55 protein-coding genes and 1 pseudogene (2 of these 56 only partly in view) are annotated in these 56,525 nt (G+C 69.6%); 20 read left to right on the top strand and 36 right to left on the bottom strand.

The window, feature by feature from the left end; genetic code table 11:
* Positions 1-215, top strand: the 3' portion of a protein-coding gene (locus nbrcactino_RS12470) for a type II toxin-antitoxin system VapB family antitoxin (RefSeq protein ID WP_161927877.1). 169 nt of this gene lie to the left of the window's left edge; only the last 215 of its 384 coding nucleotides appear in the window; its start codon lies beyond the left edge, outside the window; the stop codon is at positions 213-215.
* 61 nt (positions 216-276) lie between these two features.
* Here the strand turns inward: nbrcactino_RS12470 and hemW are convergent, their stop codons facing one another.
* A complete protein-coding gene (hemW, locus tag nbrcactino_RS12465; RefSeq protein WP_161927876.1) occupies positions 277-1,482 on the bottom strand; it encodes a radical SAM family heme chaperone HemW in 1,206 nt (401 codons plus the stop codon).
* A 354-nt stretch (positions 1,483-1,836) separates the two neighbouring features.
* On the opposite strand from hemW, the gene nbrcactino_RS12460 reads away from it, so the two are divergent.
* Genes nbrcactino_RS12460 through nbrcactino_RS12440 form a run of 5 tightly spaced genes read left to right on the top strand, consistent with a single transcriptional unit; the run spans position 1,837 to position 7,414 of the window.
* A complete protein-coding gene (locus nbrcactino_RS12460; RefSeq protein WP_161928028.1) occupies positions 1,837-3,612 on the top strand; it encodes a nitrite/sulfite reductase in 1,776 nt (591 codons plus the stop codon).
* Between the two features lie 10 nt (positions 3,613-3,622).
* Positions 3,623-4,348: a phosphoadenylyl-sulfate reductase gene (locus tag nbrcactino_RS12455; RefSeq protein ID WP_161927875.1), complete on the top strand. Its 726-nt coding sequence runs from the start codon at positions 3,623-3,625 to the stop codon at positions 4,346-4,348.
* Positions 4,345-5,286: a sulfate adenylyltransferase subunit CysD gene (gene cysD, locus nbrcactino_RS12450; RefSeq protein ID WP_161927874.1), complete on the top strand. Its 942-nt coding sequence runs from the start codon at positions 4,345-4,347 to the stop codon at positions 5,284-5,286. Before nbrcactino_RS12455 ends, cysD begins: the two co-directional genes overlap by 4 nt.
* Positions 5,286-6,632, top strand: a complete 1,347-nt coding sequence (locus nbrcactino_RS12445; protein WP_161927873.1) for a sulfate adenylyltransferase subunit 1 — start codon at positions 5,286-5,288, stop codon at positions 6,630-6,632. Before cysD ends, nbrcactino_RS12445 begins: the two co-directional genes overlap by 1 nt.
* Positions 6,629-7,414 (top strand): sirohydrochlorin chelatase, encoded by a 786-nt coding sequence (locus tag nbrcactino_RS12440; RefSeq protein WP_161927872.1) that lies wholly within the window; start codon positions 6,629-6,631, stop codon positions 7,412-7,414. Before nbrcactino_RS12445 ends, nbrcactino_RS12440 begins: the two co-directional genes overlap by 4 nt.
* Here nbrcactino_RS12440 and nbrcactino_RS12435 read toward each other — a convergent pair.
* The 9 genes from nbrcactino_RS12435 to lepA form a co-directional block, all read right to left on the bottom strand.
* Entirely contained in the window at positions 7,411-9,042 is a 1,632-nt protein-coding gene (locus tag nbrcactino_RS12435; protein WP_161927871.1) for an AMP-binding protein, read from the bottom strand. The two genes, nbrcactino_RS12440 and nbrcactino_RS12435, sit on opposite strands and share 4 nt — an antisense overlap.
* Before the next feature lie 112 nt (positions 9,043-9,154).
* Positions 9,155-10,147: a sulfate/molybdate ABC transporter ATP-binding protein gene (locus nbrcactino_RS12430; protein ID WP_161927870.1), complete on the bottom strand. Its 993-nt coding sequence runs from the start codon at positions 10,145-10,147 to the stop codon at positions 9,155-9,157.
* A gap of 1 nt (position 10,148) precedes the next feature.
* Positions 10,149-11,057 (bottom strand): sulfate ABC transporter permease subunit CysW, encoded by a 909-nt coding sequence (cysW, locus tag nbrcactino_RS12425; protein ID WP_161927869.1) that lies wholly within the window; start codon positions 11,055-11,057, stop codon positions 10,149-10,151.
* Positions 11,054-11,911 carry a sulfate ABC transporter permease subunit CysT gene (gene cysT / locus nbrcactino_RS12420; RefSeq protein ID WP_161927868.1) on the bottom strand — a complete coding sequence of 286 codons (858 nt, stop codon included), beginning with the start codon at positions 11,909-11,911 and terminating at the stop codon, positions 11,054-11,056. The genes cysW and cysT overlap by 4 nt, the downstream gene beginning before the upstream one ends.
* Positions 11,908-12,978 (bottom strand): sulfate ABC transporter substrate-binding protein, encoded by a 1,071-nt coding sequence (locus nbrcactino_RS12415; RefSeq protein ID WP_161928027.1) that lies wholly within the window; start codon positions 12,976-12,978, stop codon positions 11,908-11,910. Before nbrcactino_RS12415 ends, cysT begins: the two co-directional genes overlap by 4 nt.
* Before the next feature lie 211 nt (positions 12,979-13,189).
* Positions 13,190-13,486 (bottom strand): hypothetical protein, encoded by a 297-nt coding sequence (locus nbrcactino_RS18030; protein WP_186343390.1) that lies wholly within the window; start codon positions 13,484-13,486, stop codon positions 13,190-13,192.
* Positions 13,487-13,556: 70 nt separating this feature from the next.
* Positions 13,557-14,855 (bottom strand): AAA family ATPase, encoded by a 1,299-nt coding sequence (locus nbrcactino_RS12410; RefSeq protein ID WP_161927867.1) that lies wholly within the window; start codon positions 14,853-14,855, stop codon positions 13,557-13,559.
* Between the two features lie 126 nt (positions 14,856-14,981).
* On the bottom strand, positions 14,982-17,027 hold the full coding sequence (locus nbrcactino_RS12405) for a M3 family metallopeptidase (protein ID WP_161927866.1): 2,046 nt from the start codon (positions 17,025-17,027) through the stop codon (positions 14,982-14,984).
* Between the two features lie 3 nt (positions 17,028-17,030).
* On the bottom strand, positions 17,031-18,932 hold the full coding sequence (lepA, locus tag nbrcactino_RS12400) for a translation elongation factor 4 (protein ID WP_161927865.1): 1,902 nt from the start codon (positions 18,930-18,932) through the stop codon (positions 17,031-17,033).
* A gap of 39 nt (positions 18,933-18,971) precedes the next feature.
* On the opposite strand from lepA, the gene nbrcactino_RS12395 reads away from it, so the two are divergent.
* From nbrcactino_RS12395 to nbrcactino_RS12385, 3 genes are all read left to right on the top strand, one after another.
* The gene (locus nbrcactino_RS12395) at positions 18,972-19,604 is read left to right on the top strand and encodes an alpha/beta hydrolase family protein (protein ID WP_161927864.1); all 633 of its coding nucleotides are present in this window, start codon (positions 18,972-18,974) and stop codon (positions 19,602-19,604) included.
* A 136-nt stretch (positions 19,605-19,740) separates the two neighbouring features.
* Positions 19,741-20,139: a DUF4189 domain-containing protein gene (locus tag nbrcactino_RS12390; protein WP_161927863.1), complete on the top strand. Its 399-nt coding sequence runs from the start codon at positions 19,741-19,743 to the stop codon at positions 20,137-20,139.
* 54 nt (positions 20,140-20,193) lie between these two features.
* Positions 20,194-20,577 (top strand): type II toxin-antitoxin system PemK/MazF family toxin, encoded by a 384-nt coding sequence (locus nbrcactino_RS12385; RefSeq protein ID WP_161927862.1) that lies wholly within the window; start codon positions 20,194-20,196, stop codon positions 20,575-20,577.
* Positions 20,578-20,587: 10 nt separating this feature from the next.
* Here nbrcactino_RS12385 and nbrcactino_RS12380 read toward each other — a convergent pair whose 3' ends face one another.
* Positions 20,588-21,772, bottom strand: a complete 1,185-nt coding sequence (locus nbrcactino_RS12380; RefSeq protein WP_161927861.1) for a sulfotransferase family protein — start codon at positions 21,770-21,772, stop codon at positions 20,588-20,590.
* 125 nt (positions 21,773-21,897) lie between these two features.
* Between nbrcactino_RS12380 and rpsT the strand changes: the two genes are divergently transcribed.
* Positions 21,898-22,158, top strand: a complete 261-nt coding sequence (gene rpsT / locus nbrcactino_RS12375; protein WP_161927860.1) for a 30S ribosomal protein S20 — start codon at positions 21,898-21,900, stop codon at positions 22,156-22,158.
* A 623-nt stretch (positions 22,159-22,781) separates the two neighbouring features.
* Complete coding sequence (locus tag nbrcactino_RS12370; RefSeq protein ID WP_161927859.1) at positions 22,782-24,107, top strand: HNH endonuclease signature motif containing protein; 1,326 nt, start codon at positions 22,782-22,784, stop codon at positions 24,105-24,107.
* A 193-nt stretch (positions 24,108-24,300) separates the two neighbouring features.
* On the opposite strand, the gene holA is transcribed toward nbrcactino_RS12370, so the two are convergent.
* The 3 genes from holA to nbrcactino_RS12355 are packed head-to-tail and all read right to left on the bottom strand — an operon-like array spanning position 24,301 to position 27,763.
* On the bottom strand, positions 24,301-25,266 hold the full coding sequence (gene holA, locus nbrcactino_RS12365; protein ID WP_186343383.1) for a DNA polymerase III subunit delta: 966 nt from the start codon (positions 25,264-25,266) through the stop codon (positions 24,301-24,303).
* 4 nt (positions 25,267-25,270) lie between these two features.
* Positions 25,271-26,758 (bottom strand): ComEC/Rec2 family competence protein, encoded by a 1,488-nt coding sequence (locus nbrcactino_RS12360; protein WP_161927858.1) that lies wholly within the window; start codon positions 26,756-26,758, stop codon positions 25,271-25,273.
* Between the two features lie 3 nt (positions 26,759-26,761).
* On the bottom strand, positions 26,762-27,763 hold the full coding sequence (locus tag nbrcactino_RS12355; RefSeq protein ID WP_371864580.1) for a ComEA family DNA-binding protein: 1,002 nt from the start codon (positions 27,761-27,763) through the stop codon (positions 26,762-26,764).
* Between the two features lie 160 nt (positions 27,764-27,923).
* On the opposite strand from nbrcactino_RS12355, the gene nbrcactino_RS12350 reads away from it, so the two are divergent.
* Genes nbrcactino_RS12350 through nbrcactino_RS12340 form a run of 3 tightly spaced genes read left to right on the top strand, consistent with a single transcriptional unit; the run spans position 27,924 to position 29,249 of the window.
* Positions 27,924-28,385, top strand: coding sequence for a helix-turn-helix transcriptional regulator (locus nbrcactino_RS12350; protein ID WP_161927856.1), 462 nt, complete (start codon positions 27,924-27,926; stop codon positions 28,383-28,385).
* A 10-nt stretch (positions 28,386-28,395) separates the two neighbouring features.
* The gene (locus tag nbrcactino_RS12345) at positions 28,396-28,818 is read left to right on the top strand and encodes a VOC family protein (RefSeq protein ID WP_161927855.1); all 423 of its coding nucleotides are present in this window, start codon (positions 28,396-28,398) and stop codon (positions 28,816-28,818) included.
* Positions 28,818-29,249, top strand: coding sequence for a hypothetical protein (locus nbrcactino_RS12340; protein WP_161927854.1), 432 nt, complete (start codon positions 28,818-28,820; stop codon positions 29,247-29,249). Before nbrcactino_RS12345 ends, nbrcactino_RS12340 begins: the two co-directional genes overlap by 1 nt.
* Positions 29,250-29,267: 18 nt before the next feature.
* Here the strand turns inward: nbrcactino_RS12340 and nbrcactino_RS12335 are convergent, their stop codons facing one another.
* The 14 genes and pseudogenes from nbrcactino_RS12335 to nbrcactino_RS12275 form a co-directional block, all read right to left on the bottom strand.
* The gene (locus tag nbrcactino_RS12335) at positions 29,268-30,023 is read right to left on the bottom strand and encodes an esterase/lipase family protein (RefSeq protein WP_161927853.1); all 756 of its coding nucleotides are present in this window, start codon (positions 30,021-30,023) and stop codon (positions 29,268-29,270) included.
* A gap of 62 nt (positions 30,024-30,085) precedes the next feature.
* Complete coding sequence (locus nbrcactino_RS12330; RefSeq protein ID WP_161927852.1) at positions 30,086-30,931, bottom strand: DegV family protein; 846 nt, start codon at positions 30,929-30,931, stop codon at positions 30,086-30,088.
* A gap of 4 nt (positions 30,932-30,935) precedes the next feature.
* Complete coding sequence (gene octT / locus nbrcactino_RS12325; RefSeq protein WP_161927851.1) at positions 30,936-31,697, bottom strand: diglucosylglycerate octanoyltransferase; 762 nt, start codon at positions 31,695-31,697, stop codon at positions 30,936-30,938.
* On the bottom strand, positions 31,694-32,398 hold the full coding sequence (locus tag nbrcactino_RS12320) for a histidine phosphatase family protein (RefSeq protein ID WP_161927850.1): 705 nt from the start codon (positions 32,396-32,398) through the stop codon (positions 31,694-31,696). Before nbrcactino_RS12320 ends, octT begins: the two co-directional genes overlap by 4 nt.
* The gene (gene rsfS / locus nbrcactino_RS12315; protein WP_161927849.1) at positions 32,395-32,781 is read right to left on the bottom strand and encodes a ribosome silencing factor; all 387 of its coding nucleotides are present in this window, start codon (positions 32,779-32,781) and stop codon (positions 32,395-32,397) included. The genes nbrcactino_RS12320 and rsfS overlap by 4 nt, the downstream gene beginning before the upstream one ends.
* Before the next feature lie 46 nt (positions 32,782-32,827).
* Complete coding sequence (locus nbrcactino_RS18200) at positions 32,828-33,163, bottom strand: CD225/dispanin family protein (RefSeq protein ID WP_228460869.1); 336 nt, start codon at positions 33,161-33,163, stop codon at positions 32,828-32,830.
* A gap of 135 nt (positions 33,164-33,298) precedes the next feature.
* Positions 33,299-34,708 (bottom strand): annotated as a pseudogene (locus nbrcactino_RS12310) (amino acid permease); the annotation flags it as partial.
* A gap of 112 nt (positions 34,709-34,820) precedes the next feature.
* The gene (nadD, locus tag nbrcactino_RS12305; protein WP_161927847.1) at positions 34,821-35,546 is read right to left on the bottom strand and encodes a nicotinate-nucleotide adenylyltransferase; all 726 of its coding nucleotides are present in this window, start codon (positions 35,544-35,546) and stop codon (positions 34,821-34,823) included.
* 17 nt (positions 35,547-35,563) lie between these two features.
* Entirely contained in the window at positions 35,564-36,997 is a 1,434-nt protein-coding gene (locus nbrcactino_RS12300; RefSeq protein WP_161927846.1) for a vWA domain-containing protein, read from the bottom strand.
* Positions 36,997-37,947 carry an AAA family ATPase gene (locus tag nbrcactino_RS12295; protein WP_161927845.1) on the bottom strand — a complete coding sequence of 317 codons (951 nt, stop codon included), beginning with the start codon at positions 37,945-37,947 and terminating at the stop codon, positions 36,997-36,999. The genes nbrcactino_RS12300 and nbrcactino_RS12295 overlap by 1 nt, the downstream gene beginning before the upstream one ends.
* Entirely contained in the window at positions 37,947-39,212 is a 1,266-nt protein-coding gene (locus nbrcactino_RS12290) for a glutamate-5-semialdehyde dehydrogenase (RefSeq protein ID WP_161927844.1), read from the bottom strand. The genes nbrcactino_RS12295 and nbrcactino_RS12290 overlap by 1 nt, the downstream gene beginning before the upstream one ends.
* Positions 39,213-39,295: 83 nt before the next feature.
* Entirely contained in the window at positions 39,296-39,985 is a 690-nt protein-coding gene (locus tag nbrcactino_RS12285; protein WP_161927843.1) for an HNH endonuclease family protein, read from the bottom strand.
* Positions 39,986-40,058: 73 nt separating this feature from the next.
* Positions 40,059-42,302 (bottom strand): ATP-dependent DNA helicase RecG, encoded by a 2,244-nt coding sequence (recG, locus tag nbrcactino_RS12280; RefSeq protein ID WP_161928025.1) that lies wholly within the window; start codon positions 42,300-42,302, stop codon positions 40,059-40,061.
* A gap of 34 nt (positions 42,303-42,336) precedes the next feature.
* Positions 42,337-44,022, bottom strand: coding sequence for a DAK2 domain-containing protein (locus tag nbrcactino_RS12275; RefSeq protein WP_186343382.1), 1,686 nt, complete (start codon positions 44,020-44,022; stop codon positions 42,337-42,339).
* 197 nt (positions 44,023-44,219) lie between these two features.
* Here nbrcactino_RS12275 and rpmB point away from each other — a divergent pair, with 197 nt between their 5' ends.
* Positions 44,220-44,408: a 50S ribosomal protein L28 gene (gene rpmB / locus nbrcactino_RS12270; protein ID WP_161927841.1), complete on the top strand. Its 189-nt coding sequence runs from the start codon at positions 44,220-44,222 to the stop codon at positions 44,406-44,408.
* Positions 44,409-44,496: 88 nt separating this feature from the next.
* Positions 44,497-45,288 carry an enoyl-CoA hydratase/isomerase family protein gene (locus nbrcactino_RS12265; protein WP_161927840.1) on the top strand — a complete coding sequence of 264 codons (792 nt, stop codon included), beginning with the start codon at positions 44,497-44,499 and terminating at the stop codon, positions 45,286-45,288.
* A gap of 25 nt (positions 45,289-45,313) precedes the next feature.
* Here the strand turns inward: nbrcactino_RS12265 and nbrcactino_RS12260 are convergent, their stop codons facing one another.
* Genes nbrcactino_RS12260 through thiL form a run of 3 tightly spaced genes read right to left on the bottom strand, consistent with a single transcriptional unit; the run spans position 45,314 to position 47,502 of the window.
* Complete coding sequence (locus tag nbrcactino_RS12260) at positions 45,314-45,991, bottom strand: uracil-DNA glycosylase (protein ID WP_161927839.1); 678 nt, start codon at positions 45,989-45,991, stop codon at positions 45,314-45,316.
* An 11-nt stretch (positions 45,992-46,002) separates the two neighbouring features.
* Positions 46,003-46,524, bottom strand: coding sequence for a gamma carbonic anhydrase family protein (locus nbrcactino_RS12255; protein ID WP_161927838.1), 522 nt, complete (start codon positions 46,522-46,524; stop codon positions 46,003-46,005).
* An 18-nt stretch (positions 46,525-46,542) separates the two neighbouring features.
* The gene (thiL, locus tag nbrcactino_RS12250) at positions 46,543-47,502 is read right to left on the bottom strand and encodes a thiamine-phosphate kinase (RefSeq protein ID WP_161927837.1); all 960 of its coding nucleotides are present in this window, start codon (positions 47,500-47,502) and stop codon (positions 46,543-46,545) included.
* Between the two features lie 50 nt (positions 47,503-47,552).
* Here thiL and nbrcactino_RS12245 point away from each other — a divergent pair, with 50 nt between their 5' ends.
* A complete protein-coding gene (locus tag nbrcactino_RS12245) occupies positions 47,553-48,140 on the top strand; it encodes a DUF3515 domain-containing protein (RefSeq protein ID WP_228460850.1) in 588 nt (195 codons plus the stop codon).
* Here the strand turns inward: nbrcactino_RS12245 and nbrcactino_RS12240 are convergent.
* Both nbrcactino_RS12240 and nbrcactino_RS12235 read right to left on the bottom strand, forming a co-directional pair.
* Complete coding sequence (locus nbrcactino_RS12240) at positions 48,137-49,138, bottom strand: NAD(P)H-dependent glycerol-3-phosphate dehydrogenase (protein ID WP_161927836.1); 1,002 nt, start codon at positions 49,136-49,138, stop codon at positions 48,137-48,139. The genes nbrcactino_RS12245 and nbrcactino_RS12240 overlap by 4 nt on opposite strands.
* Positions 49,139-49,217: 79 nt before the next feature.
* Positions 49,218-49,748, bottom strand: a complete 531-nt coding sequence (locus nbrcactino_RS12235) for a YdeI/OmpD-associated family protein (protein ID WP_161927835.1) — start codon at positions 49,746-49,748, stop codon at positions 49,218-49,220.
* Positions 49,749-49,828: 80 nt separating this feature from the next.
* Here nbrcactino_RS12235 and cofC point away from each other — a divergent pair, with 80 nt between their 5' ends.
* Genes cofC through nbrcactino_RS12220 form a run of 3 tightly spaced genes read left to right on the top strand, consistent with a single transcriptional unit; the run spans position 49,829 to position 53,673 of the window.
* Positions 49,829-50,479: a 2-phospho-L-lactate guanylyltransferase gene (gene cofC / locus nbrcactino_RS12230; protein WP_228460849.1), complete on the top strand. Its 651-nt coding sequence runs from the start codon at positions 49,829-49,831 to the stop codon at positions 50,477-50,479.
* Positions 50,480-50,503: 24 nt separating this feature from the next.
* Positions 50,504-52,744: an RNA degradosome polyphosphate kinase gene (locus nbrcactino_RS12225; RefSeq protein ID WP_161927834.1), complete on the top strand. Its 2,241-nt coding sequence runs from the start codon at positions 50,504-50,506 to the stop codon at positions 52,742-52,744.
* A 14-nt stretch (positions 52,745-52,758) separates the two neighbouring features.
* A complete protein-coding gene (locus tag nbrcactino_RS12220; protein ID WP_161927833.1) occupies positions 52,759-53,673 on the top strand; it encodes an NUDIX hydrolase in 915 nt (304 codons plus the stop codon).
* Positions 53,674-53,687: 14 nt separating this feature from the next.
* Here nbrcactino_RS12220 and nbrcactino_RS12215 read toward each other — a convergent pair whose 3' ends face one another.
* From nbrcactino_RS12215 to leuC, 3 genes are all read right to left on the bottom strand, one after another.
* Positions 53,688-54,422: an HU family DNA-binding protein gene (locus tag nbrcactino_RS12215; RefSeq protein WP_161927832.1), complete on the bottom strand. Its 735-nt coding sequence runs from the start codon at positions 54,420-54,422 to the stop codon at positions 53,688-53,690.
* 170 nt (positions 54,423-54,592) lie between these two features.
* Complete coding sequence (gene leuD / locus nbrcactino_RS12210) at positions 54,593-55,180, bottom strand: 3-isopropylmalate dehydratase small subunit (protein WP_161927831.1); 588 nt, start codon at positions 55,178-55,180, stop codon at positions 54,593-54,595.
* A 29-nt stretch (positions 55,181-55,209) separates the two neighbouring features.
* Positions 55,210-56,525, bottom strand: the 3' portion of a protein-coding gene (gene leuC / locus nbrcactino_RS12205; protein ID WP_161927830.1) for a 3-isopropylmalate dehydratase large subunit. Its footprint extends 118 nt past the window's final position; only the last 1,316 of its 1,434 coding nucleotides appear in the window; its start codon lies off the right edge, out of view — the gene reads right to left on this strand; the stop codon is at positions 55,210-55,212.

Raw genomic sequence — 56,525 nt, 5'->3', positions numbered from 1 at the left:
ACCTCTTCTCCCACGTCGTGAAGTGGCGCGGCGAGATCTACTTGGAGGACGGTCTGCATCGCGCCGTGCGCAGCGCGTTGCGGAACCGTCCCCTCATCCACGCCCGGATGCTCGACCTGGACACCATCGACCTGTCCCCCGGCGCCCCGCCACTCGAGGAGCAGCTCGACACTCCCGCCGTCCGGCCGTCGGCGCCGCGACACCGCGCCGATTAGGCCTGCACCGGTCAGGCCGGCCCGGATCTGCGCGCGTGCCGTGTCGCCGATGATCATCGCGTCAGTCGACGAGGATGTCGCGGACCACCCCGTCGGCCAGTAGGCGCCCGGAATCGGTGAGGACGTAGGCCTCGTCGACGACGCGCAACAGCCCGTCGCCCACGGCCCCCTCGGCGCGCGCCCGCTCCTCGTCATCGAGAATCGCCGACGGCAGCCCCGAGCGCATCCGCAGGCGCAGCATCACCGCCTCGATGTGCCGATCGTCGTCGGTGAGGACCTCGAAGTCATCGCCGGGCCACACCCCGTCGGTCAGCGCCGACGCATAGGTCGCCGGATGCTTGCGGTTCCACCAGCGCGCCCCGGCCACGTGCGAATGAGCGCCCGGACCGATGCCCCACCAGTCGTCGCTGCGCCAATAGGCCTCGTTGTGGCGGCACGCCGAATCCGGCCCCCGCCCCCAGTTCGAGACCTCGTACCATCCGAAACCCTCGCCAGACAGCCGGTCGTCGATCCGCTCGTAGCGCGCGGCGAGCACGTCGTCATCGGGTGCGGGCACCTCCCCGCGGCGCACCTTCCGGGCGAAGGCCGTCCCGTCCTCGACGATGAGCGCGTAGGCCGAGACGTGGTCGATCGGGGCCGCCAGCACCGCGTCGAGGGTGGTGTCGAGGTCGGCGTCGGTCTCCCCCGGGGTGCCGTAGATGACGTCGAGGTTGACGTGCTCGAACCCGGCCGCCCCGGCTTCCGCCGCGGCCGCGATGGCCCGACCGGGCGTGTGGTTGCGGTCCAGGATCGCCAACACCCGCGACGACGCGGACTGCATGCCCAACGACACCCGGGTGTACCCGGCGGCCCGGATCTCGGCAAAGAACTCCGGCGAGGTCGACTCGGGATTCGACTCGGTGGTCACCTCCGCGCCGGGCGCCAGGTCAAAACTCGCCCGCACCGCGTCGAGGAGGTCGGCCAACCCGTGCGCGCCGAGCAGCGACGGGGTCCCACCGCCGACGAACACCGTCGACACCGGGCGCGGGCCGGCCAACGCCGCCGCACCGTCGAGTTCCCGGCGCACCGCCTCCAGCCACGACTGCGGCGACGACGACGAGCCGAGTTCGCCGGCGGTGTAGGTGTTGAAGTCGCAGTAGCCGCAGCGCGTCGCACAGAACGGAACGTGCAGATAGAGCCCGAGCGGCTCACCCCGGTCGCCGGCGTGCAGACGTCGCGCGACCGCCTCGGGCAGGTCGCGCCAATGCGTCGCAGCGGTGGCGGTCATTAATCCATCATCCCGCAGGTGCGGCGGCGACACCGCCGTCGGGAGCGGACCGGCCCGCCGGGAGTGTGCTTTCTCTCACCATGATTGAAAATCTGCCCAAGTAGACGCGGTGCGGGTCGGCGTGGCATGATGAACAACGTGACTACACGAGGATTGCGCCTGATCCAGCGGCGCCATATCGACCTCATGCGCTGTGACAGCGCATCGTGTATGCGCTAGCCGGACTCGGCCAGCGAGTAGTCCCTCCCCGGTTGCGCCCCCCGCGCGCCGTCCCGGATGCCGAATCCGCGTTTCACCTCTTTCATGACAGCCCCCATGTCGCTGCGCACGCATGCGCTGCGCGAGGAGAAATCCATGACGCTCACCACTCCGGAGTCGGTCGACGACAACGTCGACACGCCTCGCCCCCGCCGGGAACGGCCGACCGGTGACCGGCCGGCCCGTGCCGCCGGCGACCAGCCCGCCCGCCGCGCACGGCCGACGAAGCGCCGCTCCGAGGGCCAGTGGGCCCTCGGCTACCGCGAGCCGCTCAACGCCAACGAGCAGTCCAAGAAGGACGACAATCCGCTCAACGTGCGCGCACGCATCGAGAACATCTACTCCAAGGTCGGGTTCGACGGCATCGACAAGGCCGATCTGCGCGGCCGCTTCCGCTGGATGGGTCTCTACACCCAGCGCGCCGAGGGCTACGACGGCACCTGGAGCCACGACGACAACATCGACGTCATCGAGGCCCCCTACTTCATGATGCGCGTGCGCACCGACGGCGGTCAGCTGACCATCCCGCAGGTGCGGACCCTCGCCGGCATCTCCCGCGACTTCGCCCGGGGCACCGCCGACGTCACCGACCGGCAGAACATCCAGTACCACTGGATCGAGATCGAGAACGTGCCGGAGATCTGGCGGCGCCTCGAAGAGGTCGGCATGGAGACGATCGAGGCCTGCGGCGACTGCCCGCGCGGCATGCTCGGCTCCCCGCTCGCCGGCCTCTCGGTCCACGAGGTCCTCGACGCCAGCCCCGCCCTGGCCGAGATCAAGCGCCGCTACATCGGCAACCCCGAGTACTCGAACCTGCCCCGCAAGTTCAAGACCGCCATCTCCGGTCTGCAGGACGTCGTCCACGAGATCAACGACGTCTCCTTCGTCGGCGTCGAGCACCCCGAGCACGGCCCGGGCCTGGACCTCTGGGTCGGCGGCGGGCTGTCCACCAACCCGATGCTCGCGCAGCGCGTCGGCGCCTGGATCCCGCTCGACGAGGTGCCCGACGTCTGGGAGGGCGTGGTCGGCATCTTCCGCGACTACGGCTACCGCCGCCTGCGGTCCAAGGCGCGGCTGAAGTTCCTGTTGAAGGACTGGGGGCCGGAGAAATTCCGCCAGGTCCTCGAGGACGAGTACCTGGGCCGCAAGCTCATCGACGGCCCGGCCCCGGTTGCGCCGAAGCAGCCGATCGACCACGTCGGGATCACCGAGCAGAAGAACGGGCGCTACGCGCTGGGCTTCTCGGCGGTGTCCGGGCGCCTGTCCGACACGGTTCTCGACGCCATCGCCGACGCCGCAGAGAAGGCCGGCAGCGACAGTGTGCGGCTCACCCCGTATCAGAAGCTCGTCGTGGTCAACGTTCCCAAGGAGAACATCGAGCAGCTCGACGCCGATCTGTCCGCCGTCGGCCTGCAGTCGCGCCCGTCGCGCTGGCGCCGCAACCTGATCGCCTGCACCGGGTTGGAGTACTGCAAGCTCTCGTTCACCGAGACCCGCAGCCGCAGCCAAGAACTCGTGCCGATCCTCGAAGAGCGCCTCGCCGAGTTGAACGAGCAGCTCGACGTGCCGGTGACGATCAACTTCAACGGCTGCCCCAACTCGTGCGCCCGGATCCAGGTCGCCGACATCGGACTCAAGGGCCAGTTGATCGACGACGGCGACGGGCACCCGATCGAGGGCTTCCAGGTCCACCTGGGCGGCAGCCTCGGCTTCGACCTCGGGTTCGGCCGCAAACTGCGCCAGCACAAGATCTACGCGCACGAGGCGACCGACTACATCGACCGGGTGGTGCGCAACTTCATCGCCGGGCGCAACGAGGGCGAGCGCTTCGCCGAATGGGCCGCCCGCGCCGACGACGCCGAGCTGCAGTGAGGAGGGACAGATGACCGCCACACTCGACACCGACCGGTTGCGCGACATCGCGGCGCGCGGCGCCGACGAGCTCGGCCCCGACGCCTCCGCGCACGAGCTGCTCGCCTGGACCGCGCAAACCTTCGGCGATGACTTTCTGATCGCGGCCAACATGCAGGACGCGGTGTTGATCGACGTCGCCGACAAGGCCATCGACCGTGAGCAGGTCGGCGGCCGGCTCAAGGTGCTGTTCCTCGACACCGGGTACCACTTCATCGAGACGATCGGCACCCGTGACGCGGTCGCCCAGGTCTACGACCTGGACCTGATCAACGTCGCCCCGGAGCACACCGTCGCGCAGCAAGACGAACTGCTGGGCCGGGACCTGTTCTCCCGCGACCCCGGCGAGTGCTGCCGGCTGCGCAAGGTCGTCCCGCTGCGCGCCGGGCTGTCCGGTTTCTCCGCGTGGGTGACCGGTATCCGCCGCGTGGAAGCGCCGACCCGGACCAATGCCCCGTTGATCTCCTACGACGAGGGCTTCGGGCTGGTGAAGATCAACCCGTTGGCCGCCTGGTCCGACGAGGAGTTCCAGACCTACATCGAGGACCACGGGGTCCTCGTCAATCCGCTGGTGGACGAGGGCTACCCCTCCATCGGGTGCGAACCCTGCACCGCCAAGCCAGCCATTGGAGCCGATCCGCGCAGCGGCCGTTGGGCCGGGCGCGCCAAGACAGAATGCGGGTTGCACGTCTCATGAGCATTGATACGCACATCTCCCCCTTCGGCCTCGACAAGACCGAGGGCGAGTTCGACACCCTCGACGCGCTCGAGTCCGAGTCCATCCACATCTTCCGCGAGGTAGCCGGCGAGTTCGAGCGCCCGGTGATCCTGTTCTCCGGCGGCAAGGATTCGACCCTGCTGCTGCACCTGGCGCTCAAGGCCTTCTGGCCGGCGCCGCTGCCGTTCTCGCTGCTGCACGTCGACACCGGGCACAACCTGCCGGAGATCATCGAGTTCCGCGACGAGATCGTGGCGCGCCACAACCTGCGGCTGCACGTGGCCAGCGTCGAGGAGTACCTCGCCGACGGCCGGCTCACCGAGCGTCCCGACGGTATCCGCAACCCGCTGCAGACGATCCCGCTGCTCGACGCCATCACCGAGAACCGCTTCGACGCGGTGTTCGGCGGGGCCCGTCGCGACGAGGAGCGCGCCCGCGCCAAGGAGCGCGTCTTCTCGCTGCGCAACGCCTTCGGCCAGTGGGACCCCAAGCGGCAGCGGCCCGAGCTGTGGAACCTCTACAACGGTCGCCATGCCCCCGGCGAGCACGTTCGCGTGTTCCCGCTGAGCAACTGGACCGAGCTGGACGTCTGGCGCTACATCGCCCGCGAGCAGGTTCTGCTGGCGCCGCTGTACTACGCCCACGAGCGCGAGGTCTTCTCCCGCGACGGCATGTGGATGACCCCCGGCCCGTGGGGCGGTCCGCGCGAAGGCGAGGCGCTGGAGACGCGTTCGGTGCGCTACCGCACCGTGGGCGACGGCTCCACCACCGGCGCGGTCCTGTCCGACGCCGCCGACAACGAGGCCGTCCTGGCCGAGGTCGCCACCTCCCGACTCACCGAGCGCGGCGCCACCCGCGGCGACGACCGGGTCTCCGAGGCGGCCATGGAAGACCGCAAGCGCGAAGGATATTTCTGATGACGCAATCGACCAGCACCGCAAACCTGGCGAACGGGCCGCACCACCCCGATCTGTTGCGCATCGCGACCGCCGGCAGCGTCGACGACGGCAAGTCCACCCTCGTCGGCCGCCTGCTCTACGACACGAAGTCCGTCCTTGCCGACCAGATCGACGCGGTCAACCGCGCCTCACAGGCACGCGGCCTGGACGGGCCCGACCTGTCGCTGCTCGTCGACGGGCTGCGCGCCGAACGCGAGCAGGGCATCACCATCGATGTCGCCTACCGCTACTTCGCGACCGCCAACCGCTCGTTCGTCTTGGCCGACACCCCCGGTCACGTCCAGTACACCCGCAACACGGTGTCCGGCGCATCGACCGCACAACTGGTGATCCTGCTGGTCGACGCCCGCAACGGCGTCGTCGCGCAGACCCGCCGCCATGCCGCGGTGATGGCCCTGTTGGGCGTGCCGCAGCTCGTGCTCGCGGTCAACAAGATCGACCTGGCCGATGATCCGCAGGGACAATTCGCGCAGATCACCGCTGACTTCGCCGAGTTGACCCGGTCGCTGGGCTGGACCGACGAGCAGGTCTTGGCGATCCCGGTGTCCGCGCTGCACGGCGACAACGTCGCCACCCGGTCGGAGCGCACGCCGTACTACGACGGCCCGACCCTGATCGAGCATCTCGAGACCGTCCCGAACGTGCACGAGCGCGCCGGCGACCCGGTCGGTCTGCGCTTCCCGGTGCAGTATGTGATTCGGCCGCGCACCGCAGAGTTCCCGGACTACCGCGGCTACGCCGGACAGGTCGCCACCGGCACCGTCGCCGTCGGCGACGAGGTGGTCATCCTGCCGTCCGGGACCCGGACCACGATCGAGGCCATCGACACCGCCGATGGCCAGCTGCCGGCCGCGCACGCCGGGCGCAGCGTCACCCTGTTGTTGGCCGACGACGTCGACGTCTCGAGGGGTGACGTCATCGCCGCGGTCGGCGATGCCCCGGAACCGATCCAACAGTTCACCGCCACGGTGTGCTGGCTCGGCGACAAGGCGCTGCGCCCGGGTGCCCGACTGCTCCTCAAGCACGGGACCCGTACCACGCAGGCCATCGTCGGGAGCATCGACGTCCGGTTCGACGAGCAGGATCTCACCCTGATCGAGTCGCCGGAAGCGTTGGAGCTCAACGAGATCGGACGGATCTCCGTGCAGACGGCCGAGCCGATCGTCGCCGACGACTACAGCCACAGCCGCGAGTCGGGCAGCTTCCTGCTGATCGACCCGGCCGGCGGCAACACGCTGGCGGCCGGCCTCGTCGGGGATGCCCTCGACCAATTGCATCTGACGCCCAGCACGGTCCCGGCGTGAGCGTCCTCCTCGTCGCCCACGGCAGCCGGGACCCCCGGTTCGCCCTGACGCTCACGCGTATCCGCGACGAGGTCCGCACCACGCTCCCGGCCGAGCGGATCGAACTGGCCTATCTGGATCTCGACGAGCCCCTCGTGGCCACTGTCCTGGACTGGCTCGCGCCGGCGGGCGACCCGATCCGGGTGGTGCCGCTGCTGCTCGGCGACGGCTATCACAGCCGGTTCGACCTGCCCGTGCTGCTCGACGCCGCACGGCGGCGCTGGCCGACTCTCACCCTGGTGCAGACCCCCGTTCTCGGGAAGGCCGATCTGAGCCCGGCTCTGGTCGACCGCGCCCGGGCCGCCGGCCTGCGCGCCGGCGACGGCATCGTCATGTACGCCGTCGGCTCCTCCGACGAACGTTCCGACGACGCGGCCCGACGCCGGGGCGCCGAGGTCGCGCGGTTGACCGGCAACCCGGTCGAGGTGGTGTTCGCGACGAAACTCGGCCGACAGGCCTCGGTCCTGCGCGGCGCCGTCGGGCGTCTGCGTGCCGGCGGCGCGAAGCGGATCGTCGGGTTGCCCTACTTCCTGTCCCCGGGCCTGCTGGCCGAGCGTGTCGAGGCACTGCTGGACGAACTCGCCCCGGGTGATCCGATCGCCGGGGCCCTCGGCCCGCACGGACTCGTCGTCGAGGCCATCGCCGGTCTCGTTCCTCCCGCACCGATTCACATCTCCCGACGTAATCCCGTCGGGAAATGCGAATTCGATCGGGAGGAAGCCGACTCGGTCCCCCGCCGCTAGCCCTGGATCCGGGCGCGACCCTCGCCCCACTCGACGTCGCGCAGCTCGTTCTTGCGGATCTTGCCGGTGGAGGTCTTCGGCAGTTCGTCGACGAAGGCGACGTCGCGCGGCGCCTTGTAGGAGGCGATCTTCGACTTCACGTGCGCGATGATCTCGGCATCGGTCGCCTCTTGTCCCGGCTTGAGCACGACGATGGCCTTGGGGCGCTCGCCCCACTTGTCGTCGGGCACCCCGATCACCGCGACGTCGAGCACCGCCGGATGGCTGACCACCGCCTGCTCGACCTCGATCGTCGAGATGTTCTCCCCACCGGAGATCACGACGTCCTTCGCCCGGTCCAGGAGCTGCACGTACCCGTCCGGGTGCATGACCCCGAGGTCCCCGGAGTGGAACCAGCCGCCGGCAAACGCCTCGGCGGTGCGTTCCTCGTCCTTGAAGTACCCCTTCATCACCACGTTGCCGCGCATCACGATCTCGCCCATCGCAACCCCGTCGTCAGCGACGTCGACGAGTTCCGCGCCCTCCTCGGTCTCGGTGCTCACCACCCGCAGCCGGTCCGCGGTGATCATGCCGACGCCCTGCCGCGCCATCCGCACCGAGAGTTCCTCGCCGGACAGCTCCGACCAACTCGGATCCGGCTCGCAGACCGCATAGGGACCGTAGGTCTCGGTGAGTCCGTAAACGTGGATGATGGTGATCCCCAAGTTGCGGATCGCCGCGATGATCGTGGGGCTGGGCGGTGCCCCCGCAGTCGCGATCGACATCGGCCGGCTCATCGGATGCGCCTCGGGCGCGGTCGCCAGCGTGGTCAGCACGGTCGGCGCGCCCGACATGGCGGTGATGCCCTCGGTGTCGATGAGGCGCCACATCTCCTCGCCGCGCACCGCGCGCAAGCAGACGTGGGTGGCGGCCACCGCGGTCAGCGCCCACGGGCCGCACCAGCCGTTGCAGTGGAACATCGGCAGGGTCCACAGGTAGTTGGTGTCGATGGAGAAGCCCTGGGTGATCACGGTGCCCAGCGATCCCAGGTACGCGCCGCGGTGGGTGTACATGACGCCCTTGGGCTTGCCGGTGGTTCCCGAGGTGTAGTTGATGGTGAGGACGGCATCCTCGTCGGCGACATCCCACACCAAGTCCTCGCCGGCATCCCCGCGGGCGAAGAACTCGTCGTACCGCACTGCGACGCCCTCGTACTCGCCTTCCTGGCTGGGCGTCTCGATGATCTCCCGCACCGTGGCGAACTCCACGTCGGCGATGCCCGCCAACAGCGGCGCGTCCCCGACGAGCAGAACCGATTCGGAGTGGTCGCCGATGTAGCGGATCTCCTCCGGTGCCAACCGGGTGTTGACGGCGACGAGGATCCCGCCGACCAGCGGAACCGCGAAGTGTGCGGTGAGCAATTCCAGTGAGTTGCTCGCCAGGTAGGCGACCTTGTCGCCCGGCTCGACCCCGGAGGCCCGCAGCGCGCCGGCGAGCGACCGGACGTCGGCGGCCAACTCGGCGTACGTCAGGCGGCGCCCACCGTCGATGGCGGCGAGCTTGCCGGGGTGCACCGACGCGGCGCGCTCCAAGAAGCGCAACGGAGACAGCGGCGTGTTGAGTCCGGACGTGGCGGTGGCACTGGTCATAGATCCTCACTTCGTGTGGTGTCTATGACAGTCCTACTCCACCCTCCTCCACCGTAGGAAAAATCCCGCGGTTTTCGCCGCCCGATGCAACGCCGATGCAACCCCGCGAGGGCTACGCCTCGAACGCGGCGATCTTCGTCGCCCGGGCGTACACCGTCTCCCCCGGCTGCAGGTGCAGGGCGTTCTGGTCGCCGCGGGTGATCTGCGCGGCGAACTCATCGCCGGTGGCCGACGCGAGCAACTCCACCCGCGTCTCGAACCCGAGGTTCACCACGCGCGACACGGTCGCCTTCACGACCCCGGTGTCCAGTTTGGCGTCACCGCCCGGCAGGGCGATCTCGGGATGGCGGCCGATCCGGATGTCGTGCGGGCGGACCAGTTCGCCGTTGAGGCGGACGGTCGAGCCGAGGAAGGACGCGACGAACGGATTGTCCGGCCGGTCGTAGAGGTCGTCGGGCGAGCCGACCTGCTCGATGCGACCCTGGTTGAGCACCGCGATCCGGTCCGACACGTCGAGCGCCTCGGCCTGGTCATGGGTGACCAGCACGGTGGTCACGTGGACCTCGTCGTGCAGGCGCCGCAGCCACTTGCGCAGATCGTCGCGCACCTTCGCATCGAGCGCGCCGAACGGCTCGTCGAGCAGCAGCACCTTCGGGTCCACCGCCAGCGCCCGGGCCAGGGCCATGCGCTGGCGCTGACCGCCGGACAGCTGCGCGGGAAAGCGCTTCTGGAAGACGGTGAGCCCGACGATGTCGAGCAGCTCGTCCACCTTCTTGTCGATCTCGGCCTTGGGTCGCTTGCGGATCTTGAGGCCGAACGCGATGTTGTCGCGCACGGTGAGGTGCTTGAACGCCGCGTAGTGCTGGAAGACGAAGCCGATGTCGCGCTGCTGCGGCGAGGCGGCCGACACATCGCTGCCGTTGATGATGACGGTCCCCGAGTCGAGGCCGTCCAGGCCGGCGATGGCCCGCAGCAGCGTCGACTTGCCCGAGCCCGACGGGCCCAGCAGCGAGGTCAACGACCCCTCCGGAATATCGATCGACACATCGTCGAGGGCGGCGAAGTCGCCATAGCGCTTGTTGGCGCCGATTACCGAGATAGACATGTCACACGCCTTCCTTGATGAGCTGGGGTTCGTTGCCGATCGCGATCGGGTCGTCGGCGGTGGTTTCGGTTTCGGTCGAGGCGGTCGATCCACTCGCCTCGGCGTAGCGGTTGCGCACCCGCCGTTCGATCAGGGTCATCGCCACGAGGACCAAGACCGCCACGAACATGAGCAGGGTGGCTGCGGCGTAGGCACCGAACTCGTTGTAGTCGTCGGTGTAGCGCGAATGCACCAACAGGGTCAGCGTCTGGGAGATACCCGGGAAGTTCGACGAGACCATGGTGACCGCGCCGTATTCGCCGAGGGCGCGGGCGATGGTCAGGACCACGCCGTAGGTCAGGCCCCAGCGGATGGCCGGCAGGGTGATCCGACTGAAGGTCTGCCAGCCGTTGGCACCGAGGGTGGCCGCGGCCTCCTCCTGCTCGGTGCCGATCTCCCGGAGCACCGGCTCGACCTCGCGGACGACGAACGGCAGCGTCACGAACAGCGTCGCCAGCACCAGGCCGGGGAATCCGAAGATCACCTTGAACCCGAGACTCTCCACGCCGCCGAACCATCCGCCGTGGCCCCACAACAGGATGAGTGCGACACCGGCGACCACCGGGGAGACGGCGAACGGCAGGTCGACCACCGACTGCAGCAATCCCTTGCCCGGGAAGTTGCCGCGCACGAGGGCGAGGGCGGTCGCGATGCCGAAGACCACGTTGAGTGGGACGACGACCGCGACGATGAGCAGGCTCAGCTGCAGCGCCGAGATGGCCGCCGGGGTGGTGATCCACTCCCAGAACTGCCCCACACCGTGCTCGAAGGAGCGCCAGAAGATCAATCCGACCGGCACCACGAGGAGAACGAAGAGGTAGACCAGCGCGATGGTGCGCAGGGAATAGCGGGTGAACGGCGAAACCTTCATCGATCATCGTCCTCTCGCACCGACTGCCGCCGCCCGACGAGGCGCAGTGCAAACAGCACCACGAAGGCGATCAGCAGGAGTACCACCGACACGGCGGCCGCGTTGACCGGCTCGTCGATCTCGATTTGCTGTTGGATGTACTGGGATGCGACCTGCGTCTTTCCCGGGATGTTGCCACCGATCAGGACGACCGAGCCGAATTCGCCGATGGCACGGGTGAAGGCCAGGCCGGCTCCGGTCAAGATCGATGGGAGCAGTGCCGGGAGCACCACCTTGGTGAAGGTGACCCGGTTGCTGGCACCGAGTACGGCGGCGGCCTCTTCGACGTCGGTGTCGAGTTCGAGGAGCACCGGCTGCACCTGGCGGACCACGAACGGCAGCGTCACGAAGGTCAGCGCGATGACCAGCGCCGGTTGGGTCGCGTTCAGGTGGATGTCGATCGGCGAGTTGGGCCCGTACAGCGACAGCAGCACGAGGCTGGCGACGATCGTCGGCAACGCGAACGGCAGGTCGATGATCGCGTTGACGAAACCCTTGCCCGGGAAGTCGTCACGGACGAGCACCCAGGCAATCAGCGTGCCGAAGACCATGTTGATCAGGGCGACGACCACGGACACCCCGACGGTGATCAGCAGCGCGTCGACCGCGTTGCGCTCGGTGATCGCCGAGAAGAATCCGCTCCAGCCGTCACCGAAGGACTGGACGGTGATCGCCGCGAGGGGCAGCAGGACGATGATGCTCAGCCACAGCCAGGCCAGTCCGATGCCCGCGGGCGATACCCCGTTGAACGTTCGTGGCCGGCCGAGGAAGCCGGCCGGGGGCGCCGACTCCGGCGCCGCAGTTGCCGCGGTCATCGCTTGCCTCCCGCGCTGTAGATCTCGCTGATGGCGCCCTTGGACCCGAACAGCGCCTTGTCCACGGACTTCCACCCGCCCAGGTCGGCCACCGTCCAGAGCCGGTCGATGCGGCCGGGGAACTTGTCGGCGGTCTCCGCGATCACCGACGGCACGACCGGGCGGAATCCGGCCTGTGCCCACAACCGTTGGGCCTGCGGGGTGAAGAGGAACTCGACGAACGCCTTGGCCGTGGCCTTGTCGCCACTGGTGTTGACCACCGCCACCGGGTTCTCGATTTTGAACGTCTGCGCGGGCACCACGTATTCGATCTGCTCGCCCCGCGTCGTGGCGTTGGCCCGATCGAGCATGATCGCCTCGTTCTCATAGCTGATGAGAACGTCGCCCTGCCCCTGCTCGAAGGCGGTGGTCGCCTCGCGGCCCGACTTCGGCTGCACCTTGATGTGGTCGCGGACCAGCTTGGCGATGTAGTCGAGGCCGGCCTGCGGGTTGCGCCCACCGTCGCTCTTCGCGGCGAACGGGGCCAGCAGGTTCCACTTCGCCGAGCCCGAGCTGCCCGGGTTGGGGGTGATCACCTGGACACCGGGCTTGAGCAGATCGTCCCAGTCCCGGATGTTCTTCGGATTGCCCTTGCGCACCACCAGGGCCACCACGGACCCGAACGGGGTGCTGTTGTTGGGCGCCTGGGACTTCCAGTCCTCGTCGACGACGCCCTCCTTCACCAAGCGGGTGATGTCGGGTTCCACCGAGAAGTTCACCACGTCGGCGGGCACCCGTCGCGCCACCTTGCGCGACTGGTCGCCGGAGGCGCCGTAGCTCTGCGAGAAGCCGACTCCCTGGCCTTCGGGCGTGGCCCGGAAGGCGGGGATGATCTTGTCGAAGCCGGGCTTGGGCACCGCATAGGCCACCAGCTTGAGGTGGCGGCTTCCCGACGAGATGTCGAGGCCGCCGGGTTCGTCGGTGGAGCCACCACCGCAGGCTGCAGTCCCCAACGCGACACCGCACACCAGGGCGGCCGCCACCAGGGTTCTCACCGCGCGCCGCGGGTGCAGGCGTCGGGACGGAATCGTCGTCGTCACCGGGCCTCCTTCACGTCATTGATCGTCGGTCTTTCGGACCGGCACAACGTAACAAGAGATTTCCGGGTGGAACGCGGCTCGACGCGGCGCTCACCGCGACGGCGTGCGCCCCATCCATGCCTGTGCTAGCCGACGATGAACCAGGCGACCACGACGAGGACCAACAGGGCAATCAGGGCCATGGTGACCGGGGAGCGCTTCACGACACACCTCCCCGTCCCGGACCGTCCGAGGGACCGGTGCGGCCCGCCGCACCGCCGTCGGACGTCAACGCGGCGGGCAACCGAGCGCTGACCTGCGACTTCCAGGCTGCCGAGAAGAATGCCCCGACCCGCGCCGCGACGCCGGTGACCACCTCGACGACCTGTGAGAGGACCAACGCGGCGCCGATCGCCAGCGGTACGACGACCACCAGGGTGACCAGCAGTTGCGGCACGAACGGAAGCCGGATGAGCCACTCCTCCACACCGTCCCACCAGGACAGGAAACCGGCCACCGTCGCCACCCACTTACAAATCAGCGTGATCGAAAAGCGGCGTCGCCGCCACCCCATCCGAGCATAGCCGTCACAGGTAAGTCCCCACCGGGACCGCCGCCACATAGTCCCGGGCACCGATCACCTCGAGCATCGTCGCGGTGGTCACCTCGGGCCCGTCGAGGAGGACTGCCCGGCGCACCGCCTCGACCACGTCGGCACCACTGCGGCCGACCGGGAAAGCGGTGGCGACGCGCGGCACGTCCACCACCGCGAGCGGCAGTGCATCGAGCAGTTCGCGCAGGATGCCGGCCACCGCCGCATCGGTGGGCGCCGCCAGTTCGACGATGGAGTCGAACCGTGCGGCTCGCGTCGCGGCGTGGTCGATGGCCTTGGGGTCGTTCGTGGTCGCGATGGTGAGCACTCGGTCGAGCTTGTCGGCGCCGTCGAGCGCGGCCAACAGCGCGCCCAGCGCACCGTCGTTGCCGTCGCCGCGGCGCCGCACGTGGAGATCGACGTCGTCGAGCAACACCACCATCGGCCCCAGCTCCGCCGCCGCCCGATACAACTCGGCGATCCCGGAGGCCATCGCGGAGGCGTCGGCGACGACGACGGTGAACTCGCCGACGAGCTCGCTCATCACCGATCGGGCGACCGCCGTCTTCCCCACGCCCGGGGGCCCGGCCAGCATGAGTCCGCGGCTGGTCGACAGTCCGATGGCGCGCAGGGTTTCGTAGCGGGTGGTCACCGCCGACACGGCGAGGTCGACCTCGCGCCACACGTGTGCCGGCACCTGCACCCGGGTGCGCGGCGCCTCGATCCCCTCGATCACCGAGAACTCCAGACCGTGGTCGTAGCCCGCGCGAATGAACCTGCCGCGCAACGGGTTCCGCTCGCGGATCCGTCGGGTCAACTCGCTGACCGCGGACCGTGCCGACTCGTCGGCCCCGCGCGGCGTCATCACCGTGACCCGGCTGCGCGCGTATCCGGGGTGGGCACAGATCTGGATCGCCATCGGGCCCGGGCCGAACGGGTTGTCCGGCGCGAACGCGAAGGTGGCATCGCTCGGGATGGAGAACTCGTCCTGTCCGACGGTGTGTTGCACCCACTGTGGCGGGTCGTCGTCCTCGTCGGGGCCGATTACCGCACCATGGGCATCGGCCAGTTCGGCGACGACCAGGCCGGCGGCCACCACGGTCGACGGTGCCAGGCGGAGATAGTGGGAGGCGAGCTCCCGGCGGGGCGCCCCGAGGTGCTCGCGCAGGAAGCCCTCGACGGTGGGGCGCGCATCCTTCGAGGCACCGGCCAGCACCGCGGCAAGCACCTCGATGGTGCGCCGCACAGCGGGGATCTCACCGTCGACGATCTCGTCGAGAGTCGGTGCGCTCATGGGAAACTCGGCCTTGCTTTCTGGTCTTCGCCCCCGGGCCGGTTCGCCCGGGCAGTGGACCAGATTCGCAGGCGCACCCCGCACCGGGCAACCGAATTATCTCGGCGCCGGCGTAGCAGCGGAGCGTCAGGCCAGGCCGCGGCGGCGCAGCAGCGGTGCCACTTCGGCTGACCCGCCGATGAGGTCGCGGTGTGCCGCGATTGGGTCGACGCTGTCGCCCTTCGACAGGATCAGCTCGGCAAAGCGCCGCCCCGATTCCCGGTCCAGGCCGCCATGGGCGTCGAACCACTCGCGCGTCGCGGCGTCGAGCACCTCCGACCAGATGTAGGCGTAGTAAGCCGACGAATAGCCGCCGGCGAAGATGTGGTTGAAGTACGGGCTCCGATACCGCGGCGGGATGTAGGCCGCCGCCACCCCGGAGCCGTTCAACGACCGGGTCTCGACATAGGAGAACACTTCGGGGGCACCGCCCAGGTCGAGGTCGGCGAGGTCCGCAGTGGTCAGGCGGTGCCACCCGAGGTCGACGATCGCAGCACCGAGGTACTCGACGGTCGCATGCGCGGTCTCGGTGACCGAGGTGGCGCGGACCTGCTCGAGGAGTTCGGCCGGCGCCGGCTCCCCCGTCTCGACGTGCCGCGCGTAATGGCCGACGACGTCGGGGTGCAGCGCCCAGTGCTCGTTGACCTGCGACGGGAACTCCACGAAATCGCGTGGCACCGAGGTACCCGACTGCGAGGCGAATCGGACGTCGGAGAGCAACCCGTGCAGCGCGTGTCCGAACTCGTGGAACAGCGTCATCAACTGGTCGACGCTGAGCAGCGTCGGCCGCCCCTCGTCGGGTTTGGGGATGTTGAGGACGTTGACGACGACCGGCGCGGTCCCCTGCTCGCGCGACTGCTCGACGAAGGAGGTCATCCACGCCCCGCCCCGCTTGGTGGGCCGGGCGTAGTAATCGCCAAGATAAAGGCCGATTCCGGCGCCGGTATCATCGAAGACCTCGAACACCCGCACATCCGGGTGATACCCCGCCAGATCGGTGCGCTCCTCGAAGCGCAGGCCGTAAAGCTGTCCGGCGGCGTAGAACACCCCGTCGCGCAGCACCCGGTCGAGTTCGCAGTAGTCGGCGAAAGCGTCGATATCGACGCCGGCCTGCGCCTTCTGATACCGGGCCAGCCAGTAGGTGTAGTCCCAGGCCGTCAAATCCCCGCCGGCGAGGTCGCGCAACGCCGCTTCCTCCGCAGCGGCGGCCGGACCCACCGCGGCGGCGACGTCGGCCAACAGGCCCTCGACTGCACCGACATCCGGTGCGGTCTCCTCCTCGACGACGTAGGCCGCGTGGTCGCGATAGCCGAGCAGTTCCGCGCGTTGGGCCCGCAATCCGACGATCTCGGCGATGAGCCGCGTGGTGTCGAACTCGTTGCCGCGCGAACCGCGCGCCAGCGAGGCCTCGAACACCCGGCGGCGCGCGATCGGGTCGGTGAGTTCGGCAACGCTGGACTGGCTCGACGGGAGCTCCATCGCGACGAGGAAGCCGTCGAGGCCGGCGTCGGCGGCCTTTGTGCGGGCCGCGGCCACCGCCCCGGCCGGGAGTCCGTCGAGGTGGGCCTCGTCGTCGAAGTGGACCGCCGAGGCGTTCGCCTCGTCGAGGATCAGGCGCCCGAACTCGGTGGTGAGGTCGGCCAAGCGCGCGGTGATGGTGCGCATCTGTTCGCGACCGTCGTCGTCGAGGGCCGCACCGGCCCGCACCATGTCGCGATACCGCTGGTCGAGCAGACGGTATTCGTCGGTGTCCAGGTCGAGCTCGTCACGCCGCTGCCACACCGCGGCCACCCGGGCGAACAACGCCGGGTCGGACGCGATGGTGGCGTGGTGCTCGGCCAGGCGCGGCGCCAACTCGGCGGCGATCTCGATTCGTTCGGCCGTCGAGTCCGGCCCCAGGACGCCGTAGAAGACCCGGGTGGCATTCGCCAGCGCGCGGCCCGAATTCTCCAGCGCGAGAACGGTATTGGCGAAATCCGCGTCCGCCGCAACGGCGAGGATCGCGTCCACCTCCGCACGCTGGGCGGCCATCGCCTCGGTGATGGCCGGCGCGAAATCCGCGTCGGAGATCGCCGCGAAGTCCGGCAATCCGTAGGGCAGCGGACTCTCCGACGAAACGGCGTTCTGCGGCACCGGCTATTTCCCCTTCGGTTTGTCCCCGGCTGCGTCCGAGGAGAGCGCGGCGACAAAGGCCTCCTGGGGCACTTCGACCCGGCCGATCGTCTTCATCCGCTTCTTGCCTTCCTTCTGCTTCTCCAGCAGCTTGCGCTTACGGCTGATGTCACCGCCGTAGCACTTGGCGAGCACGTCCTTGCGGATCGCGCGGATGTTCTCGCGGGCGATGATCTTCGATCCGATCGCCGCCTGGATGGGCACCTCGAACTGCTGGCGCGGAATGAGTTCCTTGAGCTTGAGTGCCATCTTGTTGCCGTAGGCGTAGGCGGCGTCGCGGTGCACAATCGCACTGAACGCGTCCACGGCCTCGCCCTGCAGCAGGATGTCGACCTTCACCAGGTCCGCCTGCGCCTCGCCGGACTCCTCGTAGTCCAGACTGGCGTAACCGCGGGTGCGCGACTTCAACGAGTCGAAGAAGTCGAAGATGATCTCGGCCATCGGCAGCGTGTAGCGGATCTCCACCCGCGTCTCCGACAGGTAGTCCATCCCGCCCAGTTCACCGCGGCGCGACTGGCACAGCTCCATGATCGCCCCGATGAATTCGCTCGGCGCGATGATCGTGGTCTTGGTGATGGGCTCGTAGATGTCCTTCGTCTTGCCGGTCGGCCAGTCCGACGGGTTGGTGACGATGTGTTCGGACCCGTCGTCCATCACCACCCGGTACACGACGTTGGGCGCGGTGGAGATCAGGTTCAGATCGAACTCGCGCTCGAGGCGCTCGCGGGTGATCTCCATGTGCAGCAGGCCCAGGAACCCACAGCGGAAGCCGAAGCCGAGGGCCACCGACGTCTCCGGTTCGAAGGTCAGGGCCGCGTCGTTGAGCTGCAGCTTCTCCAGCGCCTCGCGCAGCACCGGGTAGTCCGAGCCGTCCACCGGGTACAGCCCGGAATAGACCATCGGGACGGGCTCGCGGTAGCCGGTCAACGCCTCGGTGGCACCGTGGCGGGCCGTCGTCACGGTGTCGCCGACCTTCGATTGGCGCACGTCCTTGACGCCGGTGATCAGGTAGCCCACCTCGCCCACGCCGAGCCCCTTGGAGGGCTTCGGCTCGGGCGAGACGATGCCGACCTCGAGGAGCTCGTGGGTGGCACCGGTCGACATCATCGCGATCTTCTCGCGGGGGACGATCTTGCCGTCGACGACACGGACGTAGGTGACCACGCCGCGGTAGGTGTCGTAGACCGAATCGAAGATCATCGCGCGAGCCGGCGCGTCGGGGTCGCCCACCGGGGCCGGCACCTTCTCGATGACCCGGTCCAACAGTGTCGCGACGCCCTCGCCGGTTTTGCCCGACACCCGCAACACCTCGTCGGGCTCGCAGCCGACGATGTGGGCGAGCTCGGCCGCGTAGCGCTCGGGATCGGCGGCCGGAAGGTCGATCTTGTTGAGGACCGGGATGATCTCCAGGTCGTTCTCCATCGCCAGGTAGAGGTTCGCCAGCGTCTGCGCTTCGATGCCCTGCGCCGCGTCGACGAGCAGGATCGCGCCTTCGCAGGCCTCCAGCGCACGGCTGACCTCGTAGGTGAAGTCGACGTGGCCGGGGGTGTCGATGAGGTGGATGACGTAGTCGGTGGTGGTGCCGTCCTCGTCGGTCACCTGCCACGGCAGCCGCACGTTTTGCGCCTTGATGGTGATGCCGCGCTCGCGCTCGATGTCCATCCGGTCGAGGTACTGCGCACGCATCTGCCGCTCCTCGACGACTCCGGTCAACTGGAGCATGCGGTCGGCCAGCGTCGACTTGCCATGGTCGATGTGGGCGATGATGCAGAAGTTGCGGATGCGCGTCGGGTCGGTGAACGTGGTGTCGGCAAAGCTGGAAATGAGAATCGCTCCTCGGTGAAAGGTCGGCCTCCAGTCTGTCATGCCCGTGCCGATCAGCCACCCGCGGCCTACGGTAGTGGCGTGCGCACCCTCACCGCCCCCGATGTCGCCGCCGACCTGCACGAACCCGACGACGATCCGTGGGCTGCCATCGTGCTCGCCCACGGGGCGGGGGGAAACCGCGGCGCGGCGATCCTGCGCGCCTATGCCGACGAGTTCTGTGCGCGCGGAATGCTCGTCGCCCGGATCGACCTCCCGTACCGGCAACGCCGCCCCAAAGGTCCGCCCGGCCGAGCCGACGCCCAGCGTGACCGCGACGGAATCGCCGCAGCCGCGGCCGCGGTGGCCGCATTGACCGACGCCCCGTTGATCCTCGGCGGCCACTCCTACGGTGGGCGCCAGGCCTCCATGCTCGTGGCCGAGCAGCCCGGCCTTGCCGCCGGGCTCTTCCTCAGCTCCTACCCGCTGCATCCGCCGGGTAAGCCCGACCGGATGCGCACCGAGCACCTGCCGGACATCACCGTGCCAACCGTCGTCGTCCACGGTCGGAGCGATCCCTTCGCCAGTTCCGAGGAACTGGCCGCCGCCGTTGAGCTGATCCCGGCCCCGACGATGGTGGTCACCGTCGCCGCGCCCCACGCACTCAATCCAGAGCGCACCGGGGTCGCCGCGTTGGCCGCCGATGCCGTCGTGACGCTCTTGTCGCCGCAGTGATGCCGGTCGAACGATCGACCGTTGGACACACACAAATGCGCACGACGCGCTAGGCCGACCGAGACCACCATTCCTTGTCGGTCAAACGCCCGAACCGGTCGCGCGCCCACGCCGGAGTCACATTAAGGTTCCCCTCATGATCGCACGCAAAACCCTCGCCACCCTGGGCATCGCCACCGCCATCGCCGGTGGGGCCGCCCTGGTCCCCTCCGCCGTCCCCCAAGCCGACGCCTACACCTACAACTGGGGCGCCATCGCCTACGACTACAACGGGCGCGTCGTCGTCACCCGGGGCGACTACTCGTCGTCCAACGCCGCAGTCCGTGCAGTGAAGTCCCGCTGCGGCTCCCACTGCGGCCAGTTCAGCTTCTACAACTCGTGCGGCGCGGTGGCCTACAAGTTCACCGGTAGCCGGACGCGGGTCGGCACCGCTCGCGGATACGCCACCCGTGCCGCCGCCTCCAACGCCGCCCGCAGCCAAGCCGGCTACGGCTCGTACGTGCGCGGCTGGTCCTGCACCACCCGCTACAACTGATCCGCCACATTGACCCATCGACCCCACGGGCCACGCTCGTCGCCGACGGCGAGCGTGGCCCGTGCTGTCGTCTACCACCCGAACCTGGACGGGGATGCCGATCCGGGTGAAGTCGTGTGGACGTGGGTCCCGTTCGAGGAGGACGCGACCCAGGGCAAGGACCGGCCCGTCCTCATCGTGGGACGGGACGCCGCCGACGCCGAGCCCGACCACGTACTGGGCCTGATGCTGTCGAGCAAGGACTATCACGCGGGCGACCCGGAGTGGCGGGCGCTGGGCAGCGGTGTCTGGGACGACGACCACCGGCAGAGTTACGTGCGACTCGACCGGGTGCTCGTCATCGTCGCGGACGAGATCCGCCGCGAGGGCGCTGTCCTCGACCGCACCCGCTTTGAAACGATCGCGACGGAGTTGCGGCAGCACTACGGCTGGAAATGACGCGGCCGCCCTAGGTCCGTGCGGCCCGGCGCTGGCGAACCCGGTTGCGCACCCCGACCGCCCGACGGCGGGCTTTGCGGACCACGTTGCGCGCGGCGGACTCCCAGCGCGGCGGGGTCGCGGGAAGCGGTGCGATCTTCACCCACCCAGCCAGTGCGTCGAGCGCCGCGTCGAGGACCTCCTGCCGGTCGGGAGCAGCCGCGTCCGGCTCGGCCTGGTGCGCGACGCGCAGTTCGTCGAGTGACCCGACGACGTCGTAGCCGCGCTCGAGCACACCGGCAATCATCCGGTCGGCCTGGTCGGCCGCCCACTTCCGCTGGTCCGCCGACAGCCCTTGCGGCTCACCTCGCTCCCCGGCGAACAGCACCTGCCCGATCAGTTCGCCTTTCACGACGCGTTCGTAGCGCGCCCACTCGACGTCGTCGGGCTGCAGCCGGTCGTTGAGTTGGCGCAAGAACTCGGCCTGGGCGGCCGACAGGGATGAGTTGGCACTCTCAATCGGGGCCGACAAGGCGGCGGGATCGACACCGAGGACGCCGAGGAACCGTTCCCACAGCCCGTCGGCCCCCGCCGAACTGGCCCTGTCGGCCTTGGGCGGCACCGTGACCTTGTCGGCCTTGGGCGGCACCGTGATGAGGTGGATCCGCGATGGGGGCACCACCTGCGACCAGGCGTCGAGGATGCGGACGAAGTCTTGGAACTCCCAGAACGGCCCCTCTTCCCCGTGTGCCAAGTCGCCGCCGTCGGCGCGCTCGGCCACCGCGGCGACGAATTCGTCGAATGTGCCGCGACGCTGGTTCTTCACGTTCTCCTGCCACGCCGAGGGCAACTGCCGCGCCAGGTCGCGCGCGGTGACCACGACGTGGACCTCGTCGGCGAAATCCAGATCGGCGAGCAAGGTGGCGATCTGCTCGGAGTTGGCGGTGGCGAACAACTCGTGGGACACCAGACTCGTATCCGGCCAGGCACGCATCTGGGCGACCATCGTCGGCCAGGCCTGCTTGTGCTCGGGGTCCACCCAATCGAGGTAGCGCCTGGGTTGAAGGTGCGCCGCGGCGTGGAAGTGGTCGTCGATCGCGTCACCCGGATAGCACAGCCCGGCCCGTAGGGCGAGGTCCCGGTTGCGCCACAGCCGGTCTTGCAAATAGGTAGTCCCGGTTTTCGGCAGACCGATGTGAAGGAACACGACAGACATGAATCCCACCCTAGGTTCCGGTGCTCCCCGTTATGAGCGGGCCCGCACGATTTGGGTGGCCATGGGGCCGACTGGTAAAGTCGAGGGTCGTTGTCATCCCAGAACCAAGTAGAGGACAAACCCGCGTGGCAAACATCAAGTCGCAGGTCAAGCGCAACAAGACCAACGAGAAGGCGCGTCGACGCAACCAGTCGGTTCGCTCCGCCCTTCGCACGTCGATCCGCAAGTTCCGCGAGGCCGTCGAGGCCGGAGACAAGAAGGTTGCCGGCGAGCTCCTCGTCTCGACCAGCCGCGAGCTCGACAAGGCCGCCACCAAGGGCGTCATCCACGCCAACCAGGCCGCCAACAAGAAGTCGGCCATGGCTGTGGCCGTCAACAAGCTCTGACACTGATCTGACGCCGCACTGCGGCGCCTGATTCCCAATCCACCCCGGTGACGACCCACGCGGTCACCGGGGTGAATTGCGTTAACGAGCCGCTCCCCAAGCGGTTGGTCGAGCACCCAACGAGGTGTCCGCCGAGACGCCGGCTCTCGGCAAGTCCGGCATCGACCGCGAGCGTCGGCCACACCAACACATGGCGATAAGGTAGCGCCTGACAGACTCCACCCGTCGGGGCTGCCGCCAGTGCACAAGGTTCCACTTGCACCAGCAGAATGCGAACCCCTCGACCACAGGCCTGGGTCGCCGACATCGAGGCCGACGCACTCACAACAAATTCTGACACTGATCTGACGCCGCACTGCGGCGCCTGATTCCCAATCCACCCCGGTGACGACCCACGCGGTCACCGGGGTGAATTGCGTTCACCGCCCGCTTCAGAGGCGGCGTCCGTTGCCCGACCAGGCATCCGCCGAGACAGCTCGACTAAGACCTTCACCGCAGGTCAACGCGTTTTCCGACGCTTGTCAGACAGTCGGCGTACACTGGTCATTAGATACAAATACCACAGCACACAGTTTCTAACAGCGGTCCGCACACCACGATGCGAACCCGGGCCTGGGGGTCACATGAACCACGACGAACTCGCCACATTCGTCACCGAACTGGCCTATGATTTGGCGCCAGACGCCGTCGAATCCGGGACCGGCGTGGGTGCCTTGTTGGCGTCAGCGGAAGCGATCGCCGACGACAAGGCCGTGCTGGGGGTGATGGTCACCGCGGTCCGGATGGGCAACATCGCCTCCTACTTGTTGGCCGCCGCGACAGCGCGCGCCGAGGCCATCGGTATCCCGGTACGGCACCAGTTGAAGAACGGCCGTGACCTGTTGCGGGAATTGCCGCTGGCGCCTGCCACCATCAACCGGGTGGCCCGGTTGGCCCAGCACTTGGATGATCTGCCGAACCTGGTCCGCGAGGTCCGCGACGGCGACCTCACCGTCGAGCATGCGGATGCGGTGATCCGCGGTCTCGACCACATCGCCACCCGCATCGGCCCAACCGGTTTCGACGAGGTACGGGAGAAGACCGCGACCACATTGTTGGCGCATGCGCGGATTGATCAGCCCGCCCAAGTCATGGAGAAGGCCCGCGAACTGGGCCACGAGTTGGCGCCACTCGATCCGCCCTCCACCCCTCCGGCAGACAATCCGTCGTTGAACCAAGCAACGATCAGCCGGACTGACGAGGGGCGGGTGACCCTGGAGGCTGATCTGGATCAGTTGTCCGGCGAGAAACTCCACACCGCCCTGGATGCCCTGGCGAAGCCCATCCCGGCACCCGACGGCTCCCCCGATCCGCGTCCCCGGGCCCAACGCACCGCCGACGCCCTGGTCAGCGTGATCAGCAGCTACCTGGCATCACGGAATCGCCCGACGGTGGGAGGAATCGTCCCGCACATCACCATGACCGTGCCCTTGCCTGTCCTGGTACCCGACAGCCCTCTAGGCGAGGCTCACGCCGCATGCCTGGGATTCACCGGATCGGTATCAGCCGACACCGCACGGGAAATCGCCTGCGGCAGTGCTGAAGTCGCCGCGTTGATCACTGCGGATTCGGTGCCGTTGGATGCCAAACGTACCCAGCGGTTTGTCACCGGCACCCTGCGCCGCGCCCTGGAGGCACGCGATGGTGGTTGCCAGTTCCCCGGCTGCGGCAGTCCTCCAGCCTGCTGTGAAGGCCACCATATTCAACATTGGGCCGACGGGGGCGAGACGAACCTCAAAAACACGGTTCTGCTCTGTTCGTTGCATCACCACACGTATGTCCACGGCAAAGGCTGGAACATCCAGATCGGTTTCGACGGCCACCCGTGGTTCCAGAGTCCCGAAGGAGGTGACTGGATCCGCTGCCACAACCGACGCACCCTCACCCTCGCCGACCACGCCGCCGCCTAGCACCACCGTTCACCTGAGCTTTCCACCCAGCGATTTCAACCCAGCACAGCACCTTCGGCCCCCGGGCCACACACGTACCTTGAGAACTTCATAACGAAAACGGCCCCGGTCGGGGCCGGTCCACTACCCCGGCAGCCGATGCCTGGTGCACGAACGGCCCCGACCACACCGCCCCGAACTGGTGTCCTGGTTGCTAGCCGCGCCCGCGTCGCGGCCGGAGCCCGGCCACCGTCGAGACCGCGTGTTCGAGGCTGTAGTCGGCATCGGCGGCCTGCCCTTTGACGTCGCCGTTGAGCTTGGCGACGACCACGGCGGCGGCCCCGATCGACTCGGTGTCCCACGCCGTCGCCTGCGACTGCAGCTTCTTCACCCGACTCGGCGGCATGCCCAACTCGGAGGCGGCGGCCTGCGGATTGATCGATCCCAGACCGCGGACCCGGGCGATGCCGTGAACGGCCTCGGCGAGGGCGTCGGCAAGGATCACCCGCGGGACCCCGTGGTGCATGGCCCACGCCAACGCCTCCAACGCCCCGGAGCGATCACCGGTGACGGCCTTGTCGGCGATCTCGAAGCCCTTCACCTCGGCGCGACCGGAGTAGTAGGTCTGGACGGCGGCCTCGGTGACCTTGCCGCCGGTATCGGCGACAAGCTGGCTCACCGCCGCAGCCAACTCACGCAGGTCGGAGCCGACATTGGCGAGCATCAGCTCCACCACGTCCCGCGACACGCGAACTCCGGTCGCCTGGAACTCGCGTCGAACGAAATCGGCGCGATCCGACGGCCAACGCGGTGTCGCACAGTCGACGACCTGCGCGCCGGCCTTCTGCAGTACGCCGACCATCGCCTTGGTACGACCGCCGCCGGTATGCGCGACGACGAGGGTGATGCCGTCCGGAATGTCGTGGAGCGCCGAGGTGATCACCGCCGCGGGCTCCTTGCCCGCCTCGGCCGCGGCCTCCACGACGATCACCCGCGCGTCACCGAACAGCGACGGGCTCAGCAACTCGCTGAGTTCGGCCGCGGTCACCTCCCCGGCCCGTACCCGGGTCACCGGGACCGGTTCGGAACCCTCCCGCCCGATCTCGGCGGTGAGCTGCGAAACCGCCCGCTCGATCAAGAAATCGTTGTCGCCGAGGAGTAGGTGCAAGGGTGCGGTCACGGGCTCAATCGTGCCACCCCGCCATCCCCCTCGGCCACGCACGGCGGTAGCGGCGCCACAGGCGGCGCACGCCCAGGGCCCCAACCGCGACGCCGAGAACCAGCAGCGGTGTCACCGGGACCGCCGCCCACGTCTCGCCGAGACGATGCGCGACGACGAGGATCCACCACAGCCCCGGTTCACACGCGGACACCACGACCCGCGCCAACGCGGTCGATACGGCCACGTCGGGCACCGCGAGGACCATCGCCAACGCACCGAGTAGCGTCACCACCGGAATCACCGGAGCGACGGCCAGATTCGCGAGCACGGCGGTGAGGCTGAGCCGCCCGGAGATCATCGCCACCAGCGGCGCAGTCGCCAGGTAGGCGACAACGGCCATCGCCACCGCATCGGCCGCGCCGCGCGGCACCCCGCGCTCGAGAAGCCGATCACGCAGGTGCGGCGACCACACGATGAGAGCCGCCGTCGCGGCCACCGACATGGCAAACCCGGCGTCGACGGCCAGCGTCGGCCACACCAGCAACGCCACCACGACCGCCGCGGCGAGCGCCGGCATCGCCTCTCGCCGTCGCGACGCCACCATCGCCAACAGTCCGATACCGCCCATGATCGCCGCGCGGATCACGCTCGGCGACAACTGGACCAACACGGCGAACGCCACCGTGACCACCAGACCGACCGCCACGGTGACCCGCACCGACCCGGCCACCAGAGCCGCCAGCAGCACCGCGGTCCCGACGATGAGGGCGAAATTCGCCCCAGACACCGCAAGAAGATGGGTGAGTCCAGCTCGGCGGAACTGCTCGTCGACCCCGGACTCCCCCATGCTCGTGTCCCCCACGACCAGACCGGGCAACAACCCGGCCTCTCGGTGCCCGAGCCCCTCGGCACAGACCTGCCGGAACCGCGAGCGCACCGTTTCCGCAGCCCGCAGGTACACCGGTGCCCGCCCGGCGATCTGCGGGGGCCCGCGGGCAGTCAACGCGGCTGCCACCAATCCCCGACCGGCGGGCACCCGCACCCGCGCGGACACCCGGACCGGCACCCCGACCTGGACGCCGAGCCATTCGCCCGTCACCCTCGGCGCGCCGCTCGCGAACACCAGCACGTCCGCCGGCGCCACCCGTTGACCGTCCACCGCGACGAGACGGGCACGCACCCACACCAGATCCGGGTGGGCGGCGCTGACCTTCGGGTCCTCGGTCGCGGTGATCACCACGGCGACGGCACCGCCGTCGAACTGGCGGACCGGATGGGCGTCGACCCGGTCGGCGCGAACGAGGAGGGCGACGCCGATCCCGGCGGCCAGGCCGGTGGCGGCAAGGACGCTGGCGGGGTCCACGCGTCCGAGCCGCGGTGCGACGAGAACGGCCACCGACGTCCCGATGGCCCCGAGAATCACCGCAACGAGGACACCGCGTGAAGCAGTGAGGCCGATTCCGGTCACCGCCCAGCACGCCGCGGCCGGCACGACCAGGCGCAGATCCACCGCTCACCGACCCCCGACGGTCACCAGTTCACGCAGGCGCTGCAGGCGGGCCGGACCGATCCCGTCGACCTCGGCAAGTTGATCCACCGAGGTGAAACCGCCATGCGCCGTGCGCCAGTCGACGATCGCTTTGGCCGTCACCGGCCCGACGCCGGGCAGACCGTCGAGTTGGTCCGCGGTCGCCGTGTTGAGGTCGACCCGGCCGGTCGGCCCGGTCCGGGGCGCCGCACCGTCGGAGCCCGCGCCGGGAGCGGGCTGCCCCGGCCCGGTGTTCGACGACGACCCGTCGACCCCCAAGACGGTGCTGCGCAGACCTGCGCGGCCCGGCGCGTCGGCGAGGCCGATCACCACCTGGTCGCCGTCGCGCAGCGGGCGCGCCAGGTTCACCGAGACGAGATCGGCTCCCGGCCTCGCGCCACCGGCCGCCCGCACCGCGTCGGCGACCCGCGCCTGCGGAGCAAGGCGCACGAGTCCGGGGCGGTAGACCAACCCGACCACGCTGATCACGATGCGCGCCGGAACAGCAGAGGTACCGGTCGCCGACGCGCCCGGACCGCTCGGGCTGGTCGGCCCCGCCGACGCCGGGAAATCCACCACCGGGACCGCGGCGTCGGGTGCGCGCAAGGCAAGGTAGGCGGCGATCAACGTTGCGATCAGGCCCACCGACACCAAGCCCACCGCCGCGGGCGGAACCGTTGTCCAGCGGTGCCGCCGATCGCCAGGACGCTCGTCGGCCTCCTCCTGCGCCAGGTCGGCGAGCGAAAAGTCGGCCGCGCGAGGCGGGCCATCCCCGGCGGTGTCATCCCAGCCGGTGTCATCCCAACCAGGATCATCCCAGCTGGTCGGGTCGAGCCACTGCGGCGTCGGCACGCCGCGATCGACGTCGCCGGCGCCGGCGCTGCCGCTGTCGCCGATCCCCCCGTCCTCAGGCACTCGGTCGGCCGAGGCCCCGACGGCCAGCCGCTCGAGCCGCCGACGCACCACCGCCGGTTCGGCCGTTCGCATTCTCCCCATGCGGCGACGCTACGTCGGCCCCGTCGCCCGGCCCGCCGCGGATCGGGCCCGCGCCCCGCCTGCCTGTGGACGACACAGAACTGTGCACGCCACCCAGGACTGTTACCCCAGCGGCAGCCCATCCGCGTCGGGCTGTGGTGAACTGGTCGTCATGGCCGACTACCCCGACCTGGCGACCCTGGTCCTATTGCGCAAGGTGCGCGACCGGATGGACCGGGACTATGCCGAGCCGCTCGACGTCGAGTCGCTCGCGCGGGGTGTGCACCTGTCGGCCGGCCACTTGAGCCGCCAGTTCAAAGCCGCCTACGGTGAATCGCCCTACTCGTATCTGATGACCCGGCGCATCGAGCGGGCGATGACGCTGCTGCGCCGCGGCGATCTCAGCGTCACCGACGTCTGCTTTGCCGTGGGCTGCTCGTCGTTGGGTACCTTCAGCACCCGGTTCCGCGAACTCACCGGGGTCTCGCCCAGTGCCTACCGCGACCATTGGGACTCCCCCGACGAGCTCGCCGAGCTCGGCATCATCCCGCTTCCCGGCCTGCTGCCCTGCATCGCCAAGCAGGTTTCCAAACCGATCAGGAATCGAGAAGCGGCGAGCGGCCCGCGCTCCTAGCGTGGAACCCATGGCAACAACAATCAGAAGCAGCTTCCTCCCCCATCTGGATCCCGACGAGTCGGTGGCGTTCTACCGCGACGTACTGGGCTTCGACGTCCGGCTCGACGTCGGCGGCGGCACCATGCGCTGGATCACCGTCGGCCCGCCGAACCAGCCCGACACCGCGATCGTGTTGCATCCGCCCGGCGTCGGCAACGACGTCACCGACGAGGAGCGCGAGGTCCTGCAGCGGCTGATCGCCAAGGGCAGCTACTTCGGCGTCAACCTGTCCACCGATGACCTCGACGCCACCTTCGCCGCCATCGAGGCGGCCGGCGCCGACATCGTCCAAGAACCGATGGAGCAGGACTGGGGTGCGCGTGACGCGGCGGTCCGCGACCCCGCGGGCAACATGATCCGCATCCAGGCCAACCCCGAGGAGACCCACTGATGAGCACCGACGGAAAGTTCAGCGAGACCGAGCGCGCAGCGATGAAGCAGCGCGCCGCCGAACTCAAGGCCGAGAAACAAACCGGCAAGGGTGCGGCAAAACGCGAGCGCGAGGCCAAGGCGTGCACGGACGCGATCGCGGCACTGACCGGCGCCGACCATGCGGTTGCCTCCCGCTACCACCAGATCGTGGCCGAGGAGGCCCCGGAGCTGGACCCGAAGACCTGGTACGGCTTCCCGTCGTACGCGCGGGACGGCAAGGTCGTCACCTTTGTGCAGCCGGCGTCGAAGTTCGACACCCGCTACCCGACGGTCGCCTTCAACGAGGACGCCGCGCTCGACGACGGCCCGATGTGGGCGACGGCCTTCGCGGTCCTGGAAATCACCGACGAGGTCGAGGCGAAGCTGCGCGAGCTGGTGCGGCGCGCCTGAACCCCGGGTACCGGTGCGTCAGCCCGCGTTCCGCACGGCGGCCCGGATCAGGTCGACGGTCATCGGGTCGAAGCCGATCAGCATGTGACCGCTGCGGATCCGGGGGTCGAGGTCCTGCAACACGATGTTGTTCCCACCGCTGACCCTGACCGATTCCGGGGCGGCGAATACGTCGCGGCGACTGGTGATCGTCGTGACCGCCACCCCGGGGTCGGTCGCATCCAGCTCGGCCAGGTAGCCCGATCCAGGCAGGAGCCGCAGCGCCATCGGGCAGACGACCTGCACGAGGCGCCGGGCCAGCGGTGCGCTGAACAGCCCCGCCCACCACCGGCGAAAGCCATGGTTCTGCGCACTGACCAGAACCACGCCGACAACGTCGGCCCGGGTACTGCGAACCAGGTCGCGGATGACGACCCCGCCGAAGGACTGCCCGACGAGAACGACCCGACCGGTACCGGTGGCGGCGCGCACCCGGGTGAGGAACTCCTCCAGCGCGTCGACCAACACGGCTGGTTCGCGCGTGCCCAATCCGGGAAGGTTGCAGGCGAAGACGCGCCGGCCGTCGGCGATCAAGCCCGGAACCAGCCGGTGCCAATAGAATTCGCCGGGAACGAACGATCCCGGCACAAGGACCACCGGCGCATCGGAACCGGTGACCGACCCGCCATCCCACTCATTGACGCCGTCCGGCCACCTGCTGCCGTCTGCGGCCGCCCGGACCGTCGATGCGATTCCCACCGTTGCTTGTGCGAGGACCCCCGCGGCACCGTCCATGACGAGTCACCCTACTGACGTACGACTCACCTATTGGACGAACCGGCAAAACCGCCGGGAGACTAGTCCAGCGGGGTCAACGTGGAGCCGATCGTCACCCCGACGGCGCCGGTACCGACATGGACGCTGAGCACCGGTCCCAGCGGCGTCGTCATCGACGTCACGACATCCGGGATCCGCGACTGCAACTCCGCCATCACCTGCTCGGCGGCCTCCGGGGCGTCGCTGTGCTGAACCCCGACGGACACCGGGCGCGCCCCGGCGATCTCGCAGGCCGCATCGATCATCTTGGCGACGGCCTTGGAGAAGGTGCGGTGCCGTTCCCGCAGCGTGAGAGACCCGTCGACGGTGTGCAGGATCGGCTTGATCGACAGTGCCGATCCCAGCATCCGGCTGGCCGCGCTGATGCGACCGCTGGAACGCAGATGATCCAGATCCGAGACGCAGATCATCGACTCGATGGTGGCCGCCTCGCGCACCGCGGACTCGTACACCGCGTCGCGGTCGCCGCCGCGGGCCGAGGCCTGCGCCGCCACCAGCGCGGTGAAACCGACCGCGAGGCCCACCGAGCGCGAGTCGACGACGCGGATCGCACCGTCGTACTGGTCGGCCACAACCCGCGCCGCGCTCCAGGTGCTGGAGAGCTTGCGCGACATGTGGACTGCCACGACCCCGTCGCCCTTGGAATCCTTGAGCGCTTTGGCGAACGTCTTCTCCAGATCGGCCGGGGTCGCGCCCGAGGTGGTCACCCCCGGCGTGGCGAGGACCTCGGCCGGGATCTCGTCCACCGTCTCGCGGTAGTCGACACCGTCACAGACGATATGCAGCGGTACCTGGCGGATGCGAAAGCGAGTGGCGATCTCGGGCGGCAGGCAACACGACGAATCGGTGACGACGACGACGGGCACGCGTCTACGTTAGCCGGTCGGGTCCGGGGTTGCTGCGCCCGGACTCGAGCACCGGCCCCACCCCGGCGACCACCACCTCGGCGATCCGTTCGTGACAGCGCAAACCCCAGTGGATGCCGTCGGGGTTCATGTCCTCCGGGTGGTTGCCGAACTCGTCGAGCGTCGTCGGGTAGAAGTCGACGGTGGCCACGCCGTTGGCCTGCGCCCACTCGCGCATCGCGGTGGTGGTGGGCACCCGGCCGCGGTGCACCTTGCCGTAGTACGGGCTGGCGTGGGTCGGGGGCAGGCACAGCACGATCGGCAGGTCCGGGCGCAGTTGGACCAGGGCGTCGCGCACCTTCTCCAGGTACTCGACGGTGATGCGCGGGGGCAGCGCCAACGGCCAGCCCAGGTGTGCCGCCCGCGGCTGCACCCAGGCGTATCCGTCGCGCACGACCTGCCGCAGCCGACTGGGCCGCAGATAGCGGATCTGCTCCCTCAGCGCGGTGGGCAATGGCGACGGCAACGAATCCATGCCGCCGTAGGCCAGGACGACGACCTCGGCCGTGGGCAGCGCCGCCCAGATCCGCGGGTCCTGCGTGATCGCCCACCAGATGTCGCGACTGGTCCACCCGATGCGACCGAAGAGCTCCACCGAGCGCCCCAACCGCTTCCCGACAATGCTGGGCCAGATGCGCGGGTCGTCGGCGGCCAGGCCGCCTTGGGGTCCGTAGTAGGCCAAGGAGTCCGACAACACGATGATCGAACCGGTAGGGCGATCGGTCATGACTCGTCGACCCCGCTGTTCCACACGTCCAGCCGCCACTTCGGCGCGGTACCGGCCGGGCCCAACTGATGTCCGGACAACTGCACCCAGCACGCGTTGCCCAACCCGCCGAGCGCCGGCCAGTCGGCGACCGGCAACCCGAGCAGCGAGGCGGTCAACGCGGCGATACAGCCGCCGTGGGCGACGAGCACGACCGGTGCCTCTGCCCGCGGACCGCTGCCCCAGTCGGGCAGCGTCTCGAGCAGTTCGCCGACGACGGGGGTGATGCGCGCGGCGACCTCGACGCGCGACTCCCCCTCCGGCGGCGCCCAGGTGGCGTCGTCGCGCCAGATGCGCCGGGCGTCGGGCGCCAGCGCATCGACCTCGGCGTGGGTCAGCCCCTGCCACCGGCCCAGGTACGTTTCCCGCAGGCGCGGGTCCCGCTCGACGGTGATCCCGGTGAGACTGCCGAGCCGGTCGGCCGTTTCCGCGGCGCGCCGCAAATCCGACGAGCGGATCAGCAGCGGATCGCGCTGGGCCAGTGCCGCGGCGGCCGCGGCGACCTGGCGCTTCCCCCGCTCGGACAGATCGGTGTCGAGCTGGCCCTGCATCCGGCTGGTCGCGTTGTAGACCGTCTCGCCGTGGCGCCACAGCAACAGGCGCCGCACCACCGGGGTGAGGCGCTCGACGCTGGTGTCGTGGGAATCGGGCCCCGCGATCACGGGGTCGGGTCCTCCGATGTCGCGTCGCCGAGGCCCAAATCGATCGTCGGGCAGTCCTTCCACAACCGCTCCAGCGCATAGAACTCGCGCTCGTCGGCGTGCAGGACGTGCACCACCATGTCGGTGTAGTCCAACAGCGCCCAGCGGCCCTCACGAGCCCCCTCGCGCCGGGCCGGCTTGTGCCCCGCCTCGCGCAGCCGGTCTTCGACCTCGTCGACGATCGAATTCACCTGGCGTTCGTTGTCGGCCGAGGCGATGAGGAAGACGTCGGTGATGACGAGTTGCTCCGACACGTCGATGGCGACGACGTCGGTGGCGATCTTGTCGGCGGCGGCGGCCCCGGCAATGCGGGCCATCTCCACCGATTCGGGTGCTGCGGTCATAGACACCAGCGTCTCACGACGAACCGCGCACTGCGGCCACCGGGTGTTACCGCGTGGACAGGTACAGCCACAGGAACACCGCGATGATCACCACGAGGCCCAGGACCGCCGCGACCAGCGCGGCGGTGCGCGCCGCCGCCGCGGACCGGTGCGCGAGCGCGTACTCGCCCGCGGCCCACTGCGGCTTCACCGACGCCGAGCGGTACACCGCGTACCAGCCGACGGGAAGGAACAGGGTGCACGACAGGACCGCCCATAGGAACCCGTCGGAAGGCTCCGGACCGGCCTCCTCCGGCGAGATCCGCGGGGTCGGCGGCGCCGGTGCCGGTTCGGTGACGACAGCTGCCTGGTCGGCGACGACAGCTGCCTGGTCGGCGACCACAGCTGCCTGGTCGGCGACCACAGCTGCCTGGTCGGCGACGACCGGGATCTGCTGCGTGATCGCCGCCGACGGCGCCGGCGACGGGGTGATGTTGGCCGCCCCGGCCGCGGCTACCGCAGTCGCCCCCACCGCAGCCGCCCGGTCACCGGTCACGGTGCGCCACAGCAGGTAGCCCAGGCAGACCAGGACGAACCAGAAGGCACCGACCGCCAGCGCGGTGCGGCCGGCGCTGGTGAAGCCCAGCAGGACCAACACGCCCACGAAGAACGCCAGCGTGAGATACGACGTGACGGGCGCACCGGGCACCGTGTAGTCCGTCGGCGGCAACAACCCCTTCTTGATCCGGTTGCGGTACACCAGGTGGCACACGATGATCGTCGACCACACCACGAGGATCCCGACGGTGGACACCGAGGTGATCCAGAGGAAGGCGCGTCGGGTGTCGATCACGTTGATGACGACGCCGATGACCATCACCGCCGCCGATAACACGATCCCCGCGACGGGGACGTGCCGCGATGACAGTGCGCTGAGCTGGTGCGGGGCGTCGCCGCGCATCGACAGCGACCGCAGCATCCGCCCGGTCGAGTAGATCCCCGAGTTGCACGACGAGAGCGCCGCGGTCAGCAGGACGAAGTTGATGATGCCGGCCGCCCCCGGGATGCCGACGTCCTCGAAGACCTGGACGAACGGACTGGTGCCCTCGTGAAAGTTCCGCCACCCCTTCACGCAGAGGATGACGAACAGGGCGCCCAGGTAGAAGATGCCGATGCGGAAGGGCACCGAGTTGATCGCGCGGCGCAGGGTGACCTTCGGGTTCTGCGCCTCACCGGCGGTGACCCCGACCAGCTCGACGCCAACATAGGCGAACATGACGATTTGCAGCACCAGCAGGGCGTTCCAGTGCCCGGTCGGGAAGAAGCCGCCGTCGTTCCACAGATTGTGGACCGACGGGCCGTGCTCGGGACCGAAGCCCGCAATCGGCATGAGGATGCCCAGGCCGATGATGATCATGCCGAAGATGGTGATGATCTTGATGCTCGAGAACCAGAACTCGGCGCGGCCGAAGACGCCGACCGAGATCAGGTTGGCGCAGAACAGGACCCCGAGGGACACCAGCGCGGTCAGCCACACCGGGATCACCGGCCACCAATAGTTGATGTATTTGCCGGCCACGGTGATCTCCGCCATGCAGGTCGTGACCCACACCGCCCAGTACGTCCAGCCCTGGCTGAACCCGGCGAAGCGGCCGAGGAACTCGTCGGCGTACTCGGAGATGCCGCCGGCCACCGGCCGGTAGAGCAGCAGTTCACCCAGCGCCCGCATCATGAAGAACACGGCAAGGCCGGCGACGCCGTAGGCCAGCAGCAGGGCCGGTCCGGCCATCTCGATCGCCGCGCCGGAGCCATAGAACAGCCCGGTGCCGATCGCGCCGCCGATGGCGATCATCTGCACGGTTCGCGTGGTGAGGCCGCGCTGGTAACCCTGGTCGGTGTCGACCGCTACGGCTGGGGTTCCGGTTGGTGCTGGCGCACTCGTCGTCACAGGGGCAACCCTCCAAGTCAGAGCCGGGAGGACTCTCCCGGCGAACTGCGGAATACTCTAGCGAGCGTCGCCCCCCGGCGCGCCGTCGCAACGAATTCTTAACGCACGGGCCTCAACCCGGCGCCGACACGCTCGGGCCCGGATGCGGCCAGCTGCGGTACAGGCCGCGCTTGGCGATGTATTGCACGACGCCGTCGGGTACGAGATACCAGACGGGCTGGCCGGCCGCCGCCCGCGCCCGGCACTCCGTCGACGAGATCGCCAATGCCGGGATCTCGAGCATGCGCAGCGTGTCGGCGGGCAGTTCGCGCAGATGTTTCGCCAGGTGGGTGGCCGACAACTCGTAGCCGGGCCGGCTCACGCCGACGAAGCGCGCCAGGGAGAACAGTTCGTCGAAATCTTGCCAGGACAGGATCGACTCGAGGGCGTCGGCACCGGTGATGAAGAACAGCTCCGCGTCGGGCAACTGTCGCCGCAGATCGCGCAGCGTGTCCACCGTGTAGGTGTTGCCCTCGCGGTCGATGTCGACGCGGCTCACCGAGAACCGCGGGTTCGACGCCGTGGCGATGACCGTCATCAGGTAGCGGTCCTCGGCCGGACTCACGTCGCGGGCCGAGTGCTGTTGCCCGTCGGTCGAGCCGGCGCGACCGGTCTTCTGCCACGGTTGGCCGGTGGGCACGAAGATGACCTCGTCGAGGCCGAAGCGGTGGGCGACCTCGCTACCGGCCACCAGGTGCCCGTTGTGGATCGGGTCGAAGGTGCCGCCCATGACCCCGATACGGCGGCGCCGTCCCCCCGACGCGGGGCGACCGGGTCCGGTCGGCGCATCTGCTGACATGGCGCCACAGCTTACGCTCACACCGGGAGCAGGTCACCAATCACCTTGGCCAACTGCTCGGCGTTGCGGCACTCGAACATTTCGATCACCTCGCCATAGACATCGGCATCGGAATCGCCGGTCCCCCAGTCCTCCCGACGTTCGGGGTTGAGCCAGTAGGAGTGCCGCACCCGCTCGGTGAGTGTGCGCAGCGATTCGATTTCGGTCCAGTGGTAGTTGTTGCGCGCGTCGCCCAGGATCAGCAGCGCGCCGCGGTGGGTCAGCGAGTCCAGGTAGTCGCGGGCGAATCCCTTGAGCATGTGCCCGTAGTCGGAGTGCCCGTCGCGGGTGGCGATGCGCGCCGTCGTGATCATCTCGTGCATGACCTCGCCGAAACTCTCGTCGGCCTGTGAGCGGTCGAAAAAGTCGGTCACCTCGTCGACGGTGTCGACGAAGGCGAACACCCGGACCTTGGAGAACTGTTGGCGCAGTGCGTAAACCAGCTGCAGGGTGAACTGGGAGAACCCCGATACCGACCCGGACACGTCACAGATGATGACCAGCTCCGGACGGCCCGGGCGGGGCCGGCGGTGGGTCAGTTTGATCGGTACGCCGCCGGTCGACATCGACGCGCGCAGGGTGCGGCGCACGTCGACCGGTCCGTGCCGGGCACGACGGCGGCGGATCTCCAGGCGTGCGGCCAGCAACCGGGCCAACGGTTCCACCGTCCGCCGGATCTGTGCGAGGTCGCGCGCACTCGAATGCAGGAAGCTCATCTGCTCGGGCAGTTTGGGAACCGCGTAGTCGGCGACCCGGTCGCGGCCGTGTCGGCCGGCCATCCGCCGCTGGGTCTCCGCCTCGATGGCCGCCCGCAACTCGGCCGCCCGATCGGCCGCGGCCCGGCGGTACCGCGGCTGCGTACCCTGCCGGGCCCCCGACTCGTCGTCGACGGCACCGCGGGCCATGGCGGCGGCGATGGCGGCGATCAGCGTCTGCGGATTCACCGTCGACGTGGCCTGGTAGGCGGAGAAGGCCTCGCCGCGGGCTCCCTCGTAGCGGCCGAACTCGTCGACGATCATCGCGACCATGTCGGCCTGTCGGCCGTCGGCGGCGGCCGCGTCGTCGGCCATCACCTCGGCGACCATCTCGCGGAAGGCCTCGACGTCGACGTTGCCCTCCTCGTCGCGGGGCAGCTCGGTGTCGGTGGTGCGCGCCCCGGTGCCCAGCGGGAACCAGAGGTCGAAGGTGCGGTCGAAGACTTGCCGGTGCATGTGGGTCGACAACAGGGTTGCGGCCAGCCCCTCCCGCAGGCCCTCGCGGTCCAGCAGGTCGAGCACGCCGACGGCCTGTCCGGCGTCGAGCAGCGCCGCCGGACCGATGTCGATCCCGCGCCGCCGCAATTCATCGACGAAACCGACGAGGTGGTCGACCAGGGGTGCGTCCTCGGCCCCTCCCCCTCGCTGTGCGGCCATCAGTCGCGATTCAGCTTGAGTTCTTTGCGGGCGGTGGCCAGGTCGGGCCGGTGCTTGAGGACGACGCCGAGGGTCCGCGAGATCAGCGAGTCGTCGACCCGCCCCTTGGCCAGCGCCGCCTCCGGGCTGCCGGTCTCCGCGCCGGCCGACAGGGCGAGCAGGGTGTTGCCCCAGTCGATGGTCTCCGACACCGACGGCTTCTTGCGGATGTCCAGACCACGCAGCGCGCCGATGACCCGGACGACCTCGGCGGCCAGCACATCGGGCAGATCCGGCACGCGGCTGGCCAGGATCTCCTTCTCGCGCGCGGCGTCGGGGAAGTCGATGTGCAGGTACAGGCAGCGGCGCTTGAGCGCCTCGGACAGCTCGCGGGCCGCATTCGAGGTCAGGATGACGATCGGTCGCTGGGTGGCGCGGACGGTACCCATTTCCGGGATGGAGACGGCGAAGTCGGACAGCACCTCCAGCAGCAGGCCTTCCATGTCGACGTCGGCCTTGTCGACCTCGTCGATGAGCAACACGGTCGGCTCGGTGCGCGAGATCGCCTTGAGCAGCGGTCGCGGCAGGAGGAACTCGTCGGAGAAGATGTCGGTCTTGGTGTCATCCCAATCCCGGGCGCCGGTCGACTGGATGTGCAGGATCTGCTTGGCGTGGTTCCACTCGTACAGCGCGCGCGCCTCGTCGAGGCCCTCGTAACACTGCAGCCGGACCAGCTCGGCCCCGGTCGCCGCGGCGATCGCCTTGGCCAGCTCGGTCTTGCCGACACCGGCCGGGCCTTCCACGAGCAGCGGCTTGCCCAACCGGTCGGCCAGATACGTTGCCGTCGTGGTCGCCGCGTCGGGGAGGTAACCGGTCCCGGCGAGCCGCTCGGCGACGTCGGCGACCGAGGTGAAAGCGGGGACGATCGTGGCGTCGGCCACGGCCGTTGCGGGGGTGCGGTCGGCTGCCATCAGACCGGCCTGATCTGTCCGTCGCCCCACACAATCCACTTGGTGGAGGTCAACTCCGGCAGGCCCATGGGCCCCCGGGCGTGGAGTTTCTGGGTGGAGATGCCGATCTCGGCGCCGAAGCCGAACTGCTCGCCGTCGGTGAAGGCGGTGGAGGCGTTGACGATGACCGCGGCGGCATCGACGCGGCGGGTGAACTCGTTGGCCGCGGCGAGGTCGGCGGTGATGATCGCCTCGGTGTGCCCGGTGCCGTAGCGGCCGATGTGCTCGATCGCGTCGTCGAGCCCGGCCACGCGGCGTACCGCGATGTCGAGCGAGAGGTATTCCTCGCTCCAGTCCTTTTCGTCGGCGGGCTCCATGCCCTCCTCGTCGCCATGGATGGTGACGCCGGAGGCGCGCAGCGCCTCGGTCAGCCGCGGCAGCGCGACGTCGGCGATCGCCTCGTCGATCAAGACCGTCTCGGCGGTGTTGCAGACGCTGGGCCGGCGGGTCTTCGCATTGATCACGACGGTCTCGGCCATGTCCAGATCCGCCGAGGAGTGCACATAGACGTGGCAGTTGCCGGTGCCGGTCTCGATGGTGGGAACGGTCGCATTGGCCACGACGGCGTTGATCAGCCCGGCGCCGCCGCGCGGGATCACCACGTCGACCAATCCCCGGGCCTGGATGAGCGCGGTGACGCTGGCCCGGTCGTGGGACGGCAGGAGGGCGACCGCGTCGGGGTTGACGCCGTGGGCGGCGAGAACCTCGCGCAACACCGCGACCAGCGCCGCGTTGGACTCGGCAGCCGAACCCGAGCCGCGCAGCAGCACCGCGTTGCCCGATTTGAACCCGATGCCGAACGCATCGACCGTCACGTTGGGGCGCGCCTCGTAGACGATCCCGACGACGCCCAGCGGCACCCGGACCTGGCGCAGGGTCAGCCCGTTCGCGAGGGTCCGGCCGGCCAGGACCTCGCCGACGGGGTCGGCCAGCGCCGCCACCTGCCGCAGGCCCGCGGCGATCCCGGTCACCCGCTCCGGCGTCAGCCGCAGCCGGTCGAGCAGGCTGGCCTCGGTGCCCGCGGCCTCGGCGGCGGCGATGTCGGCGTCGTTCGCGGCGACGATGGTGGCCGACGCCGCCTCGATCGCCTCGGCGGCCGCCACCAGGACGGTGTTCTTCTGTGCGGTCGACAACGTGGCCAGGCTGCGCGATGCCGCCTTCGCGGCGGTCGCCAGCCCGGTGACCGTCTCGGTCACCGCGGCGGTGTCGACGGTGGGTGCGCTCATCGGGGTCCTTTGTTGGGAAAAGGCTGCTCAACCCAGGTTAACGCCGAGACCGCCGGACACCTTCCCCGGGCCGTCCGATCCCGTCACCGACAGCCGCGCAGCGCGGCCGCCAAAACACGTGCCGACGGCTCGTCGAGCAACACCGGGTATGCGGCCAGGACCGCGACGAACTGTTGGGCGTACTGGCAGTGGAAGGCCCGGGCCGGTGGCATCCACCGGGCCGGCTCCCGGTCGCCCTTGTCCCGGTTGGACTTCTCGTCGACGGCGACCAGGTTGGCCGGGTCGTTGGCGAACCGCAACCGCGTTGCGGCCGGCCACCCGTGTGCGCCCATGTCCCAGGCAAACGACAGCGGGACAATATGGTCGATCTGCACCGATGTCGCCCGGCTCCGCCGGAACACCAGCGCCCGGCCGGTGTACGGGCTGCGCAACCGCCCGGCCGTCACCGTCGCCGCACACCGCGGCCCCGCCGCGGTGACCACCTCGTCGAGGTCGCGCCGCAGGATGTCGTTGCGGGTGTCGCAGGCGTTGTTGCCGCCGAGCACGTCGGTGGCGTCGGCCCATGCCTGCCCGAACGCGGACCGGTCGTAATCGGCCCGGTGCGGCAGCCGCGCCGCCACCCGTGGCACGCGCGCCAACTCGGCCAACCACCCGCGCGCCGACGGCGGCGGGGCGTCGGCCTGATCGACCGCCTGCCACGCCGCACCGAACACGGCGAGCGCGGTGGACAACGACAACACCGCCCACACCCGGCCCGACAGCGTCACCCCCATGCCGACTTAGACGCGCCGGACCCGCGAACGGTTCCGCCCGGGGTTCAGGACGCAGGGTTCAGGACGCAGGGGGTCAGGACTTGTCGAGGAAGTCCGCGCGCGATCCGACGACGGCGTCGACGATCGCCGCGGCCCCCGGGTGGTCGGCGAGGGAGAACCCGTCGTCGACGACCGAGCGGGCCAGGTCGCGGGCGTCGGCGATCACCTCGGCGTCGTCGAGCAGCGAGAGGAACCGCAACGACGACGAACCGCCGGACTGCAGTTCCCCCAGGACGTCGCCCTCGCGCCGCTCGGCCAGGTCGAGTCGGGCGAGTTCGAATCCGTCGGTGGTCGCGGCCACCGCGGTCAACCGCCGGAATGCGCCGGAGCCCTCGGGCACGGCGGTGACCAGCAGGCACAGCCCGGGCAGCCCGCCTCGTCCGACCCGGCCGCGCAGCTGGTGCAGCTGCGACACGCCGAACCGGTCGGCATCGATGATGACCATCACCGTCGCATTGGGCACGTCGACGCCGACCTCGATGACGGTCGTCGACACGAGTACGTCGATCTCGCCGCGGGTGAACGCGTCCATCACCGCGGCCTTCTCGTCGGCGGGCAGTCGGCCGTGGAGCATCTCGACCCGGCAGTGCGGCAGGCGTGCGGTCACCTCGCCGTACAGGTCGACCAGGGCGATCGCCTCCCGACGGTTGTCGGCGCCCTCGTCATTCTCCTTCTTCGCCGCCTTCTTCTCCCCCGTCTCGTCGCCGATCCGCGAGCAGACGACGTAGACCTGCCGGCCTGCCTCGACCTCCTCGCCGGCCCGCTCCCACACCCGGTTCATCCACGCCGGCTTGCCCATCGGCACCACCGAGGAGCTGATCTCCTGGCGCCCCTTGGGCAGCTCGGTGAGCACCGAGGTCGCCAGGTCGCCGAACACCGTCATCGCCACCGTCCGCGGGATGGGCGTGGCCGTCATGACCAGGTGGTGCGGTACCCGCCCGGCGGCCGCCTTGGCCCGCAGCACGTCGCGCTGCTCGACGCCGAACCGGTGCTGCTCGTCGACGACGACGAGCCCGAGGTCGAAGAACTCGACGTTCTCCTGAAGGAGGGCGTGCGTGCCGATGACGATCCCCGAGGTGCCGGTGACGACGTCGAGCAGGCTCTGGCGCTTGTCGGCGGTCCGTTGCGACCCGGTGACGAGGGTGATCGAGGTAGCCCCCTCGGCCGCCCCGAGCTCACCGCCGATGCCCAGGTCGCCGAGCATCGCCCGAATGGTGCGCAAGTGCTGCGCGGCGAGTACCTCGGTGGGGGCCAACAACGCGCATTGTTGTCCGTTGTCGACCACCCGCAGCATCGCCAGCAGGGCGACCAGCGTCTTGCCGGAGCCGACCTCGCCCTGCAACAGCCGACTCATCGGAACGCTGCTGTCGAGCTCGTCGTCGATCTCGCCGAGGACCGCCTCCTGCCCCTGCGTCAGGGTGAACGGCAGCCGCTCCCGCAGCGCGTCCTCCAGTCCCCCGGGCACGTGCGGGCACGGCCGGGCGGTCTGCGCGCGCCCGAGCCGGGCCCGTTGGGCGAGGATCAGCTGCATCGCATACGCCTCGTCGAAGCGCAGCCGGTCCCGGGCCGCGTCGACATCGGCCGACGAGTCGGGCAGATGCACCCCGCGCCAGGCCTGCGCGGTGCCGACCAGTCCCCGCTGACCGCGCTGCTGCTCGGACAGCGCATCCGGGACCGGCGCGAGCCGCCCCAGGACCTGGCGGATGGCCCGCCAGATGACCCAGGTCTGCACGTCCTTCGTCGCCGGGTAGATCGGCAGGATGGCCCGTTCGAAGGCGTCGTCGAGGCTGGCCTCGTCCCCGGACGCCGCTTCGCGGGCCTCCTGCTCGACGGCGTAGAGCTCGCTCATCATGGAGTTGCCGACGGCGGCGACGTCGGGCTCGCCGCTGTCGGGCAGGACCGCCCATTCGGGATGCGACAGCTGCACCCGACCCTGGTAGAGGCTGACCTTGCCGGCCATCATGACGCGGGCGCCGGGGCGCAGCTTGTTCTTGATGTAGCGCGGGTTGAAGAAACTCGCCTCGTAGACGCGCACATCGTCGTCGACGCGGACCTTGAGGAACTGCCCGTTGCGGCGCTTCATCCGGATCAGATCGGCCTTGGTGATCCGGCCGACGATGGTGATCCAGTCGCCGGGCTCGGGTGTCTCGTCGGCGGCGACGACGCCGGCCTGCGCGTAGCGGCGCGGCGTGTAGAACAGCAGCTGCCCGACGGTATCCAGTCCGAGGCCGCCGAGTTTGGCGGCCACCTCGGCGTCGAGGACCTCGGCCAACGGCATCGCCGGGGTCAGGTCTCCCCCGCCGCCCACCGGATCACTCAACGCCGACCTGCAGCACCGAATCGTCCTGCCCACACGGGTACACCGTCAGTTCGATACCGGGGTACACGCGCCGCACGTGATCGGCCAGTCCGTCGAGGACCTCGGGGGAATCGGTGAGCAACGACCCGGCCAGCACGGTGATCAACTCGCCGCCGGTGGCCAGCATGAGGTCGAGCAGGGCGGTCGTCGCGGCCAAGGGGTCGTGCCCGATCACCAGCGCGTCCGAACCGATGTAACCGAGCATGTCGCCCGGCTCGCTGGTCCCGGCCAGGGTCATCACCCGCTCGGACACCCGCCGCACCGACCCCCAGCGGGTACCCGCGGCGGCCTCGGCCATCGCGTAGGCGTCGACGTCGGCCTCCTCGCCCGGGTCGTGCACCGCCAACGCCGAGAGGCACTGGACCATCGACAGCGTCGGGATGAACACGACGCTGCGGTGGGTCGAACGCGCCTGGGCGGCCACCGCGACCAATTCCTGGGAGGCGAGTTCGCCGTTGGCCATCACGACGACGTGGGCGGCATCGGTCGCGCGGATCGCGTCGGCCACCTCGTCGACCGACAACCCGTCGTCGGCGGCGACCACCGCGGCCCCCGCCTCGGCGAACAGCTCTTGGGCGCCACTGCCCTTCGCGATGACGACGACGCCGCGCTTGTGCCGCGGCAGCGGCTCCTCCGGGTCGGCCAACCGCAGCGCATCGAGCGCGAAGCAGGAGATCCGCACATCACTGATCGCACCGCACACGGCGCCGGCTTCGACGGCCTTGCCCGGCTCGTTGGTGTGCACGTGCACCGAGAAGCGCTCACCGGATTCGCTGCTGTCCCCGACGATCACCACGGCGTCGCCGATCTCGGCCAGGTAGTCGCGCAGGCGGCCGATCAGTTCGTCGGCGGTGCCGTCAAGGAGGTACATGACCTCGAAGTCCATGTCGCTGCTGCCGTCGCACGCCTCGTCGGCGCGCTGCGCGGGCAGGTTTCCTTCATTGAGCAGGCCGCGGTAGTTGCGCCGCCGGTTGGCCACCCCGGTGAGCACCAGGACCATCGAGTCCAGCAGGACGAGCATTCCCCGCCCGCCCGCGTCGACCACGCCGGCGTAGGCGAGTTCGGCGAGTTGCTCGGGCGTGTGCTCGAGCGCGTCGGCGGCGGCTTCGGCGGCGGCGCGCGCCAAATCGGCCGGCGAGGCCGAGGTGTTGTCGTGGGCGGCCTCCGCGGCTTGCCGCAGGACCGTGAGAACCGTCCCCTCCCGCGGCTCGCTGACCGCGCGAACCGCCGCCAACGAGGCGAGCCGGAGTCCGCCGGCGAACAGGCGGCTGAAGGAGTAGTCGCGCTCGGTGTGGGCGATCGCCGCCGCGTCGGCGACGCCGACGAGGACCTGCGAGAGGATGATTCCGGAGTTGCCGCGGGCGCTGGCCACCGCCGCGTCGGCCATGACCCGCGTGACCGTCGCGGCGTCGGCCTCCGGGTCGGCGGACTCGGCGGCGTCGGCGGCCGCGGTCATGGTGAACGCCATGTTCGACCCGGTGTCGGAGTCGGGGATCGGGAAGACGTTGAGTTCGTTGATCTCGGCGCGGGCCGCGATCAGCCCGTCGGCGGCCGCCCGCGCCCAGTCGCGCAGCAACTGCGGGTTGACCCGGGGGGGACGGTCACCGCGCGGCGCTAGGGTGGGAACGGAATCCGACATCGGAGTCGACATTAGTACCCCGGTCGGTCAACCGGTGGGGGCCGAGTCGATTACGCACCCGTTCGGTACCTGATTTGAACGGGAGCCACCGCTACGGCTATCCTTGTCAGGTTGCGTTCTGCGCCCTTCATGGGCGAGGAAAGAATCGCATCCACAGACCACGCAAGTGATTTCCAACTATTGAGGGAGTGTTCGATATGGCTGCCGTCTGCGACATCTGCGGCAAGGGCCCCGGCTTCGGCAAGTCGGTTTCGCACTCGCACCGGCGCACCAACCGCCGCTGGAACCCGAACATCCAGTCCGTGCGAGTCGAGGTTGCGCCGGGTAACCGCAAGCGCAAGAACGTGTGCACCTCCTGCCTGAAGGCCGGCAAGACCTCGGTCTGACGCCGCCGACCACGCGTTTGCGCGACCCCCGACGGGCTTTGCCCATCGGGGGTCGCCGCTTTTTCGGCGCCCAGTAGGGTGATTCGACATGACCGACTCCTCCCCCGCCACTCCGTCCGTCTCCACCGCCGACGGCGTCCTGACCATCGCCGTGTCCAACCCCGCCAACGGCACCGCCTTGGACGACGACGCGATCGCCGGGGCGACCGCCGCCCTGATCGAGCTGCGCGAAGGACGCCGCGACGAACAGGTCATCCTGCTCGTCGGCGCGGGAAAGAACTTCTGCGCGGGCGGCAACGTCGCGGCCTTCGCCGGCGCCGAGGACCGTCCGGCCTACCTGCTCGAGCTCGCCGATCAACTGCACACGATGCTCGGCCTGATCAACGAGACCTCGCTCCCCGTCGTCGTCGCGGCCAAGGGGTGGGCGGCCGGCGCCGGCATGAGCCTGACCCTGATCGGCGACGTGGTGGTCGGCGGGACGTCGACGAAGATGCGCCCGGCCTACAGCGGCATCGGCCTGACCCCCGACGGCGGTATGACGTGGACGCTGCCGCGGACCGTCGGGGCCGCCCGGGCCCGCGCGATCATCCTGACCAACCGCATCGTCACCGCAGAGCAGGCACTCGAGTACGGGATCCTCTCTGAGATCGTCGACGACGAGCGGGTCGACGAGCGGGCCCGCGAGATCGCCGTGGAACTGGCCGCCGGGCCGAGTGCCGCGTTGCAGGCCACCGTCGGCCTGCTGCGCCAGTCGCCGGCGGCCTCGCTGTCGGCCCAGTTCGACGCCGAGGGGGCCTCGATCTCGCGGCTGTCGGGCGAACCCACCGGAATCGAAGGAGTCGACGCCTTCCTGGCGAAACGCGCACCGCAGTGGCCGTGACGCTCCGTTGAGCGGTGCCAGTTAGTTAGGGCAACCGCCAGTCGACCGGTTCGGCCCCTTGCCGGGCGAGGGCCTCGTTGGCGCGGCTGAACGGCCTGGACCCGAAGAACCCGCGCGAGGCCGACAGCGGCGACGGGTGCGCCGAGGCGATCGTCGGCACGTCGGGCAGCCACTGCTGCAGGCGTTGCGCGTCGCGTCCCCACAGGATGGCGACGAGCGGCTCGTCGCGCGCGGCCAGGGCTTTGATGGCGCACTCGGTGACCGTCTCCCAGCCCTTCCCCCGGTGGGACCCCGTCTCGCCGGCGCCGACCGTCAGCACCCGGTTCAGCAGCAACACCCCGGCGTCGGCCCACGGCGTCAGATCCCCGGTGGTCGGCCGCGGCAGCCCGAGGTCGTCGCTGTACTCGGTGTAGATGTTGGCCAAAGAGCGCGGGACGGGCGCGACATCGGGGGCCACCGAGAAGCTCAGCCCCATCGCGTGCCCGGGCGTCGGATACGGGTCCTGCCCGACGATGAGTATGCGTACGTCGGACATGGGCCGGGTGAAGGCGCGCAGCACGTGCTCGCCGGCGGGCAGGTAGCGCCGCCCGGCGGCGACTTCGGCGCGCAGGAAGTCACCGAGCTCGGCGATGACCCCGGCCACGGGTTGCAACGCATCCGCCCAGTCGGGGGCGAGGAGTTCGGACAGCGGTTGGGCGGGCATGGGCAGGCGTTTCAGTCGAGCCGGCGGAGGTTCCCGCGGTAGTACTTGGCGTTCTCGTAGTACATCGTCACGTTCAGGTCCACATGTCCCTCGGCGACCTCGAATCCCTCGCGGATCCGGGCCGGGATTCCCAACGCCATCCGCCGGGCCGGCACCTCGTAGTCGAACGGCACCACCGCGCCCGCACCGACGACCGCCCCGGACCCGACGGTGGACCCGTTCAACACCACCGATCCCGACGCGATGAGGACGTTGTCGCCGATCGTGGCGCCTTCGATGTGGGCGTTGTGCCCGACGACGCAGTGCGCGCCGATGATCGTCGGGTGGATCACGGTGCAGTGGATGACCGTGCCGTCCTGGATGTTGGTCTTCTCGCCCACGCTGATGGTGCCGTAGTCCCCGCGCAGCACCGCGCCGGGCCAGACCGAGACCCCGTCGGCCAGGGTCACACCGCCGATGACGACGGCGTCGGGATGGACGTAGGTGTCGGCGCCGAGCACGGGCTCGCGGTCGCCGAGAGCGTAGATGGCCACCAGAGGAATCTAGCGCGTCTACACGCTGCGCCATCCGCGGACCCGCGGCGGGGACCCGTCGATGCGGACCGGGTCGGGGCGCGCGGCCACGACGGCGCCGATCACCATCCACCCCGGCGGCACATCGCCGGCGGCGAAGGCGCCCAGCAGTTCGTGGTCCTCCCCGCCGGCCAATGCCCATCGCTGCGGATCGTCGCCGAGTCGGTCCGCCGCCGCGGCCGCCGCGGCCGTGATCGGGATGGCGCCTGCTTCGACGTCCACGCCGACGCCGGAAGCCGCGCACAGCAATCCCAGTTCTTCGACCAGTCCGTCGGACACGTCGGTGAGGGCGTGGGCGCCGGCGCGGGCCGCGACCGGCCCCTGCGCCGGATCGGGTGCCGGGCAGCGGAAGGCGTCGACCGCGGCGCGCAGCGCCGGATCGTCGAGCAGGGCCCGATCGCCGGAGGCCAGGACCGCATATCCGGCGGCCGAGGCGCCCAGCGGTCCGCTCACCGCGAGGACGTCGCCGACGCGGGCACCGCCCAGGCGCACCGGGGCGACCCCGTCGAGGACGCCGACGGCGGTGATCGACACCGAGACCTCCGAGGCCGCCACCAGGTCGCCCCCGAGGACGGCCGCACCCAGGTCGGCCGCGCGGCCCGCCGCACCGCGGTTGATCCCGACGACCAGGTCGGCCGATGCCGTCGTCGGAGCCGCGAGCGCGATCAGTACCCCGGTGGGCCGGCCGCCCATCGCGGCGATGTCGGCGACCGCGGCGACCACCGCCCGGGCGCCGATCTGTTCCGGTGAGGACCAGTCGAGCCGGAAGTGCCGGTCCGCGACGGCGGTGTCGACGCTGAGCACCCTGGCACCCGGTTCGATGACGGCGGCATCGTCGCCGGGCCCGACGACCACGTCGGGGGTGCTCGCCGCGCTCGTGGCGAACTCGGCCAGCAACGCCCGCTCCCCGACCTCGCCGATGGTGCGATTCGCTGTCACGACCGCCAGTCTGTCACGACCCCGTGCGGTCGGCCGCCTACGCTGGTCGCGTGCCCGATGACTACTCCACCGATGACACCGACACCGATGAGAGCGCCGGCGTGCCGCAGCACGAATCCGGCGCGTCGTCGTCGCGGATCCGCGACGGCGACGGGCGCCTGTCGCCCGCCTTCCTCGCCACCCTGATCGCGATTCCGGTGATGATCATCGCCGGGTTCGTCACCTTCGCCGTCCTGCGCGGTGACACCACGACTCTCGACTCGATGCCGGCCCAGCCCGGCACCGAGAAGGCCTGCGCCCCGTTCATGGCGGCCCTGCCGGACCGCCTCGGCGACTATGGCGACAAGTCGGTGACCGGTACGTCGGCCCGCTGGCGGGCCCGTAACGGCGACTCGGTCTACGTGCGCTGCGGGGTCGCCCGGCCCGATGGGTTGGCGCCGTCGTCACGGTTGCAGGTGGTCAACGCCGCCCAGTGGTTCATCACCGACGAACGCGACTCCGGCGTCACCTACGTCGCCGTCGACCACCGGCCGTACGTGGCGTTGCGGCTTCCGGCGAACTCCGGCTCCGCGCCGATCACCGACATCACCGCGTTGATCGATCAGCACCTCGAACGGGCGCCGCTGGATCTGCGCTAGCGGATTTCCGGCTTGCGCGAGCGGCCCAGCAGCATCGCGATCGCGTCCGGCACGGTCAGGCCGTCGTGGCAGACCTGGTGCACCGCGTCGGTGAGCGGCATGTCGACGCCGTGGCGCTCGGCCAGGGCGCGCACCGACGAGCAGGACTTCACCCCTTCGGCGACCTGGCCGTTGGTCGCGGCCTGCGCCTCCTCGAGCGTCTTACCCTCTCCGAGGGCGTAGCCGAAGGTGCGGTTGCGCGACAGCGGCGACGCGCAGGTGGCGACGAGGTCGCCCACCCCGGCCAATCCCGCCAGGGTCTGCACGTCGGCGCCGGCGGCCATCCCGAGGCGGATGGTCTCGGCCAGGCCGCGGGTGATGATGGTGGCCAGCGTGTTCTGTCCGAGCCCGACGCCCGCCGCCATCCCGCAGGCCAGCGCGATCACGTTCTTCACCGCGCCGCCCAGTTCGCAGCCGACGACGTCGGTGTTCGTGTAGGGCCGGAAGTAGTTGGTGGAGAACGCCTCCTGCAACTCCACCGCCCGCTGTTCGTCGGCGCAGCCGATGACGGTGGCGGCGGGCTGTCCCGCGGCGACCTCTTTGGCCAGGTTCGGGCCGGACAGGACGGCGATGCGCTGCGCCGGGGCGCCGGTGACGTCGGCGATGACCTCCGACATGCGCATCACCGTCGAGGTTTCCACGCCTTTGGCCAGCGACACATAGGTCATGTCGTCGGTGAGGTGGGGCGACCACTCCACCAGGTTGCCGCGCAGGGACTGCGACGGAACGCCGAGCACGACCACGTCGGCGCCGTCGAGGGCGGCACCGACGTCACTCACCGCGTGCAGCGCCGGCGGCAGATCGATGCCGGGCAGGTAATCGGGGTTCTCGTGCGTGGTGTTGATGGCCTCGGCGAGCTCGGGCCGGCGGGCCCAGATCCGGGTCGGCGTTCCGGCGTCGACGAGCACCTTGGCCACGGTCGTCCCCCACGACCCGGCTCCCATCACAACGGCCTGCACGGTTCTCCCCTTTCACCCGGACATGTCCGTTCAGCCTAGCCTGTGACCGCCCGCCTCACTTCCGATAACGCCGCACCGTTCAGGGCTCGATGAGCTTGCCGCTGCGCGCCAATTCCGGGTCCGTGCAGGAGGACAGGTCGAAGCAGCACGGCCGGCGCTTGCCGGACCGCATCTTGTCGAGCGCGACCTCAACGCGACGCACCCTCGTGTCCGGGTTGCGGGTGGCGCCAATCCAGCGCACCCACTCCCAGCGGGCCATCGGGGTGATGTCGGTCCAGACACCGGCGAGGTCGGGGGCGGCGTCCAGGGCCGCGGCGAAATCCTCGGGGACCACCGGCTCGGGCCAGGCCTTGACCGGCTCGACGCGCACCGACACCACCGTCGCGTCGACGGCGTCGCGTACCTCGTCGACGGGCAACCAGTGCCCGCGCCGCCCGTCCGGCTCGACGACCGTGCCGAACTCCTGCCCGTTCACGGTGATCTCCGCGGCGACCTGCCCCCGCGAGGGCAGCGCGGCACTGGCCTGCGCGGGGAACCGCACCAGTCGTCGGGACCCGATCGTCTCCACGGGTGCCTCGAACTCGATCACCACATCCTCCGTCGCCGCCATCGGGCCTCCCGTCCACAATCCCATCGCTCACGCTACCCGGGCCGGTGGCGCCTCGACGCCCACCTGACATGATGACTTCCATGACGTGGGGCGCGGTGCTGGCGGTGAAACCGTTGTCAGCGGCCAAGTCCCGTCTCGGCGGATCCGACGAGGACCGGGGCGGCCTGGTGCTGGCAATGCTCGACGACGTCCTCGCCGCGGTGACTGCGGCGGGACTGGTCGCACTCGTCGTCACCCCCGACCCGGAGATCGCCTCCCTCGCCGCCGGCGCCGGGGCGCGGGCGGTCGGCGAGCCCGCCGGGGCCGCGGGCCTGAACGCCGCCTTCCAGCACGGCCAGCGCGCACTGCTCGAGCGGGTATCCGCCGTGTCGTCGGTGGTGTTCCTCCAAGCCGACCTGCCCGCCCTCACCGCCACTCAACTGCGGTCCGCCCTCGCCGCCCACACCCGCCTCGTCGAGACGGAGTCGGCACAGTCTTTCGTTGCCGACAGCACCGGTACCGGCACGGCGGCCTTGCTGCGCCCGGCCGACCTGCCCGACGCGCCGTTTTTCGGGTCCGATTCGGCGGCAGCGCACCGTCGCGCGGGAGCCCACGACCTCGTGGCCCGGGCCGCCGAGGCGGCCGGGTGGACGGGCTTGCGACGCGACGTCGACACCCGCGCCGATCTCGCCGATGCGGCCCGAATCGGGGTCGGACCGGCGACCTCGCGGTGGCTGCGCGCACGGTCGTAGGCATGTCCTGCGACACATCGGGCCATGGTGCATGATGATGCGGTGAGTGCCGACGCCCCCGAATCCCCGACGACTACCGGCCCCCTGGAAACCACGGCGATCGACCTGGCCGCCGACTCGGGCCCGGGTGCACCCCCAGCCGCCACCACCCAGCCCGACGAGTCGGCCGACCTGCCCGCCGACCGCTACCTCAACCGTGAGCTGTCCTGGCTCGACTTCAACGCCCGTGTCCTCGCCTTGGCCGAGGACACCTCGCTGCCGCTGCTCGAGCGCGCCAAGTTCCTCGCCATCTTCACGTCGAACCTCGACGAGTTCTTCATGGTCCGCGTCGCCGGTCTCAAACGCCGCGACGAGACGGGCCTGTCGGTACGGTCCGCGGACGGGTTGTCGCCGCGCGAGCAGCTCAAGCGCATCGCCCAGCGCACCCAGTCCATCGCGTCGCGGCAGGCCCGGGTCTTCAACGACTCGGTGAAACCCTCGCTCGACGAGGAAGGCATCCGGATCGTCGCGTGGGCCGACCTCGGCGAGGACGAGCGCACCCGGTTGGTCGGCTACTTCAACGACCAGATCTTCCCGATCCTGACCCCGCTGGCGGTCGACCCGGCCCACCCCTTCCCCTACATCAGCGGCCTCAGCCTGAACCTGGCGGTGACGGTCCGCGACATCTCCGACGGCGCCGAACACTTCGCCCGCGTCAAGGTGCCCGACAACGTGGCCCGCTTCGTGCGCGTCGACCGGCTCGTGGCCGCCGAGGCCAACCCCGTCGTCGACGGACCGGCCGAGGTGGTCTTCCTGCCGCTGGAGGCGCTGATCGCCGCCAATCTGGGCGGGCTGTTCCCGGGGATGGACATCGTCGAGCACCACACCTTCCGGATCACCCGCAACGCCGATTTCGAAGTCGACGAGGACCGCGACGAAGACCTCCTGCAGGCGATGGAGCGCGAGCTGGCCCGCCGCCGGTTCGGGTCGCCGGTCCGGCTGGAGATCGAAGAGGACATGAGCGAGCACATGCTCGAGCTGCTCCTGCGAGAGCTCGACGTCGACCCCGGCGACGTGATCGCCGTGCCCGGTCCGCTCGACCTGTCCGCCCTGTTCCAGATCTACGACGTGGACCGGCCGACCCTCAAAGACCCGCCGTTCGTCCCGGTCACCAACCCCGCGTTCGGCGAGCGCGAGACACCCAAGAGCGTCTTCTCGACCCTGCGCGAGGGCGACGTCCTGGTCCACCACCCGTACGAGTCGTTCTCCACGAGCGTGCAGCGGTTCATCGAACAGGCCGCAGCCGACCCGCAGGTGCTGGCGATCAAGCAGACGCTGTACCGCACGTCGGGCGATTCGCCCATCGTCGACGCCCTGATCTCCGCCGCCGAGGCCGGCAAGCAGGTCGTGGCGCTGGTCGAGATCAAGGCACGCTTCGACGAACAGGCCAACATCAAGTGGGCCCGCAAACTGGAGCAGGCCGGGGTGCACGTCGTCTACGGCCTGATCGGGTTGAAGACCCACTGCAAGACCTGCCTGGTGGTGCGCCGCGAGGGGTCGACGATCCGCCGGTACTGTCACATCGGCACCGGCAACTACAACCCGAAGACCGCGCGTCTCTACGAGGACATCGGACTGTTCACCGCGGCACCCGAAATCGGCGCCGACCTGACCGACCTGTTCAACACGCTGACCGGCTACTCGCGCAAACACACCTACCGCAACCTGTTGGTGGCCCCCGACGGGATCCGCTCGGGAATCGTCGAGCGGATCGGCCGGGAGATCGAGGCCCACCGGGGTGGCGACCCGTCGGCGCGGGTGCGGTTGAAGGCCAACGCGCTCGTCGACGAGCAGATCATCGATGCGCTCTACCGCGCGTCGCAGGCGGGTGTTCCGGTGCAGATCGTCGTCCGCGGCATCTGTGCGCTGCGCCCGGGCATCCCGGGACTGAGCGACAGCATCGAGGTGCGGTCGATTCTCGGCCGCTTCCTCGAGCACTCGCGGGTGTTCCACTTCGGGTCGCAAGACGAGTTCTGGATCGGCAGTGCCGACATGATGCACCGCAACCTCGATCGGCGCATCGAGGTGATGGCCCAGGTCCGGGATCCGCGCCTGACCAAGCAGCTCGACGAGGTCTTCGATTCCGCCCTCGACCCGCGCACGCGGTGCTGGGTGTTGGGCCGCGACGGGAGCTGGACGGCGTCGCCGGGTGCGGGCGCCGAGGTGCGCGACCACCAGACCGAGCTGATGACCCGCTATCGCCGGTCGGCGGCCGGCTCGGCCTAGCGCGGGAGACCGGAATGAACGTGCGTGCGGTCTGGGCAGGCGGCGGGGTGCTGTGGCGTCCGTCCGCGATACACCCGGAGCAGCCCGAGATCGCGGTGATCCACCGCCCGCGCTACGACGACTGGACCCTGCCCAAGGGCAAGACCGAGCCCCGCGAGACGGTTCTCGCCTCGGCGGTGCGCGAGATCGCCGAGGAGACCGGCTACTCCGTCGTGCTCGGCCGCCATCTGCGCCAGGTCACTTACGCGCTCAACGGAGCCAAGCGCAAACACGTGCGGTATTGGGCCGCGCGGGCGACCGGTGGGGAGTTCGCACCCAACAAGGAGGTCGACGACCTGCGTTGGCTTGCCCCCGAGGCGGCCCGAACGGTGCTCACCTACACGCTGGACCGGCTCGTCGTCGACGAGTTCCTCGCGAAACCCGCCGATCTGCACACCTTCCTGTTGGTGCGCCACGCCAAGGCCGGCCGGCGTGCCCGCTACCGCGGGGCGGACCCGGACCGCCCGCTGGAACGGTACGGCCGCCTCCAGGCCGAAGCCTTGGCCGACATGTTGGCGTTGTTCGGCGTGAAGAAGCTCTATGCCGCCGATCGGGCGCGCTGCGTCCAGACCCTCGAGCCGCTGGCCAAGCAACTCGGCGGGCGCAAGATCCACATCGAGCCGTCGTTTTCCGAAGAGGCGTACGCCGAAGACCCGGAGGCGGCCCACAAGCGGATCGTCGCGCTCGCCGCGAAGCGCGATGCGGTGCGCGTCGTCTGCAGTCAGGGCAAGGCGATCGCACCGCTCATGCAGTGGTGGGCGCAGCGCGACGGATTCGCACTGCCGCCCAACCGAAACCGCAAGGCCAGCACGTGGGTGTTGTCGATTGACCACGACGGCCGGGTCGTCGATGTGGAGCACATCGACGACCCCCTGCCCGACTTCGAGTAGCCGGGCAGACCCGACTACTTCTTGGCCGGTGCCTTCTTGGCCGGCGCCTTCTTAGCCGGAGCCTTCTTAGCGGGCGTGGCCTTCTTAGCGGGAGCCTTCTTCGCCGGAGCCGCCTTCTTGGCCGGTGCGGCCTTCTTAGCCGGAGCCTTCTTCGCCGGCGCCGCCTTCTTCGCGGGCGCGGCCTTCTTAGCCGGAGCCTTCTTCGCCGGCGCCGCCTTCTTCGCGGGCGCGGCCTTCTTAGCCGGAGCCTTCTTCGCCGGCGCCGCCTTCTTAGCGGGAGCCTTCTTAGCCGGAGCCTTCTTCGCCGGCGCCGCCTTCTTCGCGGGCGCGGCCTTCTTGGCCGGTGCGGCCTTCTTCGCCGGTGCCGCCTTCTTAGCCGGTGCCGCCTTCTTCGCGGGCGCCGCCTTCTTCGCCGCAGCCGCCGCGTCCGCCGCACCGCGCTTCGCGGCCGGAACCCCTGCCGGGAGCCGAATCTTGCCGGCGATCACCGACTTGAATTGGGCGCCGGGACGGAACGCCGGCACGTTGACCGCACGGACCTTCACCGTCTCGCCGGTGCGCGGGTTGCGTGCCACTCGGGGCGCGCGCTTACGCTTCTCGAACACGCCGAATCCGGTGATGGTCACCTTCTCGCCGCGGTTCACCGCGCGCACAACTGTGTCGATGAACTGCTCGACGGCGTCGGTGGCGGTCTGACGATCCGCCTTGAGCCGCTTGGTCAACTCATCGATGAGTTCTGCTTTGTTCATTTCGACCTCCGCAAGCCTGGATCGTCGGGTGTGTGAACAGCCATTTCACACGAAAAGTGTGGCGTAGCTAACAACACGGTAAACGTCGACTTCACAAAGGTCCATGATCGACGCGCTCCGCGCGCGTCGAATCCGCTTGACCCGCAACCGCTGCGGGACCGGTCGCGGCGTCAGAGAGTCGTCGGCTTGAAGGCCGGTCGGGCGCGCTCGAACAGGTCGATCGCCTCCGCCTCGCGCAGGGTGAGCCCGATGTCGTCGAGCCCCTCCATCAGGCGCCACCGCGTGTAATCGTCGATCTGGAACGGCACGACGAGGTCGCCGGCGGTAACGGTTCGGTCGGCCAGGTCCACGGTCAGTTCGAGACCCGGATCGTTCTCCAGCCGCTTCCACAGCAGCTCGATATCGCCCTGATCCACTTGTCCGGCAAGCAAACCCGCCTTGCCCGAGTTACCGCGGAAGATGTCGGCGAAGCGCGAACTGAGGACGACGCGGAAGCCGAAGTCCATCAGCGCCCAGACCGCGTGCTCGCGCGACGACCCGGTGCCGAAGTCGGGTCCGGCGACCAACACCGAACCGTGCTTGTACGGCTCGGTGTTCAGGATGAAGTCGGGATCCGAGCGCCACGACGAGAACAGCCCGTCTTCGAACCCGGTTCGGGTCACGCGCTTGAGGTACACGGCGGGGATGATCTGGTCGGTGTCGACGTTGCTGCGCCGCAACGGCACCCCGATACCGGTGTGGCTGGTGAGCGGTTCCATGGTGATTCTCCTCGAAAAGCGTTGGGCGGCTACAGGTCCGCCGGAGCCGACAGGGTGCCGCGGACCGCCGTCGCGGCGGCTACGGCCGGTGAGACCAGGTGCGTGCGACCGCCCTTGCCCTGACGGCCCTCGAAGTTGCGGTTCGACGTCGACGCGCAGCGCTCCCCCGGGGCGAGCTGGTCGGGGTTCATGCCCAGACACATCGAGCAACCGGCCTGCCGCCATTCGGCACCGGCCCCGGTGAACACCTCGCCCAGACCCTCCTGCTCGGCCTGTGCGCGCACCTTCATCGACCCGGGGACGATCAGCATCCGCACCCCGTCGGCCACCTTTCGGCCGCGCAGGACTTCCGCGACCGCACGCAAGTCCTCGATGCGTCCGTTGGTGCACGACCCGACGAAGACGGCATCGACCGAGACCTCCCGCAGCGGGGTACCCGGCGTCAGGTCCATGTACTCCAACGCCCGCGCGGCGGCCTGCTTGTCCGTCTCGTCGGGGAAGTCCTCCGGGTCGGGAACCGAAGCACCCAGCGGCAGGCCCTGACCCGGGTTGGTGCCCCAGGTGACGAACGGGGTCAGCGCCGCCCCATCGATGTGGACCTCCGCGTCGAACTCCGCGCCCTCGTCGGTGCGCAGGCTGTCCCAGTACGCGACGGCCTCGTCCCACTCGGCACCGGTCGGCGCGTGCGGACGGCCCCGGAGGAAGTCGTAGGTGGTCTGGTCGGGGGCGATCATCCCGGCCCGGGCACCGGCCTCGATGGACATGTTGCACATCGTCATCCGGGCCTCCATCGACAGTTTCTCGATGGCCGAGCCGCGGTACTCCAGGACATAGCCCTGACCACCGCCGGTACCGATCTTGGCGATCACCGCCAGGATCAGGTCCTTACTGGTGACCCCGGGCGCCAGCTCTCCGTCGACGGTGATGGCCATGGTCTTGAACGGCCGCAGGGACAGTGTCTGCGTGGCCAGGACATGCTCGACCTCCGAGGTGCCGATCCCCATCGCCAGCGCACCGAAGGCGCCGTGCGTCGAGGTGTGGCTGTCGCCGCACACCACCGTCATCCCCGGCTGGGTCAGACCCAGCTGCGGGCCGACGACGTGGACGATCCCCTGCTCGGCATTGCCCATCGGGTAGAGCCGGACGCCGAATTCCGCACAGTTGCGGCGCAGCGTTTCCACCTGCGTCCGCGAGACAGGATCGGCGATCGGCTTGTCGATGTCGACCGTGGGGACGTTGTGGTCCTCGGTGGCAATGGTCAGGTCGGTCCGATGCACCGGCCGGCCCGCCATCCGCAGGCCGTCAAAGGCCTGCGGCGAGGTCACCTCGTGGACGAGGTGCAGGT

Origin of the sequence: Gordonia crocea (assembly GCF_009932435.1) — a bacterium.
In the GTDB taxonomy this organism is placed as follows: domain Bacteria; phylum Actinomycetota; class Actinomycetes; order Mycobacteriales; family Mycobacteriaceae; genus Gordonia; species Gordonia crocea.
The sequence above is the reverse complement of the archived record's forward strand: the minus strand, read 5'-3'. Positions and strand labels throughout refer to the sequence as shown.

Coding starts and splice junctions, on each gene's coding strand:
- octT (WP_161927851.1), bottom strand. CDS start 31,697: ATGACCGATCGCCCTACCGGTTCGATCATCGTGTTGTCGGACTCCTTG.
- nbrcactino_RS12275 (WP_186343382.1), bottom strand. CDS start 44,022: ATGTCGGATTCCGTTCCCACCCTAGCGCCGCGCGGTGACCGTCCCCCC.
- nbrcactino_RS12355 (WP_371864580.1), bottom strand. CDS start 27,763: ATGCGAACGGCCGAACCGGCGGTGGTGCGTCGGCGGCTCGAGCGGCTG.
- nbrcactino_RS12350 (WP_161927856.1), top strand. CDS start 27,924: ATGGCCGACTACCCCGACCTGGCGACCCTGGTCCTATTGCGCAAGGTG.
- nbrcactino_RS12410 (WP_161927867.1), bottom strand. CDS start 14,855: ATGAGCGCACCGACTCTCGACGAGATCGTCGACGGTGAGATCCCCGCT.
- nbrcactino_RS12380 (WP_161927861.1), bottom strand. CDS start 21,772: ATGTCTGTCGTGTTCCTTCACATCGGTCTGCCGAAAACCGGGACTACC.
- nbrcactino_RS12335 (WP_161927853.1), bottom strand. CDS start 30,023: ATGGACGGTGCCGCGGGGGTCCTCGCACAAGCAACGGTGGGAATCGCA.
- nbrcactino_RS12300 (WP_161927846.1), bottom strand. CDS start 36,997: ATGGCCGCACAGCGAGGGGGAGGGGCCGAGGACGCACCCCTGGTCGAC.
- rsfS (WP_161927849.1), bottom strand. CDS start 32,781: ATGACCGCAGCACCCGAATCGGTGGAGATGGCCCGCATTGCCGGGGCC.
- nbrcactino_RS12225 (WP_161927834.1), top strand. CDS start 50,504: ATGGTGCATGATGATGCGGTGAGTGCCGACGCCCCCGAATCCCCGACG.
- nbrcactino_RS12215 (WP_161927832.1), bottom strand. CDS start 54,422: ATGAACAAAGCAGAACTCATCGATGAGTTGACCAAGCGGCTCAAGGCG.
- nbrcactino_RS12435 (WP_161927871.1), bottom strand. CDS start 9,042: ATGACCAGTGCCACCGCCACGTCCGGACTCAACACGCCGCTGTCTCCG.
- nbrcactino_RS12295 (WP_161927845.1), bottom strand. CDS start 37,947: ATGGCAGCCGACCGCACCCCCGCAACGGCCGTGGCCGACGCCACGATC.
- nbrcactino_RS12340 (WP_161927854.1), top strand. CDS start 28,818: ATGAGCACCGACGGAAAGTTCAGCGAGACCGAGCGCGCAGCGATGAAG.
- nbrcactino_RS12455 (WP_161927875.1), top strand. CDS start 3,623: ATGACCGCCACACTCGACACCGACCGGTTGCGCGACATCGCGGCGCGC.
- nbrcactino_RS12370 (WP_161927859.1), top strand. CDS start 22,782: ATGAACCACGACGAACTCGCCACATTCGTCACCGAACTGGCCTATGAT.
- nadD (WP_161927847.1), bottom strand. CDS start 35,546: ATGTCAGCAGATGCGCCGACCGGACCCGGTCGCCCCGCGTCGGGGGGA.
- nbrcactino_RS12285 (WP_161927843.1), bottom strand. CDS start 39,985: ATGGGGGTGACGCTGTCGGGCCGGGTGTGGGCGGTGTTGTCGTTGTCC.
- nbrcactino_RS12430 (WP_161927870.1), bottom strand. CDS start 10,147: ATGTCTATCTCGGTAATCGGCGCCAACAAGCGCTATGGCGACTTCGCC.
- cysD (WP_161927874.1), top strand. CDS start 4,345: ATGAGCATTGATACGCACATCTCCCCCTTCGGCCTCGACAAGACCGAG.
- rpmB (WP_161927841.1), top strand. CDS start 44,220: ATGGCTGCCGTCTGCGACATCTGCGGCAAGGGCCCCGGCTTCGGCAAG.
- lepA (WP_161927865.1), bottom strand. CDS start 18,932: ATGACAGACTGGAGGCCGACCTTTCACCGAGGAGCGATTCTCATTTCC.
- leuD (WP_161927831.1), bottom strand. CDS start 55,180: ATGGAACCGCTCACCAGCCACACCGGTATCGGGGTGCCGTTGCGGCGC.
- cysT (WP_161927868.1), bottom strand. CDS start 11,911: ATGACCGCGGCAACTGCGGCGCCGGAGTCGGCGCCCCCGGCCGGCTTC.
- hemW (WP_161927876.1), bottom strand. CDS start 1,482: ATGACCGCCACCGCTGCGACGCATTGGCGCGACCTGCCCGAGGCGGTC.
- cysW (WP_161927869.1), bottom strand. CDS start 11,057: ATGAAGGTTTCGCCGTTCACCCGCTATTCCCTGCGCACCATCGCGCTG.
- nbrcactino_RS12290 (WP_161927844.1), bottom strand. CDS start 39,212: ATGAGCGCACCCACCGTCGACACCGCCGCGGTGACCGAGACGGTCACC.
- cofC (WP_228460849.1), top strand. CDS start 49,829: ATGACGTGGGGCGCGGTGCTGGCGGTGAAACCGTTGTCAGCGGCCAAG.
- nbrcactino_RS12460 (WP_161928028.1), top strand. CDS start 1,837: ATGACGCTCACCACTCCGGAGTCGGTCGACGACAACGTCGACACGCCT.
- nbrcactino_RS12445 (WP_161927873.1), top strand. CDS start 5,286: ATGACGCAATCGACCAGCACCGCAAACCTGGCGAACGGGCCGCACCAC.
- nbrcactino_RS12390 (WP_161927863.1), top strand. CDS start 19,741: ATGATCGCACGCAAAACCCTCGCCACCCTGGGCATCGCCACCGCCATC.
- nbrcactino_RS12265 (WP_161927840.1), top strand. CDS start 44,497: ATGACCGACTCCTCCCCCGCCACTCCGTCCGTCTCCACCGCCGACGGC.
- nbrcactino_RS12345 (WP_161927855.1), top strand. CDS start 28,396: ATGGCAACAACAATCAGAAGCAGCTTCCTCCCCCATCTGGATCCCGAC.
- nbrcactino_RS12235 (WP_161927835.1), bottom strand. CDS start 49,748: ATGGCGGCGACGGAGGATGTGGTGATCGAGTTCGAGGCACCCGTGGAG.
- nbrcactino_RS12220 (WP_161927833.1), top strand. CDS start 52,759: ATGAACGTGCGTGCGGTCTGGGCAGGCGGCGGGGTGCTGTGGCGTCCG.
- nbrcactino_RS12260 (WP_161927839.1), bottom strand. CDS start 45,991: ATGCCCGCCCAACCGCTGTCCGAACTCCTCGCCCCCGACTGGGCGGAT.
- recG (WP_161928025.1), bottom strand. CDS start 42,302: ATGCCGTTGGCCGAGGTCCTCGACGCCGAGGTGGCCGCCAAACTCGGC.